At 34.7% G+C, this 56,660-nt stretch carries 50 protein-coding genes and 1 pseudogene; 10 read left to right on the plus strand and 41 right to left on the minus strand.

All coding sequences use genetic code 11. From position 1 onward, the window contains the following. A partial coding sequence (locus CHB72_RS20255) for a transposase (protein WP_242975213.1) occupies positions 1 to 399 on the minus strand: 399 nt, incomplete at its 3' end. A gap of 389 nt (positions 400 to 788) precedes the next feature. On the opposite strand from CHB72_RS20255, the gene CHB72_RS20260 reads away from it, so the two are divergent. After that, positions 789 to 1,436, plus strand: coding sequence for a hypothetical protein (locus CHB72_RS20260; protein WP_089284701.1), 648 nt, complete (start codon positions 789 to 791; stop codon positions 1,434 to 1,436). Positions 1,437 to 1,765: 329 nt separating this feature from the next. Here the strand turns inward: CHB72_RS20260 and CHB72_RS26790 are convergent, their stop codons facing one another. Further along, the gene (locus CHB72_RS26790) at positions 1,766 to 1,903 is read right to left on the minus strand and encodes a hypothetical protein (protein ID WP_176431506.1); all 138 of its coding nucleotides are present in this window, start codon (positions 1,901 to 1,903) and stop codon (positions 1,766 to 1,768) included. 198 nt (positions 1,904 to 2,101) lie between these two features. On the opposite strand from CHB72_RS26790, the gene CHB72_RS20265 reads away from it, so the two are divergent. Next, on the plus strand, positions 2,102 to 3,814 hold the full coding sequence (locus CHB72_RS20265; RefSeq protein ID WP_089284702.1) for an IS1634 family transposase: 1,713 nt from the start codon (positions 2,102 to 2,104) through the stop codon (positions 3,812 to 3,814). Between the two features lie 200 nt (positions 3,815 to 4,014). On the opposite strand, the gene CHB72_RS27880 is transcribed toward CHB72_RS20265, so the two are convergent. Next, the gene (locus CHB72_RS27880; RefSeq protein WP_278277878.1) at positions 4,015 to 4,140 is read right to left on the minus strand and encodes a hypothetical protein; all 126 of its coding nucleotides are present in this window, start codon (positions 4,138 to 4,140) and stop codon (positions 4,015 to 4,017) included. 202 nt (positions 4,141 to 4,342) lie between these two features. Here CHB72_RS27880 and CHB72_RS20270 point away from each other — a divergent pair, with 202 nt between their 5' ends. The 7 genes from CHB72_RS20270 to CHB72_RS20300 all read left to right on the plus strand — a co-directional run bounded on the left by CHB72_RS20270 (position 4,343) and on the right by CHB72_RS20300 (position 12,595). Beyond that, on the plus strand, positions 4,343 to 7,033 hold the full coding sequence (locus CHB72_RS20270) for a sigma 54-interacting transcriptional regulator (protein ID WP_089284703.1): 2,691 nt from the start codon (positions 4,343 to 4,345) through the stop codon (positions 7,031 to 7,033). 168 nt (positions 7,034 to 7,201) lie between these two features. Then, on the plus strand, positions 7,202 to 7,537 hold the full coding sequence (locus CHB72_RS20275; RefSeq protein WP_089284704.1) for a PTS lactose/cellobiose transporter subunit IIA: 336 nt from the start codon (positions 7,202 to 7,204) through the stop codon (positions 7,535 to 7,537). Further along, positions 7,534 to 7,833, plus strand: coding sequence for a PTS sugar transporter subunit IIB (locus tag CHB72_RS20280; RefSeq protein ID WP_089284705.1), 300 nt, complete (start codon positions 7,534 to 7,536; stop codon positions 7,831 to 7,833). The genes CHB72_RS20275 and CHB72_RS20280 overlap by 4 nt, the downstream gene beginning before the upstream one ends. 63 nt (positions 7,834 to 7,896) lie before the next feature. After that, positions 7,897 to 9,336, plus strand: coding sequence for a glycoside hydrolase family 1 protein (locus CHB72_RS20285; RefSeq protein WP_089284706.1), 1,440 nt, complete (start codon positions 7,897 to 7,899; stop codon positions 9,334 to 9,336). Between the two features lie 25 nt (positions 9,337 to 9,361). Then, entirely contained in the window at positions 9,362 to 10,726 is a 1,365-nt protein-coding gene (locus CHB72_RS20290; RefSeq protein WP_242975215.1) for a PTS sugar transporter subunit IIC, read from the plus strand. A 148-nt stretch (positions 10,727 to 10,874) separates the two neighbouring features. Continuing rightward, complete coding sequence (locus CHB72_RS20295) at positions 10,875 to 11,141, plus strand: HPr family phosphocarrier protein (RefSeq protein ID WP_089284707.1); 267 nt, start codon at positions 10,875 to 10,877, stop codon at positions 11,139 to 11,141. Positions 11,142 to 11,164: 23 nt separating this feature from the next. After that, the gene (locus tag CHB72_RS20300) at positions 11,165 to 12,595 is read left to right on the plus strand and encodes a phosphoenolpyruvate--protein phosphotransferase (protein WP_089284708.1); all 1,431 of its coding nucleotides are present in this window, start codon (positions 11,165 to 11,167) and stop codon (positions 12,593 to 12,595) included. Here the strand turns inward: CHB72_RS20300 and CHB72_RS28350 are convergent. The 3 genes and pseudogenes from CHB72_RS28350 to CHB72_RS20315 form a co-directional block, all read right to left on the minus strand. Next, positions 12,565 to 13,241, minus strand: a pseudogene (locus tag CHB72_RS28350) (5-oxoprolinase subunit C family protein); the annotation flags it as partial. The gene CHB72_RS20300 and the pseudogene CHB72_RS28350 sit on opposite strands and share 31 nt — an antisense overlap. Continuing rightward, complete coding sequence (locus CHB72_RS20310; protein ID WP_408606582.1) at positions 13,234 to 13,539, minus strand: carboxyltransferase domain-containing protein; 306 nt, start codon at positions 13,537 to 13,539, stop codon at positions 13,234 to 13,236. The pseudogene CHB72_RS28350 and the gene CHB72_RS20310, both read right to left, overlap by 8 nt. A gap of 68 nt (positions 13,540 to 13,607) precedes the next feature. Continuing rightward, positions 13,608 to 13,808 (minus strand): hypothetical protein, encoded by a 201-nt coding sequence (locus CHB72_RS20315; RefSeq protein ID WP_089284709.1) that lies wholly within the window; start codon positions 13,806 to 13,808, stop codon positions 13,608 to 13,610. 115 nt (positions 13,809 to 13,923) lie between these two features. Between CHB72_RS20315 and CHB72_RS20320 the strand changes: the two genes are divergently transcribed. Next, positions 13,924 to 14,226: a DUF1292 domain-containing protein gene (locus tag CHB72_RS20320; RefSeq protein ID WP_089284710.1), complete on the plus strand. Its 303-nt coding sequence runs from the start codon at positions 13,924 to 13,926 to the stop codon at positions 14,224 to 14,226. Positions 14,227 to 14,268: 42 nt separating this feature from the next. Here CHB72_RS20320 and CHB72_RS20325 read toward each other — a convergent pair whose 3' ends face one another. The 35 genes from CHB72_RS20325 to CHB72_RS20490 form a co-directional block, all read right to left on the minus strand. Next, the gene (locus CHB72_RS20325; protein ID WP_089284711.1) at positions 14,269 to 14,469 is read right to left on the minus strand and encodes a cold-shock protein; all 201 of its coding nucleotides are present in this window, start codon (positions 14,467 to 14,469) and stop codon (positions 14,269 to 14,271) included. A 222-nt stretch (positions 14,470 to 14,691) separates the two neighbouring features. Further along, positions 14,692 to 16,053 (minus strand): B12-binding domain-containing radical SAM protein, encoded by a 1,362-nt coding sequence (locus tag CHB72_RS20330; RefSeq protein WP_089284712.1) that lies wholly within the window; start codon positions 16,051 to 16,053, stop codon positions 14,692 to 14,694. A 13-nt stretch (positions 16,054 to 16,066) separates the two neighbouring features. Next, positions 16,067 to 17,383, minus strand: coding sequence for a B12-binding domain-containing radical SAM protein (locus tag CHB72_RS20335; RefSeq protein ID WP_089284713.1), 1,317 nt, complete (start codon positions 17,381 to 17,383; stop codon positions 16,067 to 16,069). Position 17,384: 1 nt separating this feature from the next. Next, a complete protein-coding gene (locus tag CHB72_RS20340) occupies positions 17,385 to 18,734 on the minus strand; it encodes a B12-binding domain-containing radical SAM protein (RefSeq protein ID WP_089284714.1) in 1,350 nt (449 codons plus the stop codon). Beyond that, positions 18,731 to 19,363 carry a class I SAM-dependent methyltransferase gene (locus CHB72_RS20345; RefSeq protein WP_089284715.1) on the minus strand — a complete coding sequence of 211 codons (633 nt, stop codon included), beginning with the start codon at positions 19,361 to 19,363 and terminating at the stop codon, positions 18,731 to 18,733. The genes CHB72_RS20340 and CHB72_RS20345 overlap by 4 nt, the downstream gene beginning before the upstream one ends. After that, positions 19,356 to 20,681, minus strand: a complete 1,326-nt coding sequence (locus CHB72_RS20350) for a B12-binding domain-containing radical SAM protein (RefSeq protein ID WP_176431507.1) — start codon at positions 20,679 to 20,681, stop codon at positions 19,356 to 19,358. The genes CHB72_RS20345 and CHB72_RS20350 overlap by 8 nt, the downstream gene beginning before the upstream one ends. Continuing rightward, the gene (locus tag CHB72_RS20355; protein WP_089284717.1) at positions 20,653 to 21,663 is read right to left on the minus strand and encodes a GNAT family N-acetyltransferase; all 1,011 of its coding nucleotides are present in this window, start codon (positions 21,661 to 21,663) and stop codon (positions 20,653 to 20,655) included. Before CHB72_RS20355 ends, CHB72_RS20350 begins: the two co-directional genes overlap by 29 nt. Positions 21,664 to 21,804: 141 nt before the next feature. Then, a complete protein-coding gene (locus CHB72_RS20360; RefSeq protein ID WP_089284718.1) occupies positions 21,805 to 22,881 on the minus strand; it encodes a GNAT family N-acetyltransferase in 1,077 nt (358 codons plus the stop codon). 384 nt (positions 22,882 to 23,265) lie between these two features. Beyond that, a complete protein-coding gene (locus CHB72_RS20365; protein WP_089284719.1) occupies positions 23,266 to 26,055 on the minus strand; it encodes a penicillin-binding transpeptidase domain-containing protein in 2,790 nt (929 codons plus the stop codon). Between the two features lie 307 nt (positions 26,056 to 26,362). Then, positions 26,363 to 28,180 carry a BlaR1 family beta-lactam sensor/signal transducer gene (locus tag CHB72_RS20370; RefSeq protein ID WP_089284720.1) on the minus strand — a complete coding sequence of 606 codons (1,818 nt, stop codon included), beginning with the start codon at positions 28,178 to 28,180 and terminating at the stop codon, positions 26,363 to 26,365. Positions 28,181 to 28,186: 6 nt separating this feature from the next. After that, positions 28,187 to 28,573 carry a BlaI/MecI/CopY family transcriptional regulator gene (locus tag CHB72_RS20375; protein WP_089284721.1) on the minus strand — a complete coding sequence of 129 codons (387 nt, stop codon included), beginning with the start codon at positions 28,571 to 28,573 and terminating at the stop codon, positions 28,187 to 28,189. Between the two features lie 402 nt (positions 28,574 to 28,975). Next, entirely contained in the window at positions 28,976 to 29,245 is a 270-nt protein-coding gene (locus CHB72_RS20380) for a hypothetical protein (RefSeq protein ID WP_089284722.1), read from the minus strand. Between the two features lie 157 nt (positions 29,246 to 29,402). Then, positions 29,403 to 31,301, minus strand: a complete 1,899-nt coding sequence (gene htpG, locus CHB72_RS20385) for a molecular chaperone HtpG (protein WP_089284723.1) — start codon at positions 31,299 to 31,301, stop codon at positions 29,403 to 29,405. A gap of 128 nt (positions 31,302 to 31,429) precedes the next feature. Then, entirely contained in the window at positions 31,430 to 32,284 is an 855-nt protein-coding gene (locus tag CHB72_RS20390; protein WP_089284724.1) for a YjjW family glycine radical enzyme activase, read from the minus strand. Beyond that, complete coding sequence (locus CHB72_RS20395) at positions 32,274 to 33,800, minus strand: YjjI family glycine radical enzyme (protein ID WP_089284725.1); 1,527 nt, start codon at positions 33,798 to 33,800, stop codon at positions 32,274 to 32,276. Before CHB72_RS20395 ends, CHB72_RS20390 begins: the two co-directional genes overlap by 11 nt. Before the next feature lie 153 nt (positions 33,801 to 33,953). Continuing rightward, on the minus strand, positions 33,954 to 35,921 hold the full coding sequence (locus CHB72_RS20400; RefSeq protein WP_089284726.1) for a DUF4153 domain-containing protein: 1,968 nt from the start codon (positions 35,919 to 35,921) through the stop codon (positions 33,954 to 33,956). A 23-nt stretch (positions 35,922 to 35,944) separates the two neighbouring features. Continuing rightward, positions 35,945 to 36,157, minus strand: coding sequence for a helix-turn-helix domain-containing protein (locus CHB72_RS20405; protein WP_089284727.1), 213 nt, complete (start codon positions 36,155 to 36,157; stop codon positions 35,945 to 35,947). A gap of 11 nt (positions 36,158 to 36,168) precedes the next feature. Continuing rightward, complete coding sequence (locus tag CHB72_RS20410) at positions 36,169 to 36,663, minus strand: DUF2975 domain-containing protein (RefSeq protein ID WP_089284728.1); 495 nt, start codon at positions 36,661 to 36,663, stop codon at positions 36,169 to 36,171. Positions 36,664 to 37,072: 409 nt separating this feature from the next. Then, positions 37,073 to 38,674 (minus strand): hypothetical protein, encoded by a 1,602-nt coding sequence (locus CHB72_RS20415; protein WP_089284729.1) that lies wholly within the window; start codon positions 38,672 to 38,674, stop codon positions 37,073 to 37,075. After that, the gene (locus CHB72_RS20420; RefSeq protein ID WP_089284730.1) at positions 38,667 to 39,386 is read right to left on the minus strand and encodes an ABC transporter ATP-binding protein; all 720 of its coding nucleotides are present in this window, start codon (positions 39,384 to 39,386) and stop codon (positions 38,667 to 38,669) included. Before CHB72_RS20420 ends, CHB72_RS20415 begins: the two co-directional genes overlap by 8 nt. Before the next feature lie 220 nt (positions 39,387 to 39,606). Continuing rightward, on the minus strand, positions 39,607 to 40,908 hold the full coding sequence (locus CHB72_RS20425) for an L-cysteine desulfidase family protein (RefSeq protein WP_089284731.1): 1,302 nt from the start codon (positions 40,906 to 40,908) through the stop codon (positions 39,607 to 39,609). Between the two features lie 151 nt (positions 40,909 to 41,059). Continuing rightward, entirely contained in the window at positions 41,060 to 42,841 is a 1,782-nt protein-coding gene (locus CHB72_RS20430) for a sigma-54-dependent Fis family transcriptional regulator (protein ID WP_089284732.1), read from the minus strand. 277 nt (positions 42,842 to 43,118) lie between these two features. Then, positions 43,119 to 45,251 carry a sensor histidine kinase gene (locus tag CHB72_RS20435; RefSeq protein ID WP_242975217.1) on the minus strand — a complete coding sequence of 711 codons (2,133 nt, stop codon included), beginning with the start codon at positions 45,249 to 45,251 and terminating at the stop codon, positions 43,119 to 43,121. Further along, positions 45,229 to 45,921, minus strand: a complete 693-nt coding sequence (locus CHB72_RS20440; protein ID WP_089284733.1) for a response regulator transcription factor — start codon at positions 45,919 to 45,921, stop codon at positions 45,229 to 45,231. Before CHB72_RS20440 ends, CHB72_RS20435 begins: the two co-directional genes overlap by 23 nt. 319 nt (positions 45,922 to 46,240) lie before the next feature. After that, the gene (locus tag CHB72_RS20445; RefSeq protein WP_089284734.1) at positions 46,241 to 46,711 is read right to left on the minus strand and encodes a (2Fe-2S)-binding protein; all 471 of its coding nucleotides are present in this window, start codon (positions 46,709 to 46,711) and stop codon (positions 46,241 to 46,243) included. Further along, the gene (locus tag CHB72_RS20450) at positions 46,705 to 47,544 is read right to left on the minus strand and encodes an FAD binding domain-containing protein (RefSeq protein WP_089284735.1); all 840 of its coding nucleotides are present in this window, start codon (positions 47,542 to 47,544) and stop codon (positions 46,705 to 46,707) included. Before CHB72_RS20450 ends, CHB72_RS20445 begins: the two co-directional genes overlap by 7 nt. Then, positions 47,544 to 49,877 carry a xanthine dehydrogenase family protein molybdopterin-binding subunit gene (locus tag CHB72_RS20455; RefSeq protein WP_330397097.1) on the minus strand — a complete coding sequence of 778 codons (2,334 nt, stop codon included), beginning with the start codon at positions 49,875 to 49,877 and terminating at the stop codon, positions 47,544 to 47,546. Before CHB72_RS20455 ends, CHB72_RS20450 begins: the two co-directional genes overlap by 1 nt. A gap of 27 nt (positions 49,878 to 49,904) precedes the next feature. Continuing rightward, the gene (locus tag CHB72_RS26795; RefSeq protein ID WP_176431509.1) at positions 49,905 to 50,075 is read right to left on the minus strand and encodes a hypothetical protein; all 171 of its coding nucleotides are present in this window, start codon (positions 50,073 to 50,075) and stop codon (positions 49,905 to 49,907) included. Beyond that, positions 50,072 to 51,322 (minus strand): Ger(x)C family spore germination protein, encoded by a 1,251-nt coding sequence (locus CHB72_RS20460; RefSeq protein WP_176431511.1) that lies wholly within the window; start codon positions 51,320 to 51,322, stop codon positions 50,072 to 50,074. Before CHB72_RS20460 ends, CHB72_RS26795 begins: the two co-directional genes overlap by 4 nt. After that, complete coding sequence (locus CHB72_RS20465) at positions 51,315 to 52,424, minus strand: GerAB/ArcD/ProY family transporter (protein ID WP_176431512.1); 1,110 nt, start codon at positions 52,422 to 52,424, stop codon at positions 51,315 to 51,317. The genes CHB72_RS20460 and CHB72_RS20465 overlap by 8 nt, the downstream gene beginning before the upstream one ends. Beyond that, positions 52,414 to 54,171 carry a spore germination protein gene (locus tag CHB72_RS20470; RefSeq protein WP_089284738.1) on the minus strand — a complete coding sequence of 586 codons (1,758 nt, stop codon included), beginning with the start codon at positions 54,169 to 54,171 and terminating at the stop codon, positions 52,414 to 52,416. The genes CHB72_RS20465 and CHB72_RS20470 overlap by 11 nt, the downstream gene beginning before the upstream one ends. A 432-nt stretch (positions 54,172 to 54,603) precedes the next feature. Further along, complete coding sequence (locus tag CHB72_RS20475) at positions 54,604 to 54,945, minus strand: phage holin family protein (protein WP_089284739.1); 342 nt, start codon at positions 54,943 to 54,945, stop codon at positions 54,604 to 54,606. Positions 54,946 to 54,960: 15 nt separating this feature from the next. Next, complete coding sequence (locus tag CHB72_RS20480; protein WP_089284740.1) at positions 54,961 to 55,302, minus strand: hypothetical protein; 342 nt, start codon at positions 55,300 to 55,302, stop codon at positions 54,961 to 54,963. Then, positions 55,292 to 55,732: an SHOCT-like domain-containing protein gene (locus tag CHB72_RS20485; protein ID WP_089284741.1), complete on the minus strand. Its 441-nt coding sequence runs from the start codon at positions 55,730 to 55,732 to the stop codon at positions 55,292 to 55,294. The genes CHB72_RS20480 and CHB72_RS20485 overlap by 11 nt, the downstream gene beginning before the upstream one ends. A 159-nt stretch (positions 55,733 to 55,891) precedes the next feature. Beyond that, the gene (locus CHB72_RS20490) at positions 55,892 to 56,299 is read right to left on the minus strand and encodes a DUF2089 domain-containing protein (RefSeq protein ID WP_089284746.1); all 408 of its coding nucleotides are present in this window, start codon (positions 56,297 to 56,299) and stop codon (positions 55,892 to 55,894) included. Between the last annotated feature and the right edge of the window lie 361 nt (positions 56,300 to 56,660).

The raw sequence follows: 56,660 nt of genomic DNA on the forward strand, positions 1-56,660 counted from the left end.
AATATCCTTTGTTATTCCTGCTTTTACAGGGTTTTGATGTATGTATCGTAATACTGTTAAAAAGTAGCTTTCATTTTCAATTGGCTCACTTTTATATCTATCTTGAAACAAATGACCACACCTCTTGTACTTCCAGTTGTACCAATATACATAGCTTGACCCTATACGTCGCATGATTGTTTCTATTCCCTCTTCTACTTCTTGTAAAAGGATATGCGCATGATTTCCCATCAAGCAATATCCATAAATCTTATATCCACTTTTATCTTTATACTCATTCAATGTCTGTAAAAATTTTGTGTTATCTTCCTCATCTTCAAATATAATTTGTTTATTAATTCCTCGTAAAATTATATGATAGTTACCGCTTTCGCTCTTCTCTCTTGCTTTTCTTGGCATAAAAAGTCACCTCCAAGTTTATGTTATCATATATTTGGAGGTGACTCAACCAACAGAACCGTCCCCTTGGTTGTTCCCTTGGTTGTTGTAAATAGCAAATGGATAAACATACCGTTTGTCCATTATCTATTGTGGGATAAGGGAAGAGTTGGTAGTATGGGGGTGAGGTAAGGAGACAGAGTCTTAGTTTTATTTCATAATTATGATTTCTTACATTGTACATTATACCTTCATCATAATCCAATTTAACCGAAGGGTGGTGGAATGTTATGAATGAAATTGCTCGAGATTCTCCGAAGAAGAGTGATTGAAAGAAGTAAGGTGCAGTTTTTCTCGAGATAAGGAAAAAAGTTAATATGATACTCTTGTATAAGAGAGGATGTGTTAAAGTGAAAAAAATAATAAGTTTATGTCTGATTTTTATACTTTTGTTAGTATCGACATTTACAAGTTCTGCGAATTCACTTCAAATTTTAGAAGTAGACAACATATCATCTGAAACTATAATTACAGAAGATAACATTTATAACGTTCTAGATTACCTTGATATAGCTCAAAATGATTTTGTAAAATCGGATGAACCAATGACTGATTATAAAATTACAACAGTAGGAGAACTTCAAGAAGCTATTGAAGAATTTAAACAGAAATCGACTATAGTTGTTGAGGATAATGTAAATAATATAAAAACAAAATTTAATGATGAAGAAGACTTTAATGTTATGAGGAACCCTGTTGCAACTGTATACTTTGACGCAGAACGACTATATTGTACTGTAAGACATCTTGCATACGGAGAATATTCGGGAACTTCATGGGTTAGAGCAACAGGTGGAGATATTAGAATAGTGTCTGATGAATTTGGTTATACAAGTTCTATATCTGTAGATAAATGCATAACTTCACTACAGGGTAGTTATTTAAAGTTGGAATATGAGTATACTATAGAAAGCTACCTTGTAATTCAATGGGGCCTCCTCAAAGTTGGAGAACAAGATTTTGAAGGCTATAGAAATTTTAGAGTTTCTGATATATAGCACACTGCTAAAGATTTGTCCTAAAAGTAGTCGCACTTAAAATTGGATTAAGTGCGATTGCTTTATTTTTTATGGAATTATTATTAATAAAATTGACGTAAAATGCCTTGGTCTTGATTTAAACATTATTCAATTGTAGCCTTATTAATTAAAATGGACACATCAAATTCAACACACACTTTAATTTCTCCAAACTCATGAAATCATATCCTCAAGGGAGGAGAGCAACAAGAGCTGTAGATAATTTTTAAGAGAGAACCTCTTTTATATTTATAATAGAACACAACATTATATTTTCTTTAACTAAAAATTGAAGCTAAAATTAATTTCTATTTAATAAATGATGAAAAAAAACTTATGATTTTCTCTCCAATAACATTTGCCACATCCATATATTTTTTTAAAATATGCATGATTACAAGTAGGATCACAAAAAGAATTAGGCCAAGAAATAAACCTTCCATCATAATATTCTCCTCCATTTCATATATATTATATGCTTCATATTATCATAATATTAACATTTGTCAAGGAAACGGCACGGGTCTTTGACACTTGTAAAAAACAAATCCACCTCAAAACTTTGAAAAGGCTTATTTTTTTGATTTAACTATTTCGTACCTTTTCGTACTGTGATATAATAGTAGTATATCCGGGAGGTGCCTATGAGATTAAAAATTTCTAAATCAAAAGATGCTTCATCTCTTTATGTTATTAAAGATGTTACTACTAAAGGGAAACGTACATCTAAAATTGTAAAAAAACTAGGTACATACGACGAACTACTTAAAAAGTTAAACGGCGAAGATCCTATCGAATGGGCTAAAAAATATATCGAAGAACTCAATAAAAAAGAAAAAGAAGAAACCAGTAAAATCATGGTTCAATACTCGCCTACAAAACTTATTGAAAAAGAAAATCAACGTTCTTTTAATGGCGGTTATCTATTCCTACAAAAGATTTATCACGAATTAGGGCTTCACAAAATCTGCAAAGAGATGTCTGATCGACATAAATTCACTTTTAATCTTGATTCCGTACTTTCAAGGCTTTTATATGGTAGAATTATTTTTCCTGGGTCTAAGCTTTGCACCTACAATCTATCTTCTACGTTCCTTGAAAAGCCTGACTTTGATATTCAGCATATTTATAGAGCCCTTGAAGTGATTTCAAAGGAAACAGACTTTATTCAAGCCGAGCTCTATAAAAACAGTCAAAAAGTATCTAAGCGAAATTCGAGCATTCTTTATTATGACTGTACAAATTATTTCTTCGAGATTGAACAAGAACAAGGGCTTAAACAGTATGGCTATTCTAAAGAGCATAAACCTAACCCTATCGTTCAAATGGGCCTCTTTATGAATGGTGACGGTATTCCACTGGCATTTAGCATCAATAAAGGTAATACCAATGAACAGCTCACTTTGAAACCTTTAGAGCAAAAAATACTCGATGATTTCAAGCTCTCAAGATTCGTTGTCTGCACAGTTGCCGGGCTAGCATCCAATGACAATAGAAAATTTAATGATCAAGATGAGCGCGCTTTTATCACAACACAGTCTGTCAAAAAACTTAAAAAGCACCTTAAAGACTGGGCGCTTTCTAATGAAGGATGGCATTTAAAAGATGATAGAAAGATTTATGACATCTCTGATATTGACGAAGATCAGTTTACAGACAAAACATTCTATAAAGAACGCTGGATCAAAGAAAATGGTTTGGAGCAAAAGTTAATCGTTACATATTCTATTAAATATAGAGACTACCAAAGAAAGATTCGAAATGCACAGATTGAACGTGCTGTTAAGGTTATTGAAACTAATCCTTCGAAGCTGAAAAAAAGCAATCAGAACGACTACAAAAGATTTATTGAAAAAACAAGTGTCACACCAAATGGTGAAGTCGCTGAAAAACACATCTATTGCATTGATTTAGAAGTTATTGCGAAAGAAGAAGCTTATGATGGCTTTTATGCAGTATGCACCAACTTAGAAGATGAGGCATCCGTGATCATCAAAGTTAACCACAGACGTTGGGAGATTGAAGAATGCTTTAGAATTATGAAAAGTGAATTTAAAGCAAGACCTGTGTACTTAACGAGAGATGATCGTATTGAAGCGCATTTTACAACATGTTTCTTAGCGATGGTACTCTATAGATATCTTGAAAAGCGATTAAATAGTAAGTTCACCTGTACCGAAATTGTACGAGGATTAAGGGAAATGAATTTTTACGAAATTCCTGGCGATGGCTATATTCCAACTTATACTAGAACAGATTTTTCAGATGCTCTTCATGAGACTTTTGGATTCAGAACGGATTATCAAATCATAAAAAACACCCAGATGAAAAAAATTTTTAAAGACACGAAAAGCTAAAAAAATTACGCACTTTTTGAACACATAAAGAAAGCTTGAATCCTAGTTTTACCAATAGGTTACAAGCTTTCTTTCGCAACTGTCAAAGATGAGATAATATCATAAAAATAGACTTTCCAACAATAAAATTCCGCTATAATTCAAAGAATGTGTTGCTCCTTCTGAATCATAGCCGAATTTATTTCGAGGATGTAGTATACTTAACTTTTTAGCTCCTCCACCATAACCTCATAGGGCTTTCCATTAACCATTGAATAAACTTTTCTAATTTTTCCTACTTCCTCTTCGTACGAAGCAGGAATTTCCATCACCTGTAGTGCTGACAACTTAAAAACCTAGTAAAAATACTACTCGTAAATTACTGTATAATAAATAGCAGACATCCCATGGATATTTGTTAGATTTTTAGCCTACTTGGATAATATTGTATTTTTTTGCTTCTCTAGGGCTCCTTAATATGATAAAATAACATAAAAAATCATTATGGATTATTCAATCATACACTTAATCCTATTGGAGGTTAAGATTGTGAAACGAATTGATATAGTTTATGACAAACTTAAAGAAATGGATACAGGTGATAGGGTAAGCGCCTCAATTTTAGCAGAAGTATTGGGTCTTAGTAGAGCTAATGTTAGCAGTGACTTAAATAGGCTGTGCCAAGAGGGAATGGTGATAAAGGATGATCGTACAAGACCAGTGCTGTTTAGCCCCGCAGAAAAAAACAGCCCAAATAAAGAAGGCACAATCCTTGATCGATTTTCTCAAAAAAACTCCAGTCTTTATTCAGCAATAGAACAAGCAAAAGCTGCAGTCCTATATCCCCCAAATGGAATGCACATGTTGATTTTAGGAGAAACAGGTGTTGGTAAGTCAATGTTTGCTGAGCTCATTCATAGATACGCAGTGGAAATGAATAAAATGAATGAGAACTCTCCATTTATAGTCTTTAATTGTGCTGACTATGCCAATAATCCTCAGTTATTAATCAGTCAATTGTTTGGACACAGAAAGGGTGCCTATACAGGAGCAGATTATGACAAAGCTGGACTAATAGAAAAAGCTGACGGAGGGATATTGTTTCTAGATGAGGTTCATAGGCTTCCTCCCGAAGGACAAGAAATGTTTTTTACCTTTATGGATCGGAGCACCTTTAGAAGGCTGGGAGAAACCGAACTCGAACGGAAAGCTAAGGTATTAATTATATCAGCCACTACAGAAAACCCCGAATCAACATTATTGAAAACCTTTACCCGAAGAATCCCTATGGTATTACGTATATCTAATTTACAGGAAAGAAGCTTTGATGAAAGATTTCACCTGATTGGTATCTTTTTTCGGGAGGAGGCATCTAGGTTAGGAAAACCGATAGAAGTGTCTGTAAACTCCATGAGGGCATTGCTAAACTACGAGTGTAAAAATAATGTAGGGCAATTAAAAACCGATATTCAGCTGGCCTGCGCAAAAGCCTATGCCGATTATGTATCCAATAATAAAGAAAATATTCGAATACGAAGTATGGATCTCCCTTCCTATATAAGAGACGGACTTTATAAGATGGAAATAGAAGATCGTCAGCTTTGGAATAAATTAATAGGAATTAATACTAAGTATTGTATATTTGATAAGAGCGAAGAAAATATGCTTTTAGAGTTAGACAATGATGAAAAAAGTATTTATGAGATCATCGATATGGACATCCACGAGCTTAGAGCTAGGGGTTTTAGTAGTAGTGCAATAGAAGGAGAGTTGGAAAAGTCTATAGAGGAATACTATACAAAATATATCTATAGAATCAATAGGAATTCAGATATCTCTAATTTAAAAAACATTGTAGGAAAGGACATAATCAAGGTTGTAGAAGAAGTTTTAGATTACAGCGAAAAAAGTCTGAATAGGCCCCTAAGTAAAAAAGTTCTTTATGGAATGACTGTACATATTGCCCATGCCCTTGATCGGATAAAAAGAAATAAAAAAATAGTAAATCCTCAGCTTAATAAAATAAGGGTTGCTTATAAAAAGGAATTTAACACTGCTGTTGATTGTCTCAAGATCATGGAGAGGATATTTGAAATTACATTGCCAATTGATGAAGCAGGGTTTTTAGCCATGTTTTTTGTTTATGATGATACCCATACTACAAAGGATATTAATGATGTACAGGTAATTGTAATTGCCCACGGGAACAACACCGCAACCTCTATGGTGGAAGCTGCCAATAACCTACTGGGAGAAAACCATGCCATTGGTATCAATGCTCCTCTAGATGAAAATCCAAAGTCTGTCCTCGCAAGATTGATAGCATACTTAAGGGAATCAGACATAACATCTGATGTTTTACTGCTGGTTGATATGGGTTCTTTAACAACCTTCGGAGAAGAGGTAGAGAAAGAACTGGGAATCCAAACAAAGACAATTTCCCTAGTAAGTACATTACATGTAATTGAAGCAACTAGAAAGGCGATGCTAGGATATTCCTTAGAGGAAATATATACAGACCTACTCCATATTGATAACTTTTTTGGTGACCCTGCAGGAAAAGCTAAAATGGATGAAAGATTCGATACTAAGCTTGTAATCATAACCCTGTGTACCACTGGAGAAGGAAGCGCTACAGCGATTAAAGAATTACTTGAGAGACAGCTTGAGTTTGATAAGAACTTATTGGATATCATCCCCATTAATCTAGTTGGAAGGGAAAATATTAACCTACGCCTTAAAAACATTGATCGGTTCAATAGAATAATCTTTATTGTCACCCCCTTCACTATAGAGACAACAGCCCCCTTATTTGGGATCGAAGAGGTATTTAGTCAAGAAGCAACATTGGAAATGCAAAAAATTATAGACATTGAAACCACTTATTTTAAAATTGCCGATACACTTAAAAATCTTCTAATTCATATATCAGCAGAAAAATCTATTAAAGATATAAAGAAATTTACCAAGGCCATTGAAAACAAGTTGAATATCAAAATTGATACAAAAGCATTGATCGGTATTACCTTACATATAGCTTGTATGCTGGATCGACTAAAGGGAGGAGGAGAAATTCAACCCTTTAAGGAAAGAGATCAATATATATCACAACATCCCCAGCTTTATAAAGTTGTTAAAAATGCAAGTGCAGATATAATGAATAAATACGATATTGTGATATCAGATGATGAAATTTGCAATATTATGCTCTTTTTTAACCCAAGTAATTTTATAGATTAGAATCTGGTCATCCCTAATATAGGGATGTTTTTTTGTTTCAATTGCCTAGTGTTTTAGTGTTTTGGCATGATAATTGCTTTATATAATCATATCAAAACTCTAACTATAAAATTTTATAAAATTACTAACAATAATCAATTCAATACTATGACGAAAGGAATGTTTCAGATGAATTATGAAGAGATAATTATGGAGCTAATTGTAAACAGTGGAAACGCAAGAAGTAAGGCAATGGAAGCCATTCAAGCAGCTAAAGCTGGTAATATCCTAGAGGCAAGGGAGCTTCATAAAAAGGCAGGGGCAGAGCTATCAAAAGCACATCAAGCCCAAACACAGCTGATACAAGATGAAGCTACTGGTAATCCCAAGACCATAACATTACTTCTAATCCATGCCCAAGACCACCTTATGAATGCCATGACCATAAGGGATTTGGCTGAGGAATTTATTGATATGTATGAGAATCTTCAATTACAAAATCATAAAAGGGAGGAAAAAAAATGAAAAAAATTACTTTAATTTGTGGTGCTGGTATGTCAACAAGTCTATTGGTGACAAAAATGAAAGAAGCAGCAGCAAAATCAGGAGAGGAGGTAGAGATCAGATCTGTAGCAGAAAGTAATTTTAAGGAGCTTGAAAACGATACCAATATACTTCTCTTAGGACCTCAAGTAGGATTTCTATTTAAAAAATATAAAACCCTTTACGAACCAAAGGGAATCAAGGTGGATATTATCGATAGTATTGACTATGGCATGATGAACGGCGAAAAGGTACTCAAAAAGGCATTGTCAATGTAGTTATTTATTTTTCTTTCATAAATAAAACAACAGTAAAAATTGGTCATAGGGAGTGATTAGTGGATGAATTACAAAATAAAAAAGTCTTTCCCAAAGGATTTTTTATGGGGAGCATCTACCTCAGCATTTCAAGTGGAGGGGGGATATCTTGAGGATGGAAAAGGTTTATCTGTTAAGGATATTCCATCACCAAGACCCGGTATTACAGATACAAAGATGGCGGCAGACCATTATCACCGCTTTAAAGAAGACGTGGCTCTAATGGCTGAGCTAGGGTTAAAAACCTATCGTTTTTCCATATCCTGGCCCAGAGTATTTCCAAAGGGAAATGGAGAAGTAAATGAGAAGGGCTTACAATTTTATGATGATCTTATTGATGAACTATTAGACCACAATATTATTCCTCTCGTTACAATTTTACATTTTGATTTACCACAGGCTTTGGTAGATCTTTATAGTGGATGGCTATCCCGTCAATCCATCGAGGATTATGTAAGCTATGCAAAGGTTTTATTTCAACGATTTGGGCATAAGGTAAAGTATTGGCAAACCATCAATGAGCAAAATATTTCTCTTTTAATACCTGGGTTTTATGGAGTAAAGGATGAAGACCCCGATAAATGGTTTAAGATGAAATATCAAATGCATCATAATATGTGCGTAGCACAGTCCAAAGCTATACTCTCATTTAGAGAGCTGTGTCCAGAGGGTAAAATTGGACCAGCGCCAGCTTTTTTCCAAGCCTATCCGGCCTCCAGTGACCCTCAAGATACCTTAGCAGCCCATTATCTCGAAGAAATACATAACTGGCTATTATTAGACTTAAATGTTAAGGGAGAATACCCCCACCTAGCCTTCAGTTATTTACACGAAAAAGGCTATACTCCAGAAATCTATGAGGGGGATTTAGAATTAATGAAGAAGGCAACACCAGATTTTATAGCCTTCAATTATTATGGTAGTAAATGTGTAAGCATCGATAGGGGTCCTACTAGAATTGAGAATCTAGAATACGAAGGAAATGATATAAGAAAGAGAAAGAGCAATTTTATGGATATTCCTGGTCTCTTTAAAACTGTAGAAAACCCCTATTTAAAGGATACAAAAACCGAATGGATGCCCAATGTTGATCCAATGGGCCTAAGGATGGCAATAAACAAATTATATGATCGATATAGACTGCCTTTAATTATTACTGAAAATGGTTTTGCATCCACAGATATCTTAGAGGAGGATGGTAATGTAAAGGATCTAGGACGTATAGATTATGTTAGTAAGCACCTTAAGGCTTGCCATGATGCAATAAATAATGGAGCTGAATTATTTGGTTATTGTGTGTGGAGCTTTATGGATTTACTTTCCACCAGTCAAGGCTTTGGAAAACGTTATGGATTAGTTTATATTAACCGAAGTGATGAAGATGAAAAAGATTTAGCCCGTATTCCAAAGAAAAGCTTTTATTGGTATCAGGGAGTAATTAAAAATAATGGTGAGAATCTATAAAACAATAAAGAAAGTGGGGATTTAAATGGAAATGAAAGATTTTGTTATGGAGAAAGTAGTCCCAACTGCAAATAGGATATCCGCAAACAAATATCTAAGGTCAATAAGTGATGGCTTTATGACCTTAATGCCGGTTATTATCATAGGCTCTATATTTTCTTTATTAAACTCTATGGCTATTCCAGCTTATCAGAATTTCATAACCTCCATAGGAATTAAGCCCCTATTGGCTATTCCCAATATGGTTACAAATGATATGCTAGCCCTATATGCAGTGTTCTTTATCGCCTATTGCTTAGCTAAAACCTATGATAAGGACCCAGGAATTGCAGGAATGATTGCACTATTTACATTTTTAGCAATAACACCAATAGCAAACACTGGCAATATAATCAATGGCTTTTTATCCAATAACAATATCCTTTTACCTGAAGGGGTTTCTGTACCTGGAGGAAACGTATTACCCTTCGATTGGCTAGGGGCAAAGGGTTTATTTGTTGCAATCATTGTGGGATTATCAACAGCAGTTATATACAATTTCTTACTAGAAAAGGGCATGGCAATCAAAATGCCCGATGGAGTGCCTCCTACAATTACGAAATCCTTTGCAGGTTTAGCACCCGGCTTTGTGATTATAGGATTATTTATAGTACTTAATAAAGTTGTGGCCAGCATTCCTGCTAATGGAGTTACGGGAATACATTCAATGGTTTACTATTTTGTACAGGCTCCAATGGAAATGTTTCTTGGAAATAATCTAGCCTCCTTCTTATTTGCTATATTTGTAGCCCAGCTATTGTGGTTCTTCGGCATCCATGGGGTAGCAGCCATAATATTACCAATTTTTTATCCCTTATGGACATCTTTAACAATGGCCAATATCGAAGCTATGAATGCTGGAGTTTCAGTTTTTCAGCTTCCAAACATTATTAACAGGTCCTTTTTCAGTGCCTATGCTGTAGTGGGGGGTTCTGGAATAACCCTAGGGTTATGTATATATATGATGCTTAGAGGAAAAAGCAAGCAATACAAAACCCTTGGTAAACTGGCATTTCTTGCAAATATATGTGGCATAAACGAACCTTTAGTATTTGCAACACCAATGGTACTAAACCCCTATATGATGATTCCCTGGATTGTAACTCCCTTAGTTTCATCAAGTTTAGCTTATGTTCTAACTGCAATAAATATCCTGCCAAGGCTGACAACAATCATTCCGCTGGGAACACCTATAATTATGTCAGGCTTTTTAGCAGGAGGTGTAGCAGGATGGAGAGTTGCTTTATTCCAAGTAGTTATAGTAGTTATATCAGCTATTGTTTATCTACCCTTCTTTAGAATGATTGATAATAAAGCCTATGAAAATGAGAAGGTTTCTGTTGAAGCTTAGGCATAGATAGTGTTCGTTTTTAGGTCTATATAAATTAAGTAGCATGGAAGAATGCCACGCTACTTAATTTAAGTATAAGCTTCTGCAAGAGAATATTTTATAACAATACTTCTTTAAATGATACGATATAAAGATATGGAGGGATAAAATGATATCAAAAGATGTAACAGTAACCAATGAAACAGGCATTCATGCTAGGCCAGCATCGTTGCTAATCAAAACAGCATCAAAATTCAAATCCGTTATCACTATAGAAAAAGATGGAAAAATGGGTTCAGCGAAATCCCTATTAAACCTGCTATCCTTATGTATCAGCAAAGATACTCCAATAAAAATCCATGTTCAAGGAGATGACGAAAAAGAGGCAATAGAGGCAGTAGTAGCATTAATAAAATCTAAGTTTGGTGAAGAATAGCCATCATTTTGGAGGGATGTGTGATGATAAAAAAAGGAATTCCTGCATCGAAGGGATATGCCATGGGAATAGTCTATATCAGGTCAACAACAGAAATAGTAGCTGTAAATCAAGAACCTACTGATCTCCATAGGGAAAAACAGAGGTTAGAGGAGAAAACCCATGATGAAATAGGCAAGGAGGAAGCAGCAATTTTTCAAAGTCATATGGCGATGCTGGAGGACCCCGAATTTATTGCCAAAGCAATTTCAATGATTGAAGAACATAACATAGGGGCTGAAAAAGCCCTAAAGCAGGTTGTAGACGACTATGTAGAAATATTTTCACAGTTGGAGGACAGCTATCTAAAAGAAAGGGCAGCAGATATAAAGGATGTAGGCCTAAGAGTTTTTAGAAATCTAATGGGAGAAAATGATTTCCAGGAGGAGTTGCCAGAGAACTCCGTTATTGTTGCCCATGACTTAACTCCTTCTGATACTGCGCAATTAGATAAAAGTAAAGTTACAGCCTTTCTAACAGATATAGGAGGTACAACCTCCCATAGTGCTATTATGGCTAGAACACTGGAAATCCCTTCAATTGTTGGAATGGAGAACATAACAACAACAGTAAAACCAGGAGATTTTATTATTGTAGATGGTGTAGAGGATGTAGTTTTTATTAATTGCGATGAGGAAACAAAAAAAATATATGAAGGAAAGAAGAAAAAGTTTGAAGAGGATCAGAAACAATTAAAAGAGTTAATTGGTAGAAAAACAGTAACGAAGTTAGGTAAAGAAGTGATTGTTGCCGCTAATATTGGCTCTCCAAAGGATGTTGATAAAGCATTGGAGATGGGAGCCCAAGGAGTAGGACTATTTAGAACAGAATTTTTGTACATGGATAGGGATGATTTTCCTACAGAAGAGATGAATCCATTCTTAGGCTTTAGAGCCATAAGACTTTGCCTAAACCACAAAGACCTTTTTAAAACTCAGCTTAGGGCTATACTTAAAGCTTCAGCCTACGGAAATATTCAAATCATGTTTCCAATGATTGCCTCATTGGAGGAGTTTTTGGAGGCAAAAGAGCTTTTAAAAAATTGTATGCTTCAGCTTAATCACGAAGGCCAGCCCTATAATGAAAAGATTGAAACAGGTATAATGGTAGAAATACCTTCAGCAGCTATCATGGCTCATAAGCTTGCCAAACATGTGGACTTTTTCAGTATTGGTTTCAGTATTGGAACGAACGATTTAATCCAGTATACCTTAGCAGCAGATCGAATGAATGAAAATGTGTCTTATCTATATAATCCTATGCACCCTGCAGTACTGAAACTAATAAAAATGACCATTGACGCTGCCCACAACGAAGGGAAATGGTGCGGAATCTGTATTTCCCCCATGGCAATTCCGTCGGAAATAATGTCTCCACCCTCTTTATGTTCAATCTTCTCCCCTTCAAGCCTGTAGCCCATTCTATCACATTCATTGGTGACTGCATATTCATTACCCAAAAAGGTTTTCAATCCCTTTTCTGTAAAGGCATCCTCCTGAGGTCCCAAAACTACTCTTAATTCTATAGTACGATTGTATTCATACCAGTTTTCACGAAGTTCTCTTCCCGTCAACAGATTCAAAGAATTTCCAGGATTTCCGATAACTAAAATGTCCCCTGACTTTAGGGCTCTGCCTTCATGGCCCCCAATACTCCCTCTACTTTGCTTCCCATCAGGATAGGCACTTGGATTCCACCTGAGAAGGCAATATAGCTTCTACATCCGTTTTTGATACCTCTAAAGGCTAACTTATCCCCTTTTGGTGCTAACAAACTCTTTCCCATAGCCACAGCATGATTATTTAACACCGGGAGCAAGTCTCCTCCTGTAATAGCAATCACCATATCCTCTAAAAACTCTATTTCCGGCCCCAGCATAGCGACCTCTAAAAGTCCTTCTCCTTCGTCATTTCCTACTAAAATGTTTGCTAATCTAGCAGAAACATTGTCCATAACCCCGGATACAGTAACCCCATATTGCTGGTACCCACTTCTTCCTAAATCCTGTACCGTCGTCAAAAGTCCTGGTTTGATGATTTTAATTTGTCCCCTGCTAATCATCCCCCTCTTTTTTAGGGTAGCTTTTACAATGATAAGCACCTTTTTTCGCCGCTTCTTCTATTTCTCTATATTCCTCTTCCCCTATGGATTTAAAGACAATATAGTTCCCTGCCTTCAACAAAATAGGAGTTTCCCGTTGTGGATCATACAAAGGAACAGGGGTTCTACCAATCAATTGCCATACACCAGGACTATCTATAGGATAAATCCCCGTTTGACCTCCAGCAATCCCTACAGAGCCGCCAGTTATCTTAGTTCTAGGGGATTCAAGTCTCGGAGTAGCAATTCTTTCGTCCATCCCACCCAAATAAGGAAACCCTGGGGTAAACCCCAGCATAGCAGAGACCAAAGGGACAATTCTTGTGGTTAGCTTTTCAGAACAATGCTTCTACTGATGCCTGTTAATCTTGATATTTGCCTCGTGAATAGTCCTTCTTCTTTTAATCTTTTTAAGTACTTATTTCTCGTTTGTTGATCGGTTTTTTGAATCTCTAGATAGTTTTCTAATCTGCAAATCCTTTTAATTATTTCTACTGCTTCATCATATTTGAAAGGTGCCGCAACCAATAGAACCATCCCTTTGGTTTTGGCGAAACCGTAGACCCATGTATACTAAAACTAAAGTATAGTAGCATATATTTATATAGGAGAGTAATCAATACAATAAAAGGAGAATAAAACCATGGGAAATTGCCAAAATGATTCTAATTGTGATTGTGGCCATGATCATCATGAACATCATGACCATAAGAAAATCTACTTAACGCTTGTTGATAATACGCAGGTAGAATGTAGCGTCCTTAATATCTTTAATGCAGATAACAAGGAATATATCGCGGTTTTGCCGAATGATTCAGAAACCGCATTAATGTACAGGTTTGTTGAAAGAAACGGAGCCCCCGAACTAAGTAATATTGAAAGCAATGAAGAATACGAAATAGCCTCTCAAGCTTTTCTAGAATCTATGAATCATGATGAAGAGTAAAAAAACAGCCCTTAGCATTTGCTAAGGGCTGTTTGATTTGACTTATAATTTTACGATGTTCTCTGCTTGTGGTCCACGATTTCCTTGTACCACGTTGAATTGAACACGTTGGCCTTCTTCTAATGATTTAAAACCGTCACCTGTAATAGCACTGAAGTGTGCAAATACATCTTTGCCACCTTCTACTTCAATAAAACCAAATCCTTTTTCTGCGTTAAACCATTTTACTGTACCTGTTTCCATTTCGTATTACCTCCAAAATTTAATTTAATATGCTCTTTTTATTCCCCGTAAAGATAAAAAATTCACACATTGTAAAAGGTTCTTCCTCACAAACAACAACCCTTTACAATATGTGAATTCAGGATTAAAGATTTACGATTAATATAACTATATCATATTAAAATATGAAATGCAAGCTTTTTCCAAAAATAATGAAGAAAGTAAAAACTCTCCTCTTACATGTTATTCCATCATCAGCCCTATATATTTTATAAATGCTTTAATTGAGCCCTTAAAGAGTCTAAAAACTGTTGTTATCCCAAACCTATTGATAATATATATTGTATTATTTCTGACGATGTTAACATATAAAATGGTTTTTAACATCTCATAATAATATCTTCTTAAACTCATTTTTGAAGGACTTATGGTAACTTGGCCAAAGCTCCATTTTTCATATTCTTCCTTCTGAATAATAAGCCTATGTTTGTACTCATTGTATAAAGGAAGATTGGGAAAGGGGGTTAGGGGAGAAAAGGTTGATATCTCAGGATTTAATCTCTTTAAATACCTTCTAAACCCCTTGAAATCCTCCACACTCCAATCGGGATGCACCATGAAGGAAGCCCATACGTCTAGCCCTATCTCTTTTAAAAACCTACTGGCTTCTAGGTTGTCCTCAGTACTTGATTTCTTTTGATATCTTTTTAGCTCCTCTTCCTTAAAGGTTTCATAGCCCACCAATACAGCTCTTAACCCTAGCTTTGTGAACCTTTTTATTACTTCTTCGTTTTTTAGTATGCTATTGACACTGGCATAGCAAATAAAATTCTTATGAATATTCTCTTCCTCTAAGAAATCGCAAAGCTCCCCTATTCTATCTCCATTGTGTAGAAAATCATTATCAAAAACCATAATACTATCTTCTTGAATTCTTCGAATTTCTTCTTTTACAAAATCCATGGGAAAGTATTTTTCTGTTGCTCCTTCTATTCTCCATCTTAAACAAAAGCTGCAGGTCTTAGAGCACCCTTGGGCTGTTCCCATGATAGCGCAGGGCTTGTACCCAAAATAGGAATATTGACTTCTATATTTAGCTGTAGCCTTTCTGTTAGGACGAACATATTCATTGATTCCACATTGATCTGTAGTTTTAAAATCGTTGACTCTACTACAAATTCCATCGATGATTGGTGGATGTTCTCCCCCTTCTAAATAATCAAACAATGCTGTAATATTTTTAACAATGGTATATTTCATTACATGATCTATCGCATCTGTAAAAAAAGCTTCACTATTAAGAAAGGTTTGGGTTCCTCCAACCATCGTAATAATATGAGGATTATATTTTTTCACAGCTTCTGCTAAAGTTCTAACCGCAAAAACATCTATACAGAGAGATGTGATCCCTACTACCTCCGGTTGAAAGGCCTTTAGCTTATCCTCTAACTGAACTTTTTCTGACATCATATCTAAAATCTCCACATGATGCCTATCCCCTAACATAGCATATATCATCTCTAGCCCGATAGGCTCACTATACATAAACTCTCCTAATGTAACAGCTTGTTTGATTCTAGCAGTTCTTACTAAAAGTACCTTCATCCTTTTCGCCTCACTAGATAATATTTGGGGTGATTTTTCTTTTTATTTGGTATCTATAGTATAGATTAATCATGAAATAGAAAAGATAGCTATCCATTTTTTTATAAAATTCTTTTCTCAATAGGGTTCTTTTTATTATAGATTTAAAGGAAAACACCTCATTGTATAAATCCCAATAGGCCTCCGTTAACTGCTGTGGCGTCATATTCTTAGGTATATGGACGGCTTCACTTCCATTGTAGGAGTACATATCCTTCTTATAAATCCTATTCTGTGTCTTCATTTCATCGTAATACTTTGTTCCAGGAATCGGTGTCAGGATATAGAATCTTGGGACGACTATTTTATTCTCTTCAATGAATGCAGCTGTATCTCTAATGGATTGTAAGGTGTCCCCGTCAGCCCCCACCACCATTTCCGTAGATACATCAATACCAGCTGCCTGAATATTTCTTATGAGTTGAGGATATTTAGAGGGATTGGCCCAGGATTTATCCATAGCTTTTAGACTTTCCTTAGAAATACTCTCTAACCCAAAGCTTAATGCAATACATCCGCTGTCGGCTACAATCTCCAATAATTCTGAATCCTCTCCGATATCAATGGAGCATTGAGAGGTCCATTGCATATTGAGCTTTTTAATTTCCTTACAGAGAGCAATCATATAGTCCCTATCGGAGATAATATTGTCATCTAATAGTAAAAACTTATGAAAGCCTAACTCTTTGATCTGGGCTATATCTCTTATAATCTCAGAAATCTCTCTTTTCAAATACTTGTTTTTATAAAGACAATATACAGAGCAAAAGCTACAAGCGTTAGGACAACCTCTGCCGGCTTGGACTGGTAAAAAGTCTCCTATATTTTTATTGAGGATAAGATCAAACCTAGGCATTGGTGTAGAAAGAAAGTCTAACTCTTCTCTATAGAAATCCTTTAATCTTCCTCCTTCAAAATCTTCGATAACCTTTCCCCATACCTTTTCTGCATCTCCAATCACAACACTATCACAATACTTTTTAGCTTCCTCTGCCATTAAGCTTACCATATATCCCCCCAGTATGACGGTTTTCCCCCTTCGTTTAAACTCTGTAGCAATGTCAATGGAACGGATAACCGCATGCCCCATGCTACCAATAGCAATTACATCTGCGTCAGTATCAAAAGGAATATCCTCTATGGTTTCTAGGATGATTTCGATCTGCCAGTCCTTTGGAGTTAAAGCAGCTAAAATGGGCAGACCCAGACCTACAAAGTATAACTTCTTCTTTTTTATCGGTTTTCTTAAACCATCATAGGGGGTGGATTGAATTAAAAGTAGTTTTTTCATTCTATTTACCTCTTATCATCTTCTGTATATATTGTCTCGTCACCATGCTACTGCCTACCGATAGCTTTACTACTTCCTTGATGCCATACTTTCTTATCAATTTCACAATATTTTTTGGTTGCATAGTAATTTTGTAGTACAGCTTAATCATTTGGAAATAATATTGTCTTACTGTCATTTGTTGAGGCTTCAACACCAAGTGGGCTAAATCCCATTTTTCAAATTCTTCCTTATCTATAATGAAGTCCTTCCTATAGGAATCGTAAATCTCTGTTCCTGCTAAAGGAGTTAGGGGTTGGAGATTCACAAAAATTAGATCTAGCTTTTGTAACCATCCATAAAGGTTATTAAAATCCTCTTTCGAGAAGTCCATATCTAATATCAAGGTTCCATACACTTCCACATCGTACTTTTTTAAAATTTTAATAGCCCCTTCATTTTCCTGTATGCTTGTTCGTTTATTGTATTTGTCTAAATTTTCTTCTTTGAAGGATTCTAGCCCTACAATTACCGCTCGAAGACCGTGTTCTTTAAAGAGTTTTATCACATCTTCGTTTTTATAGATAAAATCTGCTCTTCCATAGACCAAGAAACGTTTTTCAATTTGGTGCTTCTTTAGCTTTTGACAAAATTCCAAAATACGTTCCCTTGAAAACAAAAAATCATCATCAACAATATAAATTTCTTCTTCTGGGATCTCCTTTAGCTCCTCTATAACAGAATCAATACTTCTGGTGTAATACTTGCCATCAGTAACTTCTTTACAAAAGCAGAAGCTACAGCTATAGGGACACCCGAAGGAAGTTTTCATCAGTGCACAGGGATTGTGGAACATATAGTAATACCGATGCCGATACTTATCAACTTTTCTTCTATCAGGGAATTTATAAGGAAAGGAGGCTTCCTTCACGCTTCTTTTTTCTAGTCTATAGGTCCCCTCTATATCCCTTGTATCCTGCTGCTTTAATATTTCATTGAAGGTTTTTATTCCATTTGCCTCTATAATGAAATCAATATCTTTACTAATAAAGTCCTGTGGCACTACCTCTGCATGGACACCACCCACAACCACCCTGCAATCTGGTTTCAAACCCTTAATTGTGGCGGCATATTTCTTGATCACATTGACATGGGTAATATATCCACTCATGGCTACAACATGAGGCTGATGTTTTTTTATGAAATACTCTAGGGACTTCTTCTCTAAAATCATATCAATGATTTCGATGTTTACATCTTCCCTATCTATATTGGAAGCGATATACTCCAGCTCCAAAGGCTCACAAATCATCACATGCTGTAATCCAATAGTTTCCTTATGGGGTCTAGGTCTAATCAATAAAATATTCATGTTTTATCCCCTTTTAGAACAAAAAAGTATATGGAGGGCATAAAAAACCTCTCCTTGATTTTAATGATATGCTTACATTGAAAAAGCTTTTCCACCATTTTTTCCACTGCTTTTACACTAGGATACCGAGCCTTTCCAGTAGTAAACTTTACAAAAAACATCATCACATGGTCATATAGGTTGTTTTGAGATGCCTGCGCCAAAAGCAGATAGCCATCATCCTTCATTACTCTTCTAAATTGATGAAGAACAAAGGCTTGACCTTTGTAGTAGGGGAAGGAATGGGTACAAATGATGATATCGAATGGCCCTTGTAAGTCCTCTATATCCTTTACATCCATCTGTTGATAGGAAATACCATCCCCCATAACTTCTGCTCTTTGAATCATCTCTTTAGAAAAATCTATTCCTGACAATTCTAATTCATAGGTTTGAAACCGAGACTTTATCTCTCTGAGAAGCTGCCCAATGCCACAACCTACGTCTAGAATTCTGTACTTTTTATCCTTCTCTAAATGCTTCTCCAGGTATAGCAGTATTTCTCTTCTAGTAGGGGCTAATGAATACTTCTGTACCCATAATCCTTCATATCCTTTTGCCCAAAAATCCCAGATTTCTCGTCTACTCATTGTGTCCTCCAAATCTTATTCTATTTTTCAAGTTCTTAAGGATAAAGCTCCTGATATATTTACTTCTAAAGAACTGCTCCACATAAATCAGATAAAATTGAAAATAGAACAAAGCTTTACTCATGTGTAGGGGTTCTATGACTAAGTGTAAAAAATCCCACTTTCCCCAATCTTTCGTCTGTATTTGACCTCTATAGGTTGTATAGTGTTCTGTCCCCTTGATAGGAGTATATATTGATACAGTATAGCTTTCTAACTTCATCTCTCGAATCCATCTTCTCATTTTCTTAAAATCTTTTATAGTAAAATCTATTCCTACAATAAATAGAGCCGTTAACCTGATATTGTTGCTTTTTAGAATTCTGACAGTTCTCTTGTTTTCATCAGAGGAACAGCTTTTATTAAAATTATTTAGCTTTTCATCCTCTACTGCCTCCATACCAACAATCAACTCTATAAAACCAATATTCTTAAGCTTCTCCATGATATCCTCATTATTCGCTATAAAATCTACTCTAGAATAGGCTATAAATTTTTTATTAATTTTTTGCTTTTCTATTTTATTAATAAATTCAAGAACCCTACTCCTATCAATGAGGAAGCTATCGTCTACAATCCATATATACTTCGAGTCAATACCTTGAATTTCCTCCACTACAGAATCTATTGTTCTAGTAGCATAGGTTCCACTATTCAACAGCTTACAGTAGCAAAAATTACAGTTAAAGGGACAGGATAAGGCTGTTTTTATAATAGCTATAGGACTATAATTTAGATATTTGGTTCTGTTTTTATACTTTCCAAAGTAGCTCCTATTGGGTAAAAGTAGCTTCTCTATACAGGTATTCACTTTATTATTGACCCACCACTTACTTGCCTCTTGAAAAGCAATGCCGTGAATTTTCCTTAGCTTTTCTGCATCAAATTTGATTTCTAATAAATCTTCTAACGCCTTCACTCCATCAGAGTGGACAATAACATCTATTGTATTAACAAAAAAATCTATATAATTGATTTCCGCATGGACTCCTCCTATAACTACCTTTACATTAGGACTCTTGCTTTTCGCGTATTTAGAATAATCTATCATCCTATCTACAGCAGTGATATATCCACTTAACAGCAGTACATCCGGTTCATAGGCTAGAAAAACCTCTTCAAAGTCACTTTTTTCTAAAAGGGGATCATAAACCTTATGCTGTAGCTGCAGCTTTTCAAGTAAGGCAGATAAGTACTCTAGCTCTAAAGGTTCTGTTACGATGGGCTCTATCCATGAGTAGATGGTTTTTTTATGACATTTCACCAGCAGGATCTTCATCCTCTTCCCCCTTAAATACATGATGGGCCACCCTATAGTCTTTATAGGAAAACCTGCTTACTAACCTATTGAGAACAAAGTTCATAAACGAATTACTATGATGTAGGCACATATATTTTGAACACTTCGAAGCCCCTACCTTTGATTTGGTTTCCTCGGCAGTTTGTCCTAAATCAATAGATTCAAAGCCCTTCTTAATTCCATAGTGAATAATTTCCAAAAGCATATTGATATATAAATCATAGTCTTGATTTAACTGGTGTTTGAATCCTCCAAAGAGGAAAACAAGCTCTTTATCGTGCTCCACCAGCTGTACAAAGGCAATGGATTCTTCATTAAGTGTAAATTTTATTATTTTTGATGGAAACCTTCTAAAAAAATCCATAGACAGCTTCTCCAGCTTTTCATTAGAACGACTATATACTTCTTCATATAACCGATATAGGTCTTCGCCAAATAGATTATTATCCTCTAGCACTTCCATCTTGACATCAGAAAATCTTTTGGTAGCCTTTTTAAGTCTATATCGGTAATTGCTCCTCATACTGGAAATATAATCCTCCAATGTGCTCCACCTGATTTTTAATTTATAAGTAGGCAGCGTATCACCTCTCGCCATCTTCAATTCATCTTGGGTATTCAAAATTATATAAAAGCCCTTAAGAGATTTTATATATTGATGAAAGTCCTCCATATTTTCTTGATCACCAATGGCATATCCACAGCTTGATACCGATAGGGGTATTCCTATGATCCTTACAAGTATCTTAAAGGATAAATACCTAGAAAAGGTAAACAAATCAAGCTTCAACTCATAGACTACCAATGCCATCTTCTTTGCTTCATGAAGGTGATACTGCTGCTTACATGGATTCACCATCTCAAGTTTCTTAAGCGTATCTCTTTTCATAAAGTGATTTTCTGCTGTTATCTCACCCCACGCTGGAGGTAAATCATTGGCATTTTTATAGACCTTAAACATATTCTACAGACCCTTCTATTAGACATACGTCTATACATTTTAATATACTAAGGACTACACTTGCAGTCCTTGGCTACGTTTTTCAGACAAGGGCGAAACCGTAGACCGTGTATATTAAAATTTAAATATAAAATCGTGTGCCTATACATTGATTAAAAATACCTGATAGTGCTTAGACTCCTGATTTCCCCATCGAAATCCAAAGCCTCTGGAAGCTAGATTGTCTTCTAAAATCCACCCGGATTCACAAAACTCGTATCGATCCTTCACGATTTCTCGACATTGATAGAAAAGCGCTAAAACAGCACCATTTTTCTGAAATTCTGGAAGCACTCCAATCTCTACAATCTTAAACTTCTTGATTTTACGGGAAAACAACTTGTTTTTTATAACCGTCTTCAGTCCCAATACTTCACTGGGTTCTAATAGTTCATTAAAGTCAGGATACCAAAGCATAAACCCGATGGGCCTTCCTTCATATTCTAGGAATAATAAATTTTCTTCCCTTAACAAAAGCTTAAATTCCCGAAAAAGCTCTAAATCCTCCTCTAGTCTTCTTTCATAGTAGAACTTATGACATCGAAATGCATGATTGTTAAGATGTGTATAGATTTCAGCTTCTCCCTTAATATCCTTAAAGTCAGCCTTTCTTACATTGTATTTCTTCTTGATTTTATTCATGATTCTGCCTGCTACACCAAAATCAAAGTTGTCCATCTTTGCCTTGTAACTCACTAGATTGATTTTTTCATCGGTGTATTTCTCAAAGTAATCAATATAATAGGGTGGGTTGTAGGAGCTCCCAAAGCTCTGTACTTCTTCATAATGACTGGCTAAGAGACCTAGCCCATAATTCACATGAAGATTCAAGCCCACCAGAATTTTCTCAGCATGATATTCCTTTGCCAGCTGTCTTCCATAATCCATTATTTTTTCTACAGCTTTTTCTTGATTTTCCAACGCTTCAAAATAAGCAATTTGCAGCGTATCCTTCATCCTATCTACAATGACAAAGATACATACTGCTACAATTTTTCCAGAATCAATGATCATAATAGGTTTCATGATACTACTTTTACAAATCTCCGACTTTCCCGTTAAGATGCTTCTTAAGGAGGCACTCATGCTATCTCTATAATAAATGTTGTTATTATAAACCTCTCTACAAAACCTTATATAATCGTTAACAGAGGTCTGCTCAACTACTTTTATTTCCATATTTCACCTCTATATCTTTTAATGAATCTAGTTAAATACTTCCCTATCGGTATATTGCTAAGTCTCATTTTATTTTCATCTTATCATATTTCCTTATTTTATGACATGCTTCAGCATTTCTTTATATTGAATAATAAGTTAATTTTTTCTTGTTTTAGTTTAAGAAACTTATTTATTGGTTTTCATCGAAGCCTTCAGTATATTTCCTGGAGTTTTTTTATATATTTTTAGTCCTAGATTTTTAAACATAATAATCAAGTCAAAAAGAATCTTCTCTTTGATTCTTTTTGACTCGATTAAAAATCTCTTTTAGTTTAATGGTTTTACTTCTAATAGCCCCTCCATTTTCCTTAATGGGTACCATATTCACAACATATTCAGCAGCTATTTTGTTAACCTACTTTCAATAACAAATCCATCATCTTTTTCAACTGCATTTAAACCCATATACTCAGCTACTATTTCTCTAAATATTGGAGCACCATATCCACCAGAACCCCCCTGAAAAAGCAGGATAGATATAGCTATTTGAGGGTCTTCATAGGGTGCAAAGCCAGCAAACCAAGTAAAATTATCATAATCTCCCTTAAATTGATCTAAATTCACCCTCGGATTAAGACTTTTAATAGCTTCTCTCATAGTATATACTGTATCTTGATATCTAGGGTTATCTTTGTTTTCTTCCATCAACTGAAATATTTTATGCTCAACTGCTGCTTCTGATACTCCAAAAGATTGTAGATGTTTTATCAAATATTCAACTTCGTCTACTGGAGGAATTTTTCCTTCTCTTTGAGCAGTTCCTGTTTTGCCTGCAACATCTATAGGCAATTTATTAAAGTATGCTTTTGCTCCAGCTTCAGAAGTAGCTAAATACATACCGTACTTAATCTCATCTAAATTTGTATAATCTACTAATTTAATACGTTCTACTAACTCAGGTGGATACTCAGTAGTTTTTTCTCTATTATAGCTTTGAGCCTTCCTAACTAAGCTTAGATTATACCTATAACCTCCATTTGCTAATATTCCCATATAATTAGCCACCTGTAGAGGTGTATATAAGTGTTCCCCTTGCCCAATAGAAAAATTCATCGTATCGGCTACACTCCATCTTGCTTGGTTATAGTAGCTATACTTGGAAATATCAGTGTAAATACTAGCTTTATCTTCTTTTAAGCCTAAATTCAACATTCTGTCATAAATAATAGCCCTTGATGGATTTTCTTCCGTCCAATTGACAATTTCCTCGATAATCTGTACCAATAATTCAGGTGAAGGCTCAACCTTTGTGTTATCTAGATCATCTATTTTCATTTGTCTTCGCAAATGATTCCTTAGCATAGCTTTAACAGTTTTTGTTTTCTTTTCAGTACTGGGTATTCCACCAGATTTTTCTCTTGGTGCATCTATCTCTATACCGGTTCTATCGTCTAATCCAAATTTCCTTGTATAATCAATTAAAATATCCATATTCATTTCAATAGGAAGCAGTCTCCCTATTCCATAGTCAAAACCATTAGCAACTGAGTAAAAATAATAGTTGTTAGAATGGGCAATAGCTTGATGTAACCCCTGGTATCCCATTGTTGTTCTGTTTTGATTCCATAACCAGTTACCAAAACTATGGCCTCCCACTTGAATAAACCCTCTATCTAATATCTTGTAATCAGGGCTTAAGCCCTGTTCAATACCAGCTAGGCCAACGATCATTTTAAAAACTGAACCTATCTGTATAGCCGTACTAGAGGCAATATTTAAAAGAGGTCTTGGTGCTAATGGATCTTTCTCGTTCTCAGGTATAAGATTATTCCAGTCGGTAATACTGATTCCAGTTGCAAAGAGGTTTGGATCATAGGTTGGATAATTTGCTAATGCTAAAACTTCTCCAGTTCTAACATCAGTTACTACCACTGATCCTGAGGTCGCATTCACCATGGGTCCTGCTCTTCCCATAAGTTTATTAGCACCCCACTGGGTTTCATAAGTTCCCCCAGCTTGAATGGTTTTTAACACCTCTTCCAACACTTCTTCAACAATCCTTTGCAAATTGGCATCAATTGTTAGATATATTGTATCCCCGGGAATAGGCTCCTCTCTTTCTAAAATGCTAATTAGCCTTCCAGATGAATCAACAATTACTCTTTGGGAACCATCTACTCCTTTTAAGGTTTCTTCAAAACTATGTTCGATACCAGTTTTTCCAATAATATCACTAGGTAAGTAGCCCTGTTCTTTAATATATCTATCAATTTCATATTGTTGCGATATTTTCCCCAAATAACCCAATACATGGGCCGCCATTTGTCCCTCAGGATAAATTCTTATTGGTTCTATAGCTATATTTACTCCAGGTAAATTTATGCTATTCTCTTCAATTTCTATTACAGCACTCTCTGAAATATCCTGTGCTATTCTAACAGGTTGATATTGAAGATATCCTTGTTTTCTTAATTGTTCTCTAACTACCATTATGTTTCTAGCTTCCAGGTCTGTATACTCCTCTGGTATTTTATAGACTTCATTCCTAACTATATGAAAAGCCTCATGTGCTGTCATATTCGTATCTTCTATATTATAGCTTTGCATCCATTGCTCTCTTGCCATATCCTCTATAAATTTCCATGTTCTAATAGAAATTGGTACACTCAAATCTGGTATTTTTACAAATTGTTGTTGTATTTCTACTGGGTCACTTTCTTCAATATTATAACGTTTTCTTAATACTTCAAAAGCTTGCTGAGCAGTTCTCACATCTTGCAGATCATTTCTTATCTTCCAATTTTCTATCTCTAAACTATAGGTGAATACATAATCTCCATCTTCTGTAAAGATAATTGGAAATTCATCATTGTACTTATCTTTATTTTTTTCTAATATACTGATGATGTTTAATGCAACTTCATTTATTTTTTCATCGCCAACTTCATTTTTCATCATTTGAACAGTAAAGCTGGGGCGGTTACCAGCTAATAATTTTCCATATCGATCACGAATCTCTCCTCTACAAGCAGGTAAGGGTATTGTTTTATATATCCTATTTTCTGCTTGTTCTCTATATTGCTCCCCTTCTACAATCATAATGGTAGCTAGTCTAAAAAGAATAATCAGTAGAATTATTGAGAAGCTTAAAATAATAATATTATATCTATCCTTCAATTTTTCCAATAACACGATTCATCACCACTTCTAATATCTATTTGCAACTACTTTAGAAACGCATAAACTAAGTGTTTAGTTCAATTATTCTGCCAAAACAACATTTTGGAAAATTTCAATGCTGTTGCCATGATGTGAAAGAATTAGTAACTTTCTTAGCTTTGCCAGCACAAAAAGGGCCAATGTACACACCCATGGCCTGCTTATTCAAAGACAATTTTAAATCCATTAGATTGTTAAGTAAATTGCTGAATTTTTTTGTTTTCACAAGTGAAGCCCCAAAATTCACATATGTATTATGGAATCTCTTCACTTATTTTTCTTACAAATTTATTGAAAAGATTTTCTTGTCTTCCAATATTTTTAATGTTATATTTCTGGCTCTTCGACCGTCAGCTTCATCATTTCCTTCAATTTTTGTAGCAAAAAAGTATACATCATCTCCTCTTTCCACATACCCTATAAACCAGCCAAGAATGCTCTTGTCATTAATCATTGATGAGGCTGTTTTTCCATACAATATACTGGTACCATCGCTGCCGAGTTGTATTGTCTTCTTTACAATATCAATGTTTTCAGAAGTAAACGGTATTTCATAGGTGTAAAAATCCTTAAGAAACTCTACCTGCTGGAAAGGAGAAATCTCTAAGGTTCCTCCAATCCAAAAGGTCTCGACATCTCCCTCTACTCTTTTATTTCCATAATTCAATATATTTATATATTCCTTCATCTGTTGCAGCGTTACGTACTGATTGGCTTTCTGAAAATACCAATTTGTTGAATATTGAAAGGCTGATGCTAATGTATGATCCCTATTCCAATCTTCAAAGGGGTAATTTGTCCCATCCCACTTTATAACTGTATTCTCATCCTCTAACCTCCCAGTTTCAAGACCTATTAAAGCACTAAGAATTTTAAATGTAGAGTAGGGAGAAACTTTCTTATTAATCATTTCCTCATTGAAAATATGATATTGTTCTTCCTTCATATCCATCATAACAAAGGTGCCTTCGTAACCTTCAAAATATCTACTCAAATCTTCTTGTATTATTTCCTTTGTTGGGTCTATTTGTTGTGAGTAGTTAGTCATAGTAGAAGCAGTCTCAGGATTTGTCAACAAAATACATCCTATGAAAAAAGATATTGCCAATTCTTTCAACTTTATCTTCCTGTTATCCTTTTTAAAATCCATAATAGAATAAATTCTTCTTTTGATACACCCACTAGTACTCCCAATTCCCATGATAAAGGAGGTAGCTATGGGTGAAGGAAATTCTTCCAAAACTGCTATAATTGTTCTACCATAATCTCTATATTCATAGGTTTCTAAATAGGAAAGTACATAACTATCGCAGGCTATTTCACGATCCTGCTGCATATGATAAAATCCATACCATATAATAGGATTAAACCAATGTATAATCTTTAAAAAGCAGATAATCCAATTGATGTATACATCTCTATTTTTATAATGGATTAGTTCGTGTAATAAAATATATTTTGCTTTTTTTAGGCCAAGCTTTTCTGTTATATTTACAGGTAATAGAATACACGGACGTATCATACCAAAAAAAGCTGGTGACCGGATTTCATTGGTTTCTATAAGATTAATGTGTTTTTTTATATTTAGGAGAGTTTTGCATTCTTCAAATAACTGCAATAGGTCGAAGCAATTTATATCACTACATTTTCTTGACCACTTTAAAAACTTTATATGTTGTATCACTAGGTAAACAGTTATAGCGATTACACCAGCTAGCCAAATTATAAATAAAATTCTATATATCAAAAATGAGAAACCTTCATTCATGGGGAAAAAATAATCTTCATGAAAATCTACAGTTTCTATAGATCCTACTGCCTCATTAAAAATCCCAGTGGTGTCCCCAGTAGAAGTACGCTGAATTCCATGGCCGACAATATAATTTCTTATATATAAAAAACCATTTATGATACTTAGTGGACTTTTAGGAGCATACGGCATCACTAATCTCACTACTAATAAAAACCATACATAATAATGCCATTTTGTATGAAATTTTTTGTGAAATAATTTCTTAATATAAAGAATGATTCCAATTAGTATGCTTCCTATAAAGGATGTATTGGCTAGCCAAAAAAGAAAACCTGTAGGCTCCATAATATCTTATCCCTTCTTTGAATCCTTTTTTTCATCTAAAATTTCTTTCAGTTCTTCAATTTCTTCCTTTGTTAGCTCATAATCTTCTAAAAAATTAGCTAGCATAGCTTGAAGTCCACCTCCATATACTCGTCGCAGGAAAGACTGACTTTCTGCCTTTACACATTCTTCCTCCATAACTAGGGGAAAGTAAAGATAAGTTCTTCCTTCCTTATTAAAAGAAATGACTTTTTTCTTAACCAGTCTACTCAAAAGAGTTTTAATAGTTTTTGGCTTCCATGTTACAGTTCCTTCTAGTTTTTCTATAACATCATTTGCAGTAATAGGAGAATGTGCCCAAATTATTTTCATAACTTCCCATTCCGCCTCTGATATTCCTGGTATCTTCTTCATACTAACACCTTCTTTAGATTAGTTTTATAAGCTTATGTCGCTATCATATCTACCTGTATAATTTTTGTCAATAATACTACCTTAATTAATGATGCTTCTCTAAAGAACTTCCCACCATGTATCATACGCTGCTATTAGATAAATTACTAAATTGCCATATAGATTACCAATGTAATCCATATGGTATATATTACATTGGTAATCTAGTTTTGTCAATATGTTTTTCACTCTTTATCTGTAGATGTAAACAGTATATCTATAGAATATCCCGCCTATTACTACTTTTGTATTTGGAATAATCATCTTAAAAACAAAACAGAAGCTTAACTTCTTATTGTGGAAGTAAGCCTCTCTCTCGAACTTAGTAAACTTTTATAAGCTTTTATACTGCCTTGTTGGAGTCTAATTCATATAAGCATCTATAACCTTAGCCACATAATCTTCAGATCCTGATTTAGCCAGAATCATAATAGATTTCTCTGTATTACTGGGAATTTTAGCACGATAAGCCTCCGCTCCATCCCTATCCAATCTTTCCTCCCTATTTACAGTTACCTCATTACTATTGGCAATTTCATAATCTTCTAGTATCCCAGCAACGCGATATCCCAAATCTCCTGTTGGGCATTCTAGTCTTTTTATCCTCCCAATAGCGTCTTCAAGCTTTGCCATATCTCCATCCTCCTAATAGCTTATTTTACTTATAGTATCTCCTGTTGTCCGTCTCTCATTCTACTATTAACATGAAAAAAAAGAAGACAAAAATAAGAATGTGGCAGATTATATTAATCTACCACATTCTTATTTTTGTCAGAAACTATAAAGCCCTCTACATTGTTTGATTTTCTGCGATCATTTGCTTCATAATTTCATTACTTCTCTTAATAAAGCTGGTCATAGCCTCTGGAGAAAGAGGTTTATGGCTTAATACTGCTAAATCATAGACCTGCTGAGCTATCAAATCTGTCATTTCTGTTTCTTTGTCTCCCTGGCCTAGAATATATTGAATAAGTGGATGTTTTTTATTTAATACAAGCGTTTCTTCACTAGGCATCATTCCTGGATTGAATCCGCCCATACTATACTGTTTCATCATTTCCTGCATTCTTCTGCTTTCTTCTGGAAGAATAATCATTCCCGCAAGATCCTCAGACTTTAGATTTTCTAGTTGGATTTTAGAATCCTCTTTTTTAAGAATCTTATTAAAAATCTTTGTAAGGAGCTCTTTTTCCTTTGTGGCTGTCTCCTCATCTATCGTTTCATCTATGTCCTTCATCAATTCTGAAATGTTGGAGTCTACTCTTTTGAAGCTGATATCCTGTTTTTTCATTTCAATATGAGATAGAAATGCAGTATCAATACTATGATCTAAAATAACAGCTTCTATATCATACTCCTTTATCATTCTAATATATTGTGCCTGCTGAACTGGATCTGACACATAATACACTTGTTTATCAAGCTTTCCAGTATGTTTTTCAAGATATTCTTCAACTGTTACGTACTTCTCCTCAGTAGTTTTATAAAGAATAATACTTTCAACCTTTTCATAGAACTTATTATCCTTAATTAATCCATATTTGACAAATGGACTAATATCATCCCAAAACTTTTCAAAGCCTTCTCGGTCTGATTTAAAAAGGCTATTTAACTTATCCGCCACTTTTTTAGTAATATAATCAGAAATTTTCCTTGTAAAGCCATCGTTTTGCAGGAAGCTTCTTGATACATTTAATGGCAAATCAGGACAATCGATAACACCCTTTAAAAGCAATAAAAACTCTGGTATAACCTCTTTAATATTATCTGCCACAAAAACTTGACTGTTGTAGAGCTTAATACGACCTTCAATGGTATCAAATTCTGTATTTAATTTAGGAAAATATAATATTCCCTTTAGGTTAAATGGATAATCCATATTAAGGTGAATCCAGAAAAGAGGTTCTTGAAAGTCTTTAAAGGTCTTTCTATAAAAATCTTTATACTCTTCATCGGTACAAGAATTTGGTTGTTTTAGGTATAAAGGAAGTACATCATTCAAAGCCTCGGGTTCAGTAATAACAATATTTCCATCCTTATCTTTTTCTGGCTCCTTGTTTGCTACCTCTAGATAAATAGGATAGGGCATAAAGGAACAATACTTTTCAATCGTAGATCTTATCGTATATTCACTTAAAAAGTCTTTTCCCTGTTCTCCTAGATAAAGAGTGATCTCTGTGCCTCTGTCACTTCTATCGCTGTTCTCCATCTCAAACTCCGTACCACCATCGCAGCGCCATTTCACTGCTGCTGCATCTTGTTTATAGGAGAAAGTATTGATCTCAACTACATCTGCCACCATAAAGGCAGAGTAGAAACCAAGACCAAAGTGTCCAATAATCTGATCAACATCCCCTTTGTCCTTATAGGTTTTTAGAAAATCTTCAGCTCCTGAGAAGGCGATTTGATTGATATACTTCTTTACTTCCTCATCTGTCATACCAATGCCATTGTCAATAAATTTTAAGGTTTTTTCTGTTTCATCTAATATTACCTTTACCTTAAAATCTGTATTGCCATCTAAGTCGGCTTCCCCTAAACTGTTTAGTCTTTTTACCTTCGTGATGGCATCACAAGAATTTGAAATTAACTCCCTAATAAAGATATCGTGATCTGAATATAACCACTTTTTGATGATGGGAAAAATATTCTCACTGTGAATTGATAAATTTCCTTTTTCTTTACTCATTAAATACCCTCCTTATCACTTAATATTATGTAAGTATTTTTCTATTGGTTTTGAGTATTTTCAACTCCTATACAAATTATTTTACAACTATATGGATTTTCAGTCAACAAAAAATTTAGCACTCTCTGTTAGCGAGTGCTAAAACTATTTATTTCAACCTCTTTGACTCCCAGCTTTTCTACTTTTTCCTTTAAGGCTTCCATATATTCTTTCGAAGGGATCTTTCCTTGGATTTTTGCCTTCTGCTGAGCATTAAGTCCTGTTATATGTAGAGGGATCAGCTTGTATAGTACCTCTGGATAGTGCTTTAAGCTATGGGCCACCTTGCATAAGGTATTTTCTACATCTATATAATCTAGAGCAATTACAGTTCTTACCTCATATACCTTATGGAGGCTTAAAAGATATTGTAAATTCTCTAAATTGTTTTTCATTTGGCATCCACATAATGCTTCTATTTTATCAATTGCTTTGATATCAATCATAAACTTATCCGTCACATGAATAAGTTCTTTGATCTGCTCCGTATCAAAAAAGCCATTGGTATCAACAAAGCAGGAAAGACCTAATGTTTTTACTCTTTTAAAAAGCTCTATTATAAAATCTGCCTGCAAAGTGGGTTCTCCACCAGATACAGTAATTCCTCTTATAAAAGGGTGATACCCTTCTATAATTTCATATAATTCCTCTACACTATATTCCTTTATTCTTGGAGATGCACTATGTTTACAGGTTCTTATACATTGATCACATTCTGTACAGCGCTTTTCATCATAAATTATTTTTCCTTCCCAAGCTTTGATGGCCCCAGTTGGACAATTAACAACGCAATCCATACAATGTATGCACTGGTTTATAGTTTCAGAATTGTGACAATAAACACAGTTAATATTGCAGCCTTGAAAAAAGATTGCTAATCTGTTGCCGGGTCCATCTACATTTGAGAAGGGAATGATTTTGTTGATAAATCCCTTATTCTTCATCTTTTCTCAGTCTTCTTTCAAAGACATTTGCTATACTGTTTGTTCCATGCCCTAAAATATCTGTATCCCTCAAAACAGCATTTCCTTCTCCCGCTTTTCTTGCTTCACTCTTCTTCACTAGATAACCTGTAACTCTTATAAGGTCTGTATTATGGAGATAGGTCGTAATATATCTTCCGCCTAAGGAAAAGGCCCCCTCTATAATATCCAACACTGCATCAGGTTTATTGAGATAGGTTTCATCAAAGGCAAATAAATCACCTGTTCCAGAGACAAAGTATTCATGGAAAGGAACGGCCTGCCTTATGTGGAGAGGAAGAATAGGCTCCTGGCCTACCTTGATCCTATGAGCTGGCGTGTTGCAGCTATCCTCTTCACTAAGACTTGCTCCTACCTGCGCATGTAAAAGATATCTATTATTGGTTCTCTCAGAGTAGATACCTTCATGGCTGTTTGCAACATCTTGGATAACCGTTAAAATACTATGACCAATCTCATCTCCTCGTTTTGAGGTGCCAAAGGTTTCCTCTAAACCCTCTACTTCTAAAATATAGTTCACTGCATCTGCTAATCCTACCATACCAAACATGGCAGAGAAGTTTTCTCTCTTTATATAGCCTTCCTTTACAAGAAAAGATGTTTGAAAAAAATTAGATTCCTCTACTAAGAAGCGTATTCTCTTGTCCATCATAGTAGCCATTGCCTTTGTTACCTTTGGCAGCCTATCTTTTAGAAGCTCCTCTAAGGACTTGACTCCTTTCACGATAGTACCCAGTCTCAATCGTGGTAGGGTATAGGCACCTCCACCATGGGGTAAAGCATTATAACAGCTTACCAGCCTATGATCTCCCATATCTTTGCAATATTTCTTATCATTACTAAAGGAAGGTTTTGATACCCTTAAGCAGGCATCTACCGCTTTGAGGGCAAAGTCTTTTGAGGTCTTATCTTTATCATATCTTAGGGTCATATTGGGTGTAGGATTTTCTAGCTCAATGGCAGCCCTTAGTATCAATTCCCCCGCCCTTGTTTTCTCAGGTCCTATATCTCCATGGCAAAATGAATCCGGTATGGCTTTATCGATATGGTTCAAAAATCTTTTGATTTTTATATAATCCTTCTCTTCTTCTGTAATAAAGGGCTCCATCAATTTATCAAGGTCTCCTACGAATACAGGAAAGGAGGTTATTGAGGGAATATGCCTGTATAGAATAAGTAAACTGTCCAATAGTTCATCTAAATCGATTGGAGGCTTTAGGCCTAGAAAATCACAGCCTTTTGACAGCAAAACATAATAATCAGGCACAATATACCTAGGTCGATAAAGGGTATAGCCTTCATTTAAGTCACAGATCATTTCATTCTCAATATACATCATTTCTGTATCAGTATATCCTAGGACTTCTCTAGGGTCCAGTAATCTTTCCGCCACATTGGCAAGATTAAAAAGCTTCTGTTGATAGGTTAAACTTCTGCTGGTGGCAATGTCCATAATATCGCTGATTTTTGATTGCATAGAAAACATCTCCTTACTTTGTTTGTCATCTATAGTAGATTTTAAAAATCTACTTCTTTAGGATATATTATACCTCATTTCTTTTGATAATTGCATTGCTCCTTTTAAAAATATGAATAAAACTGTTTCGCAGGAGATCCTTCACTCTTCCTCTTAACTCTTTAACAGCCTGTTTTTATAATAGTTGAACTCATACCATCGATTATACTGTCTTTTTAGTATCTCTTTTTGTTCTTCTAAATGTGCTCTAATTTCAGTTCTTACATCTACATCTTCTACTTCTAAAAGCTTTCTAAGTTCTGGCGCTGCATCATAGGATAGTTTTTTCATATAATCCATATCTATTACTCCAGCTTCCCTATATCTTATAATATTTTCCTTTGCTATAACTTGATCTACATTGATGAAATTCAGCCCTACGTAGACAGCTAATGTAGCGATAACTGCATACTTAAAAATTGGGATTTTGGGAACCCAGATTCCAAGTAGGACAATCACTAGTAAAATACCAATTAAAATCATAAATACTTGAACAAATACTCTTAGTCTGGTGAAACCATAGGCACTTTCATATAAATACATCTTATAGCTTGCTGAAATCAGCATGTTAAAGGTGAATGCAATCAGTAAACTATAGGATAGATTAGCTATTTTATTTACTTTTTCATTCTCTTTCTTCGTCAAATTTATGCTTAATAACAATATACCGAAGTTGATAAGTGTCACCAAAATCAGTTCAAAAAAGCCTTTTCTAGCATACTCAGCATAGGAAAATCCTTCTGGCAAAGCCTGCATTCCTCCAATATATAGGTAGGAAAACTGTACGATTGTAAAGAGTAAATAGGCAATATTTATAACAAAGATAATGGTTATCATGGTTATTGGTTCCCACGAAGCTCTAATGAGACTAGCTTTTTGATTTTCATTCGTTATTTCATTATATTTAAAGCTCCATAAAAATCCAAACATATATACGGTTATGATTCCCACGAGAAAAATTTGATTCATTATACTGACAACACTGAATTCACCAAATAGGTTGCCTATGTTTTCAACATAGTATTTAAACATCATATCAGCAGATGTTAATAGCGTTACAATGATAATTAACAGTGGGATGGAAATGATCAGCCCTCTTATTATATTTTTTCTAGTAGCATTTTCTTTGAATTTTTTCCTATCTCTTTTTATTTCTTTACTGAAGATGAAAAACTTTGGTAAAACATTGAAGGTTTTTGAAAAAATCCTTTCTAGTACATTGGTTATGAAATGCAAATTGATTTTCTTTATTTTTTCATATCTTATTGTTAGCAGATAGCTGGTTATCAAAAAAGGTATGAGTAATACATTTAAACTCCTTAATGTAGGATTGTTATAGATACCAAAGCTTAAAGACAAAAGTATGATAGGTATCAAAAACACAAAGCTTAGAGGCTTCTTCAATTGAACATGATTATGGATCCCACAAATTGAAGCAATAAGAATGGTCATACTATAAAAAAAGCCCGATATTCCTATACTGTCCTGCATAAAGAAATGGTTAAATAAAGTTCCTAAGCCTAGAGCCATCAGCATAACTAGTATTTTACTATTGATTGTCTCTTTGCTGTCAACTTGGTTTCTCCCATTTTCTATATATAGGTTCTTCAGATACTTCTTCCCCCTTTTACTGTTAAAATGAGTATTGCTAATGACCTCCATCCATGGAGCCTGGTATTCTTTTTTTATAGCCTCTTTTAATAATAATCTTATGTACTGTGCTTCAATTTCCCTAAAACTCCATACATCATTTAACTCTACCCATTTTAAATCTACTGGCTTAAAATTTTCTCTACAATCATTTATTTTTTCTAAGGATTGCTCTAAATCTATCTCTTCCTTCTGTAAATCAATAAAAAATGTTTTTATATCTTTACCTATTTCTTCTTGAAATTCAAAGGTTGTAGCCCCTTTCAAACCTAGTTGTTCCTCTAATCCTCTTCTTATGGCAGTTATTTCCTTTTCATTCTCCTTTACTTCTTCACAGATAAAGAAACGATCGATTCTCCCAGCCCTATTCATTCCTTCTATAGAAAGGATTTTATTGTCTTTTATAATGATTCCTTGCACTTTTTTAGCCATCTTCTTACCCCTTTTAAACAAAATTAGTCTTCATCAGCAACATACTCTAATATATCCCCTGGTTGACAATCTAACTCTCTGCAAATAGCCTCCAATGTATTAAACCTAATAGCCTTTGCTTTATTATTTTTCAGGATGGAAAGGTTTGCGTTTGTTATACCAATACGCTCCGCCAACTCCTGTAATGAAATTTTTCTTTTTGCCATCATGACATCTAAATTAACAATGATCTTCATAAGCTTCTCCCTTATATGGTTAAGTCATTTTCTTCTTTGTATTCCACTGCACTTTTAAAGACTTTTTCTAATACTAAAATGAATACTCCTGCAAAGAAAAAGATAAAAAACTCAAAATCTGTGTGGATTCCTTTTGCATCAATGTATATAATCTCAAAACTTTTATAACTGGGATTAATAAAGAAGTTTATAAAATAGCAGATGGCTATGATAAAGCTTCCTATCCATATCTTTTTTAAGCTCCTTACATTATCCCAAACAAAGGGTTCCCGAGTTATAAGGGTTTTTGTTATTTTTCTTAGGTTGTAAACAATATAAATCAAGGAAGTGCCGCCAATAAGGAATAGCCCATATACAAAAGCTAGTATTGGGGTAGCTTCTTTGAAGGAAGTTGTGAATAATGTGTCTTTAGAAATAAATATAAATAGTCCTAAGCCTATCAATAGTAAAACATCTAATACTACTTTAAGAAAACTTGATAAAGAATTTTTCCCATAATACTTCATGCTTCATCCTCCCATAGCCTTATATCTATAACACATTAAATTTTCAGTGTTATTTTGATATGTAATTTACTGTATTTTTATAATAACACCTATTTTATCATAAATCAATATATTTTTATCGATAAACAATAAATTTTTATCTCTATAGATTTTAAAGAAGTGTACGATTTGAAGCTGCGAGAATATATTGGTGTGTAGATCCGTTCCTTGTTTTAACAAACCATATTTATTGATGATTTCATTATCTCCGCAGACCCATCCATTTAGTCATCCATTGTTTATGATAATGTCTTAAACAAAAATCTACAGTTGGTTTTCTGTTTTATCCAATAAAACAAAAAGAGCTATTATTTGCCCTTCTAAAAAATTTAGATTAAAAGGCTCAGCTATAATACTGAACCTTTTAGTATTAAGGTATTATATTATTAAATTTTTCTTTATATCTTCCGAATACAAAGTAATTTACAACAACATAAAGAATAAGAAAGGCTATACTGCCGATGAGTATGATTGTATTTGCACTAAAGTTAGGCATCATTAGGTAAAGAAGATACAGCCCACCACCTATTACTACCCTTATTAATAGAGCAAGCATTACATTTAAGTTATTTTTAACCGCTGCAGTTGGACTGGTCCAATTTAACGTAGGTCTTTCTATATTAATTATTATATCAACGGTGGAGAAAAACAAGGTTCCACAAATACAAAATACTATAGCCATGATCATCATGGTATAGGTTACTGGTAAATAAATTGCTCCTGCTATGGCGATAATTATTGAACCTGCAAAGGATAAAACCAACGTTGCATAAATTCTATATCTTATATTATCTACTGTACTAATTGGTAAAACTTTTGTTTCCCAAAAAGCCTTCCCCTCTCGGGTAATTACTGTAGCTGAAAGACTTCCAATAATAGCTGGGGTTGTTATTGTTGCTGCATAAATATATATTATATAAGGAGCCAGCATAGGAGATGTAAATATTCCCGATGTGAGCTCTCCTGTAAATGACATCATGGCGAACATTAAAATTGGTATTAACATGTTTAATACTGTATTTAGTAAAAAGATAGGATTACTAAATATAATTCCTATATGCCGTTTAATCATTTGTATTGTCTTGCTTCTAGCTTTATAATAGATTTTACCCTTTTCTACTAGTGCTCCTCCCTCTTGATTAAAGGCCAGTAAACTTCTACTATATAGAAGATGACAAACGAGTTTCAATGCAAAGATGAAAGCTATATTAAGAAGAATGAAGAACCCTCCATTGATTACTGAGCCTTGCACCATTTTTGTTAGCCAGATACTAGGAGGAAAGCTTCGGCCAATAAATTTTAATAGACCATCCTCTTGAAGTAAGATACTATCAAGCACTTCAGGTTCCATTTCAACACTTACTAAAACCGTCTGTAAATATATTATTGCAGCCAATAATAATAAGTTACCAGCTACAACCATCATATTTCTTTTTTTACCTCTGCTGATAAAGGACATAAAGGGGATGATGATCAATGCGGATAATATCATTGGCAATAGTGGTGATAGGAATAATGCTATAAGCCCTGTTATAAAGCTAAGCAACTGAAACCCTTCTCTTGTACTGTAGATTATAACTGAAGTTCCAAAGAAAAAGCATCCAATTGTTAAAAGATAGATATAGACCGTTGCAAGCTTAGAAAATACAATAGTATCGTTTTTCACAGGTAACGACGCTAAAAATTTTAAATCCTTCGAATAGAAGAATACTGAAATTATAAAAGGAATACCTGCAAAAAACATCATCATCACATTGCCTATATACATATAGGTAATTGTAAGTTCTGGGAAGCCCATGCTGGAAAAGGCATCATACATTTTGGTCACTAATTGTAGTGCTGGAAGAATTAGAAGTGCTGGTAATACCAAGGCTAATATTCTAAGCCATTTATTTTTTACATTTAAATACTGAGTATATTTACTTAGAAAATCATTTACTTGAATTTTGGTTAATGCTATAAGCTTATTCATCCTTTGTCATCTCCAAGAACACTTCTTCCAGTGTTATATCCTTACTCTTTTTAATATTTTCCAGCACATCACAAGCTATAAGTTTTCCTTTATGAATGATCGCCACCCTATCACATAAATTCTCCACCACTTCCAGCCCGTGGGAAGAGAAAAATATTGTGCCACCCTTTTCGCAGTGCTCCTTCATTAAATCCTTTAGAATCCTAGCAGAATGTGGATCTAATCCTACCAAAGGTTCATCTAAAATAAACAGGTTAGGGTTTGGCAGCAGGGCTCCAGATATTAATAGCTTTTGTCTCATACCATGGGAATAGGAGCTAACGGTTTGAGGAAGCGCATCATAGATCTGGAACGCCTTAGTAAACTTCTCAATCCTTTCTCTTCTATCCTTAATGGACACTTCATACATGTCTGCAATAAAGTTTAAATAATCTATTCCCTTTATTGCATCAAATATTGTTGGATGATCAGGTACAAAGGTAAAGTTCTTTTTTGCTTCAATAGGTGTCTTTGAAATGTCCATCCCATTGATTTCTATACTTCCTTCAGTTGGTGCAATAATTCCTGTAATCATTTTTATCGTAGTTGTTTTCCCTGCACCGTTTGGTCCAATAAACCCTATAATTTCTCCTTTGTTAATTTCTAATGAAATATTATCTACTACCTTTTTCTTTTTATCATAGGTCTTTGATACATTTTTTAAAACCAACATAAATTACACCTCTCTAATTCATTTTCTAATTCTATTCTTTCTAGGATTTTTACTTTCTTTTTTATATCTGTTATATATATAATATAACAGATATAAATGTATATCAAGACTTTTGATAAATTAAGTTCTCTTTTTTATATCTAGACATACGCCTTTAGGCTTAAAGTCTATTATACAAAAATTGCCCCCATACTTGATGGGAGCAATTAAGAATGTATGGTTAAGCTGATCTAATCCTTTGGCTCTTCTGCATTACCTTAAGAATGACTTCATCTGCTTTATCCATGCCTTCGTAGGACAATCTTTTTAAATTTTTTATAGTATCTTCTGCGGTTTCAGCAATTATTCCATTTCCTGCTGGAATAATCTGATGATCTATCGCTAGGAGAGCAGCCTGTACAGCAGCAGAAGCAGATGTAGAAAGCTTCAAAGCACAGCCTACCTTAGCACCATCACAAATCATTCCACTAATATCACCTAAAACATTTTTAATGACACCCTCTATTTCATCCATTTTTCCTCCCATTAGCCAGACAATTGCTACACCAGCACCTGTACCAGCAGCAACCCCACAGCCACATAAAGCAGATAATCTGCCAATATAATGCTTTATATAGCTGTTCATCATATGACTCATAGCTAAAGCCTTCGCCAGCTTTTCCTCTGGAACATCGAATATCCTTTTATAAGCTACAATAGGCAAAATAGCTGTCAATCCATTATTCCCACTACCGTTGCTGCTCATTACAGGCAGCTTCAAGCCTGACATTCGAGCATCTGAAGCTGCTGCAGTCAACACCTTGGCATAATTCATCAGGTCGTAGGATAAAATACCTCTTTTCATATTTTGATGCAGTGTGTAACCTACCCCCAGCCCTACTTTTTTTGTTAAACCAGACATGGCTACTTCTTCATTCATACTTAAACCCTCTAACATAAAAGCAATCCTTTGATGAGGTGTTTTTTCTATTGATTCTATAATAGTACTAATCTTAAGGTTATATATACTTTCTCCTCGATCTATAGCTTCAGTAGCATTTTCTTGAAGATTCTCTACCACTTCTCCCTGTCTTTCTAAATAAACAAACTGATTATGCTTTCCTTTGATGATTACTCTGGAAAATCCTTCATTGGTATTGAGTTTTACCTCAATATACACCTTCTCCCGAGTATCCTTTATATCTAATCGTAATTTACCGCTTTCTAACAGCTCTTTTGCAAGCTCTATTTCCTCTTTTTCAATGGACTCTAATAATTGTAATCCTTTTTTGCTTTCTCCTCCAATAAATCCTAATGCTGCTGCAATATATAGACCTACTTCATCTGTAGGAGGGACACCTACAGCTAACCCATTTTTATAGATATTTGGACTCACACTGACGTGAATATCCGTTGCTTCTTTAGTATTCAACAATTCCCTAGCCTTTGCACAGGCCAAGGCCACTGCTACAGGTTCGGTGCAGCCTATAGCAGGAACTACTTCCTTTTTTAGTGTTTCAACAATTACATCTTCTAAATTCACGATATTCCACCACACTTCATATGATTTTATACAATATTCATATTGCAAAAATCATGCCAACCTAAAGCCTTTAAATATAGCCCTTTTAAGAATTGTTTTTCTCAAAATGAGAATATCTATAAAGAAAGTAGTCTCAAAATGAGAAATTATATCATTTTGAGACTACTTTAATATCATATTCTTTTATTTTCCTATATAAGGTAGCTCTACTGAGGCCTAAGGCAGTGGCCGCCTTAGAAATATGCTGTTTATTGCTCTGATAATATTCAATTGCTTTTTCTATCTCCCTCTTCTCAAGCTCTTTTATAGGAGTGATCTTTTTTATAGAGCTTGAATGACAGGGTAATTTTCTATTTACTAATCGTTTAGGTAAATTTCCTACTTTAATAATGCTTTCATTGCACATATTCACAGCATATTCTATAGTATTTTCCAGTTCTCTTACATTTCCTGGCCAATGATAATTCATAAATATATCGAATACCTGTGAATCCACTTCCTTAATATCCTTTTGTAATTTGCTATTACACTTATTTAATAAATACTCTACTAGTGTAAAAATATCTTCTTTTCTTTCTCGTAGGGAGGGAATCTGTAAAGGAATGACATTAATCCTGTAAAAGAGATCCTGACGAAACTCTCCCTCCAATACTTTGTTTTCTAAATCTTTATTGGTGGCTGCAATTACCCTTACATCAATAGGGATCAGCTCTTTTCCTCCAATTTTTTCTATCTTTTGTTCCTGTAAAACCCGCAAAAGCTTGGTCTGTAGATGTAGAGGCATATCGCCAATTTCATCTAAAAAAATAGTTCCTCCACTTGCCAACAGAAACTTCCCTGCTTTACCCCCTCTTCTAGCTCCCGTAAAAGCCCCCTCCTCATACCCAAAAAGCTCACTTTCCAGTAGTTGTTCAGGGATAGCAGCACAATTAATAGGGATAAACGGAGCTTTAGCACGATTACTGTGAAAATGAATAGCCCTTGCGAATAGTTCTTTTCCCGTTCCACTTTCTCCTTGAATTAGAATAGTGGAGGTAGATTGACTAGCCTTTTTTGCTTCCATTTTGGCTTGTTGAAAAATAGTGGTTTCTCCAATTATTTCATCAAAGCCTGTAATAATTGTTCCTGTAGTAATATCATTTACTACATTTAATACATCCGAAAGCTTACTAAATATAAATACAATGCCTACCCTCTCATTATCTATATAAATAGGATTGGTATCAAAAACCCCTCTTAGGTGATGTTTTCTAGCAATATAGGTAATTTCTTTATTTTTAACCTTGTATTTCTCCTTAACCAGCGCTTTAAAGACACCTTCATCAATAAAATCTTTTATATTAGAATGATTCATTTCTTTTTCATTGATTTGGAAGAATTGAAGGACATTTTGATTATAACGTAGTATGTTTCCTCTATCATCCACTGCTAGAATTCCTTTATCAACAGAATTTAAGACGATTTCCAGTTCTTTGGCTAAAAGCTTGATTTGATCTGTACTGTTTTGCTCTAATAGCTTTGAAGAAATTAGGTCCGCCATCTTATTTAGGAATTTTATCAAGTTTTTTTGGTTGCAAAGAATCTCATTTCTCTGTTTTTCCTCAAAAGCAATTAATCCTATTACCCCTATAACCTCATTGTTAACCTTGATAGGACAGCAAACCTCTGCATATTCTTTACAATACTTTAAATCTTCACATTGCAAACAGACGGCATGTTGGCCTGCATCTTCAATAATAAAACTTTCTCCCCTTCTTAAGGCTACCCCAAAAACAGATCCTTTGCTTACCGTTTCTCCTATTCGGTGATAGTAGCATCCAGTGCCGGAAACTCTTGTATATTGATGGTCTACAACTGTCACATCTACTTTGACTACACTAGCTATAGCCTCTGAAATGTTTTGAACATTTGAAGCAATTTTCATTAAGTCCATGAACAATCACCCTCAGCTTTTTATACATGCATTATTGCCTAACTTGATTGTAACAAATAAACAAAATTAATGCTAGATTCCCTAGAACCTAATAAGCCCTCGCAATTAAGAACCTCCTCAGCCATCTCCCTTTTTACCTTATTTGATCGTTTCGTGGTGGTTAATGGAAGCATAACATTTTCGTGGGCTGTCAGGTGAGGTTTTAGATTTACAAAAACAAAAAGAGCTGTCCTTATTAGACAGCTTCTAAAACCTAGTAAAAAGTGACTGTTTATACCTATTCCACCTTTGGAAATGTAACAATTAATTTGAACAAATCACCATCTATAATTATTTTCAAGCCTCCATTTTGAAGTTCTATAAAGCTTTTAGCTATTGCCAGCCCCAACCCTGATCCATCAGTATTTCGGGACTTATCCCCTCTTGTAAAACGCTCCGTTATCTCTGCCGCATCAAAGTTCATTTCGTAGGCAGAAATGTTTTTGAATGTAAAGCTTACTTCTTGTTCATTTTCAATAATATCAATATATACCCTTGAGCTTGGCAATGCATATTTTAGGATATTGCTCATGATATTTTCAAATACCCTATAGGTTCTTTTACCGTCTAATTCACAAATAATTTTATTCTCTGGTGCATTGATTTTCATCTGGAGGGTACTATGATTTATTTTTTCTTGTAACTCCCCTAAGGTTTGTCTAAACAGTGCAATTACATCTAGCTTTTCTAAATAAAGCTCAACATTTCCACTGTTAGCCTTGCTTGCCTCAAATAAATCCTCGATCAGTACCTTTAGTCTTTTAGATTTCTTATCAAGTATGTCAATATACTCTTTCTGGGTCTCTGCTGTAATGTCTTGATTTTTCAGCAGATCAACATAAGTGATAATGGATGTAAGGGGAGTCTTGAGGTCATGGGATACATTTGAAATAAGCTCCGTCTTCATCTTTTGACTTTTTATTTCTTTATCTACAGCTAACTGAAACCCTTCTTTAATATTATTTAAATTTTGAGCTATAGGACTTAATATCCCTATATTTTCATCAAGTGTAATGGCAAAATTGCCCTCCGCCAGTTGGCTTGTCGCCTCATTTAGAGACTTAACTTTACCAATAAGCTTTAATAAATACTTAAATAAGAATACGCTATAGGCTATAGCTAGAATGAATCCCAAAGGTGTAGATAATGCAATGATCCATAATGCTAGTAAATTGACCCCCAAAATCATAAAAAGCTTTTTATGATGATCTTCCCTTATATCTATCTTGGCTATTTCTTTTAAGATTTTTTTTGAATCCCTAAAAACATTAAGACATATTCTTCCTACAATACTGTTGCGAAGAAAGCCCTCCTTGAATCCTGTATAGTAGATGTATTTAATATAAACAATAGTTAAATAAATAAGCAAATATAGCACAAAGGTTACAGGAATACCGATAAGATAAAAAAATGTATTGGCATCGTAAATTGTCGTTTCTATATTAAAGTCATTGTACCCATAGCCTGTAAATACTGTTACAAAAAATATACTGACAAATCCCATCCAAGGAAGAATCTTCAATTCTAAAAACATCCTGTTATAAAGTTTGCAAATAGCCGCCTTCCTTTGGGAACTATAGGGTAAGCTGAAGGCTACAATCGTTAGAATCAAAATACTTATAGCCCCGATAATCAAAATCAATATTAAATAGTTATTTAAAACATAAGAGCTTTTCATATTGTCAGTAAAAAAGTCATTATAATTATCGAAATCTTTTGGCACAATATATACAATGTCTAAACCAGCATAATCTTCTTTATTGCTGTAGGTTAGATTATTTAAAAAGGCCTCCTTATAAAATCTCTTCCCTAATGAGCTTTCTACTTCTCCATTACCATTTTCATCAAATTTGATTTCTAGATAAAATATGCTATCCTTGATTTCTTTTTGCAATGCTTTATTAGTAGTATCCTCCAAATTGCTTATGCTAAAGGTATTATCCTTATCGCTGACATAATATTTAATGCTTTCCAAATTTTCATAGCGGCGATCATACCAATCGTTATTCTGGACTTTTGATTCGTGTAAATACCTTGTTAAACGAGCTAAGCCGTAAACAAAATCGTGGCTTTCTACATAATCTTTTGTATGATTTTTTGTAGGAAAAAAGCTGCTCTCACGAACAACCTCATAGCTGAATACGGAAGCTATTGCAAATATCAGTATCATCATGACAATTGCCAATGTCGAAGCAATAAATCGATTGTGTTTCTTATGAGTTTCTATTTTTTTGTTTTCTTTACTTGTATGTTGCTGTACTTCTTCCCTATCTTTAAGGTTCATTTCATTTTCTTGGTTTTCATTATATTCTTCCTGCTGGTTTGTTTCCTCTTTGTCAGCATCTTTATTATTGTTCAAATTTGTATCCAATACCCCACACCACCTTTAAATATTTTGGTTCCTTTGGATTAATTTCAATTTTTTCTCGAATCCTTCTTATATGAACTGTTACTGTATCTGGATTATAGGCTGGTTCTTTCCATACCTTTTCGTATATTTCTTCAATAGAAAATACTCTATTGGGATTACTCATAAGCAAATAAAGAATTTTATATTCTAATGGTGTAATTTTTACTGCTTCGCCATCTACTAATACCTCTTTACTCTCATCCTTCAACTCAATACCACCTATTTTTATAAAATTTTCCTTTGATGTGATAGCCTTTGAGTAATTGGTATATCTTCTAAGATTTGAGTTCACCCTCGCCAGTAATTCCATAGGATTAAAAGGCTTAGTAATATAATCATCTGCCCCTATATTCAGTCCCCATATTTTATCCATATCCTCTGACTTTGCAGAAAGGATAATAATCGGCACTGTGCTTTTCTCTCTTATTTTCATTGTGGCTCCTGCACCATCTAGTTTTGGCATCATCATGTCCATAAGTACTAGATGAATTTCTTCCTTTTCAAAAATTTTCAATGCTTCTTCGCCATCATACGCCTTAAAAACATCATAGTTTTGATTCCTTAAATAAATCTCTATAGCATCTGTTATTTCTTTTTCATCGTCAACAACAAGGATATTATATATATGCATATTTTCACTCCTAAACCCTTTCGAGATATCTCATATAGCTATAATAACATAGACTTTCTAAAATTCTACTATTATAATTCTTACAAATTTCTTAAGAAAAGGAAACTAGTCTTTAAATATTTACATTCTTTTTATTACACCTTAAAACATCGAGGAATCAGGTGGAGTATACTCTCCACCTGATTCCTCGATGTTTTAGCTTGCTGAAACGAATTCACTGTATCTGTGAGATTGTATTTGTGATAGTATTAAAATAGCTGGTTCTTCCGGTGATTCTCCTCCTATGTATAATCCTATCGGTGTAGAAATTATGTGGATTTTATGAGAGTGGTTTCAATATAGCATGAACTGCTGCTTGTATTTCTTCATAACTAGTACATCTGCAAATATTGGATTCTAGCCACTTCTCTATCACATGCTCCTCCGCATTAGGATGCATATTGGCTAAAGCATGACATACCATTAAAAACCCTGGCGTGCAGTAGCCACATTGAAATCCCCAGTTTTCAACAAAAGCCTTTTGAATTGGTGCATCCTTTAAACCTTCTATAGTGATAATGTTCCGTCCAATGGCATCAACCGATAACATAATACATGATTTTATGGGCCATCCGTCTATGATAACTGTACATGATCCACAGTCTCCATTTTCACATCCGGGCTTAGCGCCTGTAAGACCCAGTTGTTCACGAAGTGTATATAACAGTGTATCTGCAGGTCTTACTACAACATTTCTTTTTTTGCCATTTACATACAGTTCAATAACCTTTTTTCCTTCTATTATTAGCATAGTCCTACTCCTTCAAGTGTTTTTAAAGTGTTTATCAGTGTATCCCTTAATACAAACTCCCTGTACTTATCAGAACCTGAGATGTCGTTTAATATGGAAGTCGGCAGATGACTTAAGGCATTATTTATCCTTACATCCAACTGACTGTTTTCATTAAGGGCATTTTCCATTTTCATAGATCTAAATGGAAAGGAGCACAATCCACTGAAGGCTATTCTTATTTTCTCATCTTTTTTAACAGCTACAACTGTCATCAAGGGGTAATCTATCTTTTCATATTTCGTCTTTTTCACATGTACATAGGGTAGCGTTGTATAGATTTTATCAGTAATTACCTGAACAATGAACTCACCTGGATTTAGTTGAAGTCTTTCATTGAAAACTTCATGCAAGGAAACTTGTTTTTGTCCACTTTCATTGGCAATAACTATTTGACTGCTGGATAACAAAAGTGGTAGAACTGTTTCTCGATATATAATTGTTCCTGCAATGTTTCCTCCCAAAGTGATTTGACATTGTGCAGTATGGTCCGCTATTCTTGATCCTATATCCCCAAGCAAAGGAAACTTCCTTGATTCAAATATTTGCGTTAAAGTAACTGTAGAACCAATTACCAGTTGGTCATTTCTGAATTCTAATACATTACATTCAGGTATTCCTTTTAGATCAACAAGAGCTTTGGTGAAAATATTGTGTGTTCTGGCCATAGTAATGATTTCAGTTCCCCCACCATAGTATAAGGGCTGTTTACCTTGAGTATCCAATTCTTCATATATTTTAACAGCTTCTTGTATTGAATCCGGTCTATAGTAATCAAAATCAAAAGGTATCATTATGTATTGCCCCCCGTCTTTGTTTTCCATATAAGTTCCGGTGTCAGGGGTAGTTGGTCAAGGTCAACTTGGACTGCCAAGGATAACGCATTGGCTAAAGCTCCAGGAATACCAATGGTCCCATGCTCACCAATTCCTCTTGCCCCATATGGAGCGTCTATTTGCGGTGTTTCAACAAACTCAACCACATATTCCGGCTGCTGTCCATAATGGATTACTTTGTATGTTCTGAGACTTGTATTGAGGACAGCACCATCCTTACCATATTTAAATTCTTCCCTGGTAGCTTTCCCCAACCCCATAGACATTCCTCCTGTTATTACCCCTCGGGCACTTTTGGGATTGATTACTTTTCCAGCATCAACAACCGTAGCAGCCTTAATTACTCTATAGGTGTACTCTTTCATATCAAACTCAACCTCTACCGCCTGAGCTCCTACACTCCATGCAGGACCCGGTCGTCCTTGGCCTGTTTCAGGATCTAATTTGGTTAAATGCTTCATTACATAACTTCCCCGACCAATGATTTGTCCTCCTATAGCATTGCCGTTTGGTAATTTATACCCATGAACTATATCTTTAAAATCTACATAGTTGCTGGGATCATCCTTTAAATAAACTCTTTCTCCTGCAACCTCCAGCTCTTCTGGTTCACATTTTAGCACAATCCCGGCTATGTTACACAGCTGCCTTTTTATATCTTCTGCAGCGTTTAAAACAGCCCTGCCAAGCATGAAAGTTGTCATGCTGGCCACTGTTTTCCAATGTCTTGGACTGGTTTTGGTATCTACTTCCATAGTAACACGAATACGCTTTACATCCATATTCATTCTCTCTGCCAGAATTTGAGCCAAAGTTGTTTTCATTGCGGGACCATATTCAACAGCACCACAGTTAAGATTGATACTGCCGTCCTTGTTAAAGGTTAAAATAGCACCGGATTCTGCATCTGTAGGAGAATTGGATGTTTTCCAGAAACAGCCTATTCCTTTTACTCTGACCTTGTTGTTATCCTGAATGATTCTATTTCCCTCATTCCAGTTCATCAAATTTCTTAATTTTTCCAAGCATTTTTTAAAGTCACCAGTATTGCTCAAGGTAGTTTTTACTTGGGTAGGAGAAGTATGCCCTGGCCCAATGGCATTTTTAAGTCGAAGCTCCAAAGGATCAATTCCAAGTGTAAATGCCAGTTTATCCATGATACGTTCAATACAAAAAGCATAGCATATATGGGCAAATCCTCGTAGCGATGTTACAAAGGGGTGGTTTGTATAAACGCTTAGAGCATCACATGAAAGGTTTTCGATATTGTAGGGACCGGTACAATCAACTGCCATTGCTTTTGCCATCCGAGGACAAATATCGGCATATGCTCCGCTGTCCAGCATGTAAGTAATTTCAGCAGCTTTAATCAAGCCTTTCTTCGTTGCTCCGAATTTCAGTTTGGCTTCCAGACCTATGCCACAAGGGGAGGTTATAAAATCCTCCTCTCTAGTATTAACTATCTTAACCATTCTTCCATCAACAGCTTTTGAAGCGATGTAGGCTAATGTTTCAAGATGTACGGCTGCCTTACCTCCAAATGCTCCTCCAACCAAGGGGGTTTTTACATCAATCATTCCCTCCTCCACATTAAAATCATTACCGATTAATTCCTTTACTTCAAAGGGAGCCTGAGTGGCAGAAGCCATCATCACCTGTCCATCTGACAAAATCTGAGTCCTAGCATTTCTTGTTTCCATTGCTAAGTGGTCGGTTTGAGGCAGGTAAAAGCTCCCTTCAACAACTACATCGCTTTCAGCCCAACCCATAGCCATATCACCTTTTCTTATTTTTACTCGGTGTGATATATTTGTATTTGCTTCTGGGTAGATATTTTCATCTGCAAGCTTATATAGATGTAAGTTTTCATGAACTAGAGGAGCATTGGGGGTCAACGCTTCCTTGACTGAATTTACGACTGGAAGAGGTTCATACTCTACCTTGATCATCTTGGCTGCAGCCATAGCCTCCTGTTCACTGTCAGCCACCACTACAGCAACAGCTTCTCCATAATATCTTACCTTGTCAATGGCAATTGGAGGACAATCTCGAATGATTGTTCCAGTTAAAACTGAATTGTCTTTTCCTAGCAACACTGCTTGAACCCCCGGAGCTTTTACTGCTTCTGAGGTATCTATAGATTTAATTGTTGCATGAGCATAAGTACTTGTAACCAATTTTGCATGAAGAATGCCTGGAATAATATAATCATTATTATACTTGGCTGTTCCTGTAACTTTATCCCATGCCTCTTTTCTTGGAATACTCATACCAATTCCTACTGTTTCCAAATGATAACACCTCCTTGGCTGTTTTTCTTAGAAAAACTTGGAGTAGACAGGAAGAACAAGGACTGTGGCAGCTAGTATAAATACCATTACAGCCCCAAGCCTATTATTTTTCTTCCATGTCCATATTCCATAGCTTAAAGTATGTAAGAATACCCATAGCAAAATGATAATACTAACAAAGCTATAAAAGTTTATCATAGCTGCTCCTCTTTTCTTTCTTCTCTATAATTTCCTGGAATTGACTGTATGATAGCACCAGAACTTTTTACTTTTACAGTTACATCTACATCAAAATCAGATTCTTTATATTTTTCCAGCCAATTAAATTTCTCCCATTCCATCCATGTAGTAAAGTTTTTTTTCAACATGCCTCCAAAACCATTAATATCTACTTCCATCTCTCTTGTATGATGCAAGTACTTAAGAATCTCCCTCTTTACATAATCTTCAGCTTCTTTTTCAAGAACCTCTAGGTTTTTTATATTATCATATGGAACGTTACTCTCTACTGCAAAGAGGTGGGCTTCAAGTATAACATTGATATTAACGACAGGCTTATTATTATAAAGTAACAATTGATATTCAGGTTTTCTATCTTGACTTATTTTCAGTAGAATCAATTTATCTTTTGCCAAAGGATCAGGAATCGATAGATAAGAATGACCTAAATCTCCTTTTGTTATCAAATGATAGGTGGTCTCCTCACCATTAAGTTCTCCTACCATTTTTGTTCCCTTAAAAACTGCTAAACCTATTAATTCGCCATCAACTTCCGCTTCTTCTTCAGAGGGCTCTTCTGCTTCTAAATTCTCTTCAGAAGTGGGTTCTTCTGAATCATTATTATTATTATTTTGTTTTACTCCTGATAAAGGAACTACAGCCTCTATGTATTCTGAGTTTGTCTCAATATAGAAGTTATGAAGCCTTGTATCGGCACTAAAACCCGTGTACAAATAGCTCTTGTGAATCAGTTCGTGGTATTTGGCAGGATTCGTATCCAACATAGGCTGTATCTCCTTTAAATACTCTTCAGCGGAGTCTCTTGCAACAACCATATGCACACTAGGTCTAAATTCTCTTCCCTCCATAATTTCATTCATATAAACTTGCAGCCCTTCCTTTGCCAATGCTTTTGAAAAGACAATTACCTTTACATGTGACAGATTAACCTGTTTGCTTAAGAAGGCATTAAAGATATTTAGTCCTTCGTATAGGTTGGGAGCCTCTATTGTTTCAATAAAATATGTGTCCTCCGGATCTCCACCTTCTGCAATCTGCATAGGCACAGCAACCTGAAGAGTTATTCTAAGAAAATTAGCCTCTCCTTTGTCAAGACCTATGCCTACCACATAGGCCATATCGTCTAATTCTTTCCTGTCATAACATCCTGTAATCAATCCGCATAGTATGAGGATTATTAGAACTAGTTCTACTCTTTTAATCACTTTCCCCAGTCCCCTTTTGTCTTTTATTTTTCATAATATTTCCTACCCCCAACAGTATAATGGTCATGCCAAAAGCTAGAATCCAGGCAAAATTACTAAAATATTTTGCCTCTAGATGGACTGTACTTAAATAATTATCAGGTAGGAGACTAAAATTGAAAACTAAGATAGCAAAGGGTATTATTAGAGGTCTGTAATATGTAAGCTTGAATGTTTTTTGGAATGTATAAACAAGGAAGTAAAATGCCACACTTAGGTATAACAGAATACTCCCTGTCCATATAACAATAAAAACCGATTCTATTCTTTCAAATATTCTTGGAATATCAATAAGCCTCGCCACTTGATATATAGGTATAAAACTTTCAACAGCAACAGGGTAAGGTATCACCACAAGATAAATAATCGTAGTAACAGTAAGAAGAACTGCTGCCATACCTATTGTTGTAAAACCCACTGCCTTTAAATCTTTATGGGTTTTTAGAAATGGCGTAATAATGAATAAAATAATCAAGGCTGAAAATGTTGATATTCTATGAAAGCCATTTATGAAAATATTGTATGAACCTGTCCCCATCACAGGAAAAAGATTGCTAAAATTATAATATTGAGTGACACTAAGTAAGATGATCAACAAACCAATTATAATTATTGGAACTGCTAATACATGAAATCTTGCTATAGACTCTAGACCAAAATATGCTCCAGCAATTATCCCCACTAAAAATAGCATTATAATAAAATTTAAGGGAGATTCGGGAAAAGCAATCACTTGCATTCCTTCTCCAAATTCTCTTAAAACCATAGAAAGAATAAAAGCAAAATAGATAATAATGAAAAAGCCTACAATTACCCTCAGCACATTTCCACCAATTTCCTCACTTATATCTAATAGATCTTTACCTTCAAATTTTAAAAACAGCTTTAATATGAAGCTAAAAATGAAAAATACAATAGCAGAGTTATATAATACAAGCAACCATCCTGCTGTTGCTCCCTCCTCTGCCATTACACGAGGAAAATCTATAAAGATTTGAACACATATGGTGTTTAAAAGTAGAGTTATGGCTTCCCATCGTCCAAAACTAAGTCTACTCTCCATTATCATCACCATCCCCGGATTTTTTATTAAGCCATTTACGACTTATTTTCGGCTGTTTTGTTATTTCCTTGGTATTAAGAAAATCTGGTCTTTTTTCCTGCTTCCAAATAGGTACTCTGGTAAAGTCGTTATAAAATGCCAATGATGTCACAGGACCGATTGGTGAAAACATTGACACGCCAAAGGATTTTGCGCTTAAAAACCAAAGTCCTTGTAGAAATAATCCTATAGCGATACCCAGGAATCCTGCCATTGCCCCTAGTAAAATGTATCCAAACTTTAGTATTCGAAAGGCAAAGGCTAATGAAAAGTTAGGTATTGTAAAGGAACCTACACCTGCGATTGCAACGACTATAATCATTATAGGACTAACAATATTTGCAGCAACTGCTGCCTGTCCAAGCACCAAACCCGCCACAATCCCCAGTGTCGGGCCTATAGGCCCTGGTATCCTTATCCCTGCTTCTCTGATTAACTCAAAGGCAAATTCCATTAAAAGCAGCTCAATAACTGCTGGAAATGGAACTATCTCTCTGGTAGCTGTTATGGACATTAACAAATCAGTAGGTATCATTTCATAATGATAGCTTGTTATAGCTATATATGTTCCTGGTAAAAGCAATGCAACTATCATCCCTACCACCCTCATAAACCTTAATAGATTTACATAGGGAAATCTCATATAGGAATCTTCAGGAGAATGAAACAGCTCAGGAAGTGTACATGGAACTATAAGGGCAAAGGGACTACCGTGCATAATAAGGGCCACTTTTCCCTCTGTTAACATTGAAGCCACTCTATCAGGTCTTTCTGTAGCAATTGTTTGCGGTATAGGTAAAATCGTAACATCCTCAATTAGTTGTTCCAATTCTCCTGAATCCAATATATTATCTACATGAATATTATTTAATCTTCTTCTAACTTCCTCAACAAGAGAATCATTTGCAATATCCTTTATATATAAGATAGAAACAGGTGTTTTGCTTTTTTTACCGATGGATGCACTTTCAACAATAAGATCTTCATCCTTCAATATTTTTCTCACAAGACCTGTATTTGGTCTTAATGCCTCTACAAAGCCCTCCTGAGGTCCTCTTATAGTTATTTCCGTATTAGGCGGTCCAACACTTCGCCCCAACCAACCCTTCACATCTGCAGCAAATGCTACATCCAGTCCATCCACGAAAACTCCACAGCCTCCAAAGTTAACCTCATCTATTACGTCAACGAATTTTTTTGTTGCTTTGATTTGGTTATGAGTAATCAAATGGGACTCTATGTATTTGGCTATATCCAGATCATCTGTTTTAATGTCTAAATTGGATAATAGCATCAATGGCTGAAGTATATTATCATCAATTACCTTTGTATTTGTCATGCCATCAATAAATATCATAAAAGCATTGACAGACATGTCTTTTACAACAACCTTAAACTTCCTAATAACAACATCTGCATTAGTAGGAATCCTATAAATTTTTTTTATATAAGCAAGATTTTCTGACAACTTCTTACTAATCTTTAATTTATCTTTTTTCATATTTTTTTCTTCGTCGGTAGAAACCTTCAGATCATTGTGTTTTCTCTGAACTTCCAACTCCTTTGTAGGTCTTTTGTTACTTTCCACTGTTTTTTCATTTTCTTTTTGATTTTCATCAAAAGAGGTCTCTTGTAGTGTAAAGGTTTCTTTTCTTTCTGGTTCTTTAAATAGAATCAGGTTTTTAATAACGTCTAAATAATTTCCCAAACTTTCCACTCCTGTTTGTTTTTAGATATATTACTATCATTTTGTAGTGTTATCAGCTTGGATATAAAATATTCAAGAGTTGCCGTTAAACTACTTATATCATATGCTCAGTAATATTTTTACTGCTCTTTTATATCAAGACTTTTAATAAATTAAGCTGTATCACATCTATTCCTACTGTACATAAGATATAGTACTAATCACTAGACTAGACTTTACTTTAGACTAGTATGGTCCAGCTTCGCTGACCGCACTACAAACAAAAGACTCCACCTTTTATCCCCATAACTAAATCAAGGATTTTCTAGTGAAGTCTTCATATCTTTATATATATTTGTTGTGCAATAGACGAAACATTACTAGACATCCTACTAATTTCTAAGATTACTTGTCCTTTTTCAAGAGCACCTGTAATCTCTTCCTAGATTCCAATTATTCTAAAAATAATTTTTTCAAAGAATGATTGATTACTATAATAGCTGCAGCTAGAATAAGTGAAGGCCAAAAACCACCAATCTTCACCCCTATAATTAAAATGTTTGTCATCATAATTAACCAAGTATTTACTAGCAGAGTAAATACTCCTAATGTTAGTATATTAATAGGAAGTGTGATTAGGAGTAATAATGGACGTAAGAAGAGATTCATCAACCATAATACAACACCAAATAGGATAATTTGCATAATCCCACTTGCTTCAATTAAGGGGAAGATCATTGTCATCATATAGACAGCTATAATATTTGCTAGTAGCTTTAGTTGTTGTTTTTTCAGACTCTCCTCACCCCTTTATAGAAACTCCATCTTAAGGTATACACCTTTTGCATCAATCTCTACCAGTTTCCATCTTTTATGTTTACGTATTTCATAAAACAGTTCCTGTATAAGCTTAAAAATCAATTCTAAAGAAAAGTTTTCTATAGGCATATGCTTTGCTATATAATCCGATTTCCATTTTAAAACTTTTTGATTCCATGAGGGGAATAGTCTATCAAAAATCCATGCCAAATCTTTGAAATCAGCTATCAGTTCATCAATAACTCCTAAAAAAACAGGAATTGTAATCCTAATATGTTGATTATATTTTATTTTTATCAGCATAATATGACTTAGCTTTGACTTAGTCAACATAAACTTCCACCTGAATTCTTCCCTGTTCAGAGTCATTTACATCAACATCCACCAGCTTTCCATCTGACAATCCTTGATCAATTAATTGCACCAATTCATCAAAGTCAATCTGCGATATATCGATTCCTTTTTTCTCCATCTCTTCTCTTGCTTCCTTGGGGATCATACCCATCCCCATATTCACAAACTTTGAAGCTATCCTCAAAAGGCTTAAAGGAATATTTACATCGACTTTTTTAACCCCTGTACCATCCCCGGATACCCGTACTCTTAGAAACCGATCTTTGCTATTTCCATTGGTTTTATCCATCAACAAACTTCTCTCTTTTTTTTCTGCTTCCTGTAGTGCATTAAGCAGTTCTAGTCCTTCGGAGGAAGAAATCTTTCCTTCCTGTATCATCTCAAGAATTTTAAGCTTTTCGTTTTGCATTGCAATCCCATCCTTTCAATTTATTATAGAGATATGTGCTTATAGATTTTAATATACTAAGGGCTACATTTGCAGTTCTTAACTAAATCTTTCATCCAAGGTCGAAACCGTAGACCGTGTATATTAAAATTTAAGTACAAAGGTGTATATCCATCTATATTATTTGCCTAGCTTACGAAGCTGTTGTACCGCTTCCTGTGGGGCCAATTCTCCGCTTTCCAACCTAGTAAGTATAAGCTGCCTTTTTTCGTTTATATCTTGAAAAACTCTATCATCTGCAACCTGATCTTCTATCCTGTCAACACGATATCCCAAAGCTTGTATTACCCCTTCAAGTCGATTTCGCACTGTAGGGTATGAAATGCCCAGTTCCCTCTCTACGTCCTTTATATTCCCTCTGCATTTTATAAAAATTTCGATAAATTCAAGCTGTTCCTCTGGAAGCTTACAGAATTTACAGCCCGTGAATTGCCCCTCTAGATTGGTTTTGCATGTGGAACAACCCATTCGAGTAATACTCAATTCATCATGACAAATAGGACATTGACTTGGAGCTTTATATTTCACTATCATCACCTCGCTCTTGTTTTAAACTTCCCTTCTTTTAATTTAAATAATATACTAAACGCTAAATTTTGTCAACATAAATATTAATAATATTAATTTGATGTTTAATATTGTTAATATTTATGTTGATAATATTAATTTTTAAATGATTAGATCCATATAAAATAAAAAGTGACAAGTTTTAAAAACCTTCAGATTCAAAGCCCAAGAAAAAAAGATGTCCCGACTAGGCATTATTTTCCATTTCGAGACAGCCTCTTTTAAATTATAGATAACCAACTACAGAACTTAAGCAGATGACTGAAATCTATGATTTCATGTCAGTCGCTTATACAAGGTGAAATTTTGATATACTAAGGGC

It is taken from the genome of Anaerovirgula multivorans (genome assembly GCF_900188145.1).
Lineage (GTDB): Bacteria > Bacillota > Clostridia > Peptostreptococcales > Natronincolaceae > Anaerovirgula > Anaerovirgula multivorans.

Bases quoted from the DNA above. Each gene is read 5' to 3' on its own strand.
- CHB72_RS20420 (WP_089284730.1), bottom strand. From the start codon at position 39,386: ATGTTGGTTTTAAAAAATGTATCAAAGACCTATGATAAAAAGAAAAAG.
- CHB72_RS20345 (WP_089284715.1), bottom strand. From the start codon at position 19,363: ATGAGTAGACGAGAAATCTGGGATTTTTGGGCAAAAGGATATGAAGGA.
- CHB72_RS26795 (WP_176431509.1), bottom strand. From the start codon at position 50,075: ATGATAAACTTTTATAGCTTTGTTAGTATTATCATTTTGCTATGGGTA.
- CHB72_RS20340 (WP_089284714.1), bottom strand. From the start codon at position 18,734: ATGAATATTTTATTGATTAGACCTAGACCCCATAAGGAAACTATTGGA.
- CHB72_RS20290 (WP_242975215.1), top strand. From the start codon at position 9,362: ATGGAAATGAAAGATTTTGTTATGGAGAAAGTAGTCCCAACTGCAAAT.
- CHB72_RS20275 (WP_089284704.1), top strand. From the start codon at position 7,202: ATGAATTATGAAGAGATAATTATGGAGCTAATTGTAAACAGTGGAAAC.
- CHB72_RS20355 (WP_089284717.1), bottom strand. From the start codon at position 21,663: ATGTTTAAGGTCTATAAAAATGCCAATGATTTACCTCCAGCGTGGGGT.
- CHB72_RS20325 (WP_089284711.1), bottom strand. From the start codon at position 14,469: ATGGAAACAGGTACAGTAAAATGGTTTAACGCAGAAAAAGGATTTGGT.
- CHB72_RS20410 (WP_089284728.1), bottom strand. From the start codon at position 36,663: ATGAAGTATTATGGGAAAAATTCTTTATCAAGTTTTCTTAAAGTAGTA.
- CHB72_RS20485 (WP_089284741.1), bottom strand. From the start codon at position 55,732: ATGCAAAACGAAAAGCTTAAAATTCTTGAGATGATACAGGAAGGAAAG.
- CHB72_RS20280 (WP_089284705.1), top strand. From the start codon at position 7,534: ATGAAAAAAATTACTTTAATTTGTGGTGCTGGTATGTCAACAAGTCTA.
- CHB72_RS20400 (WP_089284726.1), bottom strand. From the start codon at position 35,921: ATGGCTAAAAAAGTGCAAGGAATCATTATAAAAGACAATAAAATCCTT.
- CHB72_RS20350 (WP_176431507.1), bottom strand. From the start codon at position 20,681: ATGAAGATCCTGCTGGTGAAATGTCATAAAAAAACCATCTACTCATGG.
- CHB72_RS20320 (WP_089284710.1), top strand. From the start codon at position 13,924: ATGGGAAATTGCCAAAATGATTCTAATTGTGATTGTGGCCATGATCAT.
- CHB72_RS20430 (WP_089284732.1), bottom strand. From the start codon at position 42,841: ATGGACTTAATGAAAATTGCTTCAAATGTTCAAAACATTTCAGAGGCT.
- CHB72_RS20390 (WP_089284724.1), bottom strand. From the start codon at position 32,284: ATGAAGAATAAGGGATTTATCAACAAAATCATTCCCTTCTCAAATGTA.
- CHB72_RS20360 (WP_089284718.1), bottom strand. From the start codon at position 22,881: ATGGAAATAAAAGTAGTTGAGCAGACCTCTGTTAACGATTATATAAGG.
- CHB72_RS20395 (WP_089284725.1), bottom strand. From the start codon at position 33,800: ATGCAATCAAAAATCAGCGATATTATGGACATTGCCACCAGCAGAAGT.
- CHB72_RS20465 (WP_176431512.1), bottom strand. From the start codon at position 52,424: ATGGAGAGTAGACTTAGTTTTGGACGATGGGAAGCCATAACTCTACTT.
- CHB72_RS20375 (WP_089284721.1), bottom strand. From the start codon at position 28,573: ATGAAGAAGATACCAGGAATATCAGAGGCGGAATGGGAAGTTATGAAA.
- CHB72_RS20265 (WP_089284702.1), top strand. From the start codon at position 2,102: ATGAGATTAAAAATTTCTAAATCAAAAGATGCTTCATCTCTTTATGTT.
- CHB72_RS20380 (WP_089284722.1), bottom strand. From the start codon at position 29,245: ATGGCAAAGCTTGAAGACGCTATTGGGAGGATAAAAAGACTAGAATGC.
- CHB72_RS20405 (WP_089284727.1), bottom strand. From the start codon at position 36,157: ATGAAGATCATTGTTAATTTAGATGTCATGATGGCAAAAAGAAAAATT.
- CHB72_RS20480 (WP_089284740.1), bottom strand. From the start codon at position 55,302: ATGTTGACTAAGTCAAAGCTAAGTCATATTATGCTGATAAAAATAAAA.
- CHB72_RS20370 (WP_089284720.1), bottom strand. From the start codon at position 28,180: ATGGAGCCTACAGGTTTTCTTTTTTGGCTAGCCAATACATCCTTTATA.
- CHB72_RS20330 (WP_089284712.1), bottom strand. From the start codon at position 16,053: ATGAAGGTACTTTTAGTAAGAACTGCTAGAATCAAACAAGCTGTTACA.
- CHB72_RS20310 (WP_408606582.1), bottom strand. From the start codon at position 13,539: ATGGACGAAAGAATTGCTACTCCGAGACTTGAATCCCCTAGAACTAAG.
- CHB72_RS20450 (WP_089284735.1), bottom strand. From the start codon at position 47,544: ATGATACCTTTTGATTTTGATTACTATAGACCGGATTCAATACAAGAA.
- htpG (WP_089284723.1), bottom strand. From the start codon at position 31,301: ATGAGTAAAGAAAAAGGAAATTTATCAATTCACAGTGAGAATATTTTT.
- CHB72_RS20285 (WP_089284706.1), top strand. From the start codon at position 7,897: ATGAATTACAAAATAAAAAAGTCTTTCCCAAAGGATTTTTTATGGGGA.
- CHB72_RS20295 (WP_089284707.1), top strand. From the start codon at position 10,875: ATGATATCAAAAGATGTAACAGTAACCAATGAAACAGGCATTCATGCT.
- CHB72_RS20300 (WP_089284708.1), top strand. From the start codon at position 11,165: ATGATAAAAAAAGGAATTCCTGCATCGAAGGGATATGCCATGGGAATA.
- CHB72_RS20335 (WP_089284713.1), bottom strand. From the start codon at position 17,383: ATGAAAAAACTACTTTTAATTCAATCCACCCCCTATGATGGTTTAAGA.
- CHB72_RS20445 (WP_089284734.1), bottom strand. From the start codon at position 46,711: ATGCTAATAATAGAAGGAAAAAAGGTTATTGAACTGTATGTAAATGGC.
- CHB72_RS20415 (WP_089284729.1), bottom strand. From the start codon at position 38,674: ATGAATAAGCTTATAGCATTAACCAAAATTCAAGTAAATGATTTTCTA.
- CHB72_RS20440 (WP_089284733.1), bottom strand. From the start codon at position 45,921: ATGCATATATATAATATCCTTGTTGTTGACGATGAAAAAGAAATAACA.
- CHB72_RS26790 (WP_176431506.1), bottom strand. From the start codon at position 1,903: ATGATGGAAGGTTTATTTCTTGGCCTAATTCTTTTTGTGATCCTACTT.